Below are 57671 nucleotides of genomic sequence, written 5' to 3'. Positions count from 1 at the left end.
CGAGGAAATCCGCCACGCCGTGCCCGGAGAAGTCAACGGCCAACGTACCCAGGTTAGTACCTGATGCGTAGGACAGCACCGCGTCGCCGGCATGCCCGGTAAACGCGTTGACGAAGCTCACGCCCGCGCCTTTGGTGATACCGGACAGGTCGATCTTGTCCGAACCTGAGGTGAAGTCAAAGATCTTGTCCGCCGCCCCTTGTTTGGAATCGGACACGGCACCGAACACAAAGGTGTCGCTGCCGGCGCCGCCCCACAGTTGGTCCGCACCGCCACCACCGTAGATGAGGTCGTTGCCGGCCCCGCCCTTGATGAGGTTGGCGGCCTGGTTACCAATGATCAGGTCGTTGCCCGCGCCACCGAAGGCGTTCTCGACCGTCACGCCCTTGGCGATGGAAACGTTGCCCACCAAGCCGCCGACATCGGAGAACGAGGTTGCATTGAGGTTGATCTTCTGGTTTTGCGTGAAGCCGGAGAAGTCCAGGGTGTCATTGCCACCACCGTCCCATACCGAGAACACCAGCTTGTCGGCATTGGATGTGGCGCTGAGGAAATCACGCCCGGTGTTGGAGTTGAAACCGTAGGTGGTGTCACCGGCGCGGGTATTGAGGTTGGCACCGTAGAGCTTCTGGATCGCGGCAATATCGTCGATCAGCGGACCGGAAGCGTAAGCCTCCACTCCGCCTTTGCTGAAGTTCTGGTTGGTGTTGCTCTCGCTCCAGTAACTCATGACGCTATAGCCACGCGTGTCCTGTCCATAGGTCGCGTCGTTATAGGTCGGGTTGCCATTCCCGGCGTTGTAGTCGCCAGGGTGAGCCAGGCCCAGGGTGTGGCCGATTTCGTGAGTCAGGGTCTGCCGGCCATAGTTGTTCAGGTCCGGGGTCTTGTTCGGCGTGTAGCTGTTGTTGGTCAGGTACCACGAGGTGCCGTCGTAGCCTGCACCGGTGCCGGGCAGGTAGGCGAAAGCCGCCGCGCCATCCTGGCCGCCGCTGTAGTTGCCGAAGGTCATATGTGCGTCACCGCCGGAAGCCTTTTCGGTAAAGGTCACGTTGGCAACATCCGACCAGGATTGCATGGCCAGTGCGGCCTGTGCTTTCTGCTGGGCGTTGAATTGGCTGAAGCCCGAGATGCCATGTTTGTTCATGGTGCTCGAGGATGCCGAGGTGAGGAAGGTGTAGGTCAGATCGATCTTGCCGTTGCCATCAAAGTCCCGGTAGGCGGCGCCATCCCGCAGCAGCTGGGTCGCTGCCTGGTCCACGCTGTAGGACGGTTTGCCATTGACCGTCAGGTTGCCGCCACGGTCATACAAATGGCTGAAGCTATCGATTTGCGAGTAAGCAGTGCTGGCTTGCGCGGCAGATACAATAGCCTTGTCTTTTACTTTTGACATAAACGTACTTCCTTGTTTGCAAGTGCATCAGTCTTTGTTCGATAGGAACCTCGCGGGCGAGGATAGTCCTATCACTCACCTCTTTTGAAGGCGTAAGAAAACTGACACAATTTGAAATCTTTCGTCTACACATATTTCAGCAGCGAAAAGCTGACCCGCAGGCAACTTGGAGAAGTCGCGCGCCGCGTTTGTTGGGGACGGATGTATTTGAACGACCAAATAGCCCAAAGTGATATTTAAATATTAAATACCCATAAGCCGCTCTAGTTGAGCGCCGTATTTAATGGATCCAATATATTGTCACGGTGTCATTAGCGACATTAAAGAGCCACTACTTGTAAGTAATAGACTCCGCTGTCCCCTTTTTACCGGGACATACGCTCGTTGTTTATCCACACATTGGGGCATGACCTGGACACCCTGGGGTTTGGGACATGATCCAGGTCAATGTCCGTTCAAAGAACCGCCGAACGGGCCTGAAAAAGTCGCGCCGTGCTTGCGAACGAATGCTATTTTGAGGGTTCGATGCCATGACTAGTGAAGGTCCTGGCCCCTGCCGCGAGCTAAAGGAAGCGCTCAATGAACAAGGTAGGCAACATGAACAAAGTGACATTCCCCAACGCCTGTCAACTGATGCGCTGGCATTTTCATCCGATGGGCTTCGAAGGGAGCATGGACGCCCCCGGCAGCATGGTTGCCCGCCTGTTCGACCGGGCCAGCGGCGAGACGCTGATCGCGATCGCTGGCATTCCCTGCGCTACGGTGATGAACGCCGCTGACGTGGAGCGCATCATCGAGGCGGTGGAGGCTGAGCTGGAGTGTTTTGTGCCGCCTCTGTCGTTGCGGGCCTGAACGATTGCCCCAAACCAGTGAGATCCAACTGTGGGAGGGGGCTTGCCCCCGATAGCGTTGGGTCAGTCATTACAAGGTCGAATGACACCGCAATCGGGGGCAAGCCCCCTCCCACATTTAGATCGCCTTCATGCCGATTAACCGCGCTGATCGTCGAAAAACACTTTCTTGCCGTCCACCCGCTCCGACGCCTTTGGCACATTCACCGCCTGGCCTTCCGCCTTTTCCACATACCAATAACAGTGGCTGACCGCGCGAGTGATGCCGACGTAGGCCAGGCGCAGCACTTCGTCTTTTTGGGCGTTGTCGTACGCCTCGCTGTCGCCGTCCCAGCCCAGGCCCGCCATGCGGTAGACCTGGTTCTTGTAAGGCGAGCTGGTCAGGTGTTGGCAGTCCCCGAGTAGAAACACCGCATCCGCCTGCAGGCCCTTGGCGCTGTGGTAGGTCAGCTGTTTCAGCCTGCGCGCCTGCGGTGGCAAACTCGAATCCAGATTAACTACTGCCTGAATATGCTCTTGTATCAACAGTTTATCGCTGCTTTTTCGATACAACATTAATACTGTATCGCCCCGCTGATAGTGCTCGCTCAACTGCCGGGCCAACGCCGCGTCGTCGCGCTCCAGCACCACCACGGGCACCAAGGGCCTGGGCTCGCCAGCGGCCTTCGCCTTCTTGCCGGGAATGGCCGGGGCACTGCGTACGATGTGCTCGGCAGCGTCGATGATGTGTTGGTGGCTACGGTAATTCTCACTCAGCATGACGCGGGTGGTGCTCGGCGAGGTGAACTCCTTGTTGAATTCCATGAAGTACTTGGGCGAGCTACCGCGCCAGCCATAGATGGACTGCCAGTCATCCCCTACGCACAGCAACGATGAACGCTGCGCCCCGCGACCCACGTGCATGGCCGGGCCACGGCTGCGGATCTCACGCAGGCTGGCGCGGATCCACGAGACGATCTGCGGTGACACGTCCTGGAACTCGTCGATCATCAGGTGCGACATCGGCCGCAGCAGCGCGTCGCTGAGCAGCTTGAGGTTCTCCGGGGTGTTTTCGCCAAACAACGAAAACATGCGGTTGTAGGTCATGATCGGCGGCGATTGCTCAAGCAAGTGGTCTTCCAGGGCTTTCCAGAAAATACCCAGGGCCTCGAAGAACAAGCGGTCCGGATCGTCTTTGGCGAAGCTCATCCGGCCCACGGCGGTGGGCACATCCAACCCGAGGTTCTCGATAAAGCCGGCGGCCATGACAAAGCTGTCCAGGAGCGGCGCCGAGGCAAGCTCGCCCTTGACCTTGTAATCAAACCCGGGCCCGGCCGTGGCATCGCCCGCCAGGCCACTTAACAATCGTTTTGAAGAGTCATAGCTTTCTATCCATATCAATGGTTTACGACAGAAAGCTTGAAACAGCGTGCGCTTTACCGCCCACTCTGCGCGCACGGATAGCTTGGCATTTGGCCGGCTGATCTGGGGGTTTTCCCGCGAATCGAAGCCCAGCACTACCCAGGCGTCCAGTTCAGGGATATAGCCATGGCAATGAAACTGCGCGCCATTGATTTCGAACGTTTGCCGGCTCGGTTCGATGCCCTTGATGGGCCAGGCGCCAGCACGAAACCACAGGTCCTCGATGACATCACAGAGTTCTTCGTCACGCTTGGCCGCCAATTCCGTGACCGCCACGCGCTTCTGCACATCGGGATGATCACGCTCCAGTTCCTTAAGCTGCAGCCCATGGCGTGCCAGCGGTGCGATCAACTCGCGAAAACGCGCATGGCGGCCGTGCAAGCGGTGGTAACACGCGTTCATCTGCTGGCGCTGGGCGTCGTTTATGCGCAGGTCGAACGGGTTGCTGTCGGCATCCTCGAACCCGGCGCTGAGGTTCTCGAAGGCTTGCAGTCGCTCAAAGCCCGGCAGGCTGCGCACCATCGGCAGGATGCGTGAGTGAAAGGTGCGCACCACCGCCTGGGCCTCTTTATGGTCAAGGGGTTGGCCCCATAAGCTGAGAATGTGCATGAGCTTTTGGATGAAGTCTTTGCGCGATTCGCGAGTAAAGGTCACCACGGTCATCGAACTCAACTCGAAGCCCAGGTAATAGGTGAGCAGCAGGATGCGCAGCACCAGAGAGGTCGACTTGCCCGCACCGGCACCGGCAATCACCGAAGTGGACGGCGTATCGCTGAAGATCATCTTCCACTGCGCCGCACTGGGCTGGGCGTGTGCCGGCAGCAAACGTGCGACGTCGGCCTTGATGCGCTTTTTTATGTCAGCCGTGAGCGGCAATCGCCAGTCATCGAACAAACTGTCATCAATGCCTGGCGCACGGGGTTCATCGGACCGGAAATCGCGGATCAGCAGGACTTGCCGGCCCTCCTCCAACCCGTCCGCCTTGCCCTCGCGGTAACCATATTCCACCCCGGCTTCATGCCCGCTGCGAAAACCGTCGGCCTGGCCATGCAACCACGAAAACCGGTGCTGAGCGCGCAAACGCGTGAGGCCGTGGCCGAACAGGCGCGCGGCAAGCCGTTTCAGTAGCGGCATTTCAGCCAGGGGGCGCAGTTCAGGGGGCAGATCAGGCTGTGGGTGCGGCACGCGGACTCCTGCGATGAGCTAGGTTTTTACAGTGCGCCATGGTCGCCGGAATTGCCGCTCAGTTCCAGCCAAATGCTTTGATCTCATGCAGTTAGGCGATGAAGTGAAAGTTGATACCTGAGATAAACATCAAATAAACAGATAGGAATTAGGCATTTTTTACGCTTTTTATCGATCATGCACTGATGGACCATAGGGCTATCCACAGGAGACGATCATGCTTGAACTTCGACCCTTCAACACCCTGGGCGGCGCCCACCATGGCTGGCTCGACGCCCATCATCACTTTTCATTTGCCGAATACCATGACCCCGAGCGTATGCACTGGGGCAACCTGCGGGTGTGGAACGACGACATCATCGCGCCGGGCAGCGGCTTCCCGCAGCACGCACACCGCGACATGGAAATCATCACCTACGTGCGTGAAGGCGCGATCAGTCATGCCGACAACCTGGGCAACAAGGGCCGTACCGAGGCTGGCGACGTACAGGTGATGAGCGCTGGCACCGGGATCGCTCACAGCGAATACAACTTGGAAGCCACGCCGACCAAGATCTTCCAGATCTGGATCATCCCGAATGAGGCCGGCCTGCCGCCCTCCTGGGGCGCCAGGCCGTTCCCGCAGGGTGCGCGCGAAGGCTTCGTGACCCTGGCCAGCGGCAAGGCCGGAGACACGCAAAGCCTGCGCATTCGTGCCGATGCACGCCTGGTGGCGGCCAATCTGAAGGCTGGGGAAAGTGCCGAGTATCGGCTGGACAGCGGGCGCCGGGCGTATCTGGTGCCGGCAACGGGGACGATTGAAGTCAACGGCTTGCGTGCGCAGGCTCGAGACGGGGTAGCGGTTGCGGATGAGCAGGTGTTGCGGGTGACGGCGATTGAAGACAGCGAGATTGTGTTGGTTGATCTCGCCTGATCTCAAGCCTTGTTGGATGCCAGTCAGTTAAGCGTACACCACCGTCTGTAGGAGCGAGCTTGCTCGCGAAAAACGTCAACGATAACGCGTGCTTTCTGAATGAACGCGGTGCCTGTGAGTTTTTCGCGAGCAAGGGCTAGCCGCCCGCCTCGTTCCTACAAAAAGCCTTAACTGACTGGCATTAGGGCAAGCCCCCTCCCACATTAGATCTCAGGGTGTCAGTTACTGGGAGATCGCTCCGTCTACCAGTACCTGAGCCTCTTCCACCAGCTGCTTGAGGTGATCTTCGCCGATAAAGCTCTCGGCATAGATCTTGTAGATGTCCTCGGTGCCCGATGGACGGGCGGCGAACCAGCCGTTTTCGGTCATCACTTTCAAGCCGCCGATCGCCTGGTTGTTACCCGGCGCGTGGCTGAGGATCTGCTGGATGCTTTCGCCGGCCAATTGCGTGGACGTCACCTGCTCCGGCGACAGTTTGCCCAGCAGGGCTTTTTGCGCTGGCGTGGCTTTGGCATCGACGCGGATGGCAAAGGGTTCGCCGAGGGCGTCGGTCAGGCCGCGATAGATCTGACTCGGGTCCTGGCCTTTGCGCGAGGTCATTTCGGCCGCAAGCAAAGCCGGAATCAGGCCGTCCTTGTCGGTGCTCCAGACCGTACCGTCCTTGCGCAGGAACGAAGCCCCGGCGCTTTCTTCGCCGCCAAACCCCAGCGAACCGTCAAACAGACCGTCAGCAAACCACTTGAAACCCACCGGCACTTCGTACAAACGCCGACCGATGCGCGCGGCGACGCGATCGATCAGGCCACTGCTGACCACGGTTTTGCCCACCGCCGCATCGGCGCGCCAGTCAGGACGGTTCTGGAACAGATAATCGATGGACACCGCCAGGTAGTTATTCGGCGCCAACAGCCCGCCGGACGGGGTCACGATACCGTGACGGTCGTGGTCCGGGTCGCAGGCAAACGCCACATCAAAGCGCTCCTTGAGGCCGATCAGGCCTTGCATGGCGTAGCTGGAAGACGGGTCCATGCGGATCTGGCCGTCCCAGTCGACGCTCATGAAGCGGAAGGTAGCGTCGACTTCGGTGTTGACCACCTCCAGGTTCAGCCGGTAGTGCTCGGCGATCGCCGACCAGTAGCGCACCCCTGCTCCGCCCAGCGGGTCGACGCCCAGGCGCAGGCCGGCGCTGCGGATGGCGTCCATGTCGATCACATTGACCAGGTCGGCCACGTAGCTGTTGAGGTAATCATGCCGGTGCGTGGTATCGGCCTTCAGCGCCTGGGCATGGGTGATGCGCTTGACCCCGGCAAGCTTGTTGGCCAGCAGCTCGTTGGCCTTGGCTTCGATCCACTTGGTGACGTGGGTGTCGGCCGGGCCACCGTTAGGCGGGTTGTACTTGTAGCCACCACTTTGCGGCGGGTTGTGGGACGGCGTGATGACGATACCGTCCGCCAGCCCGCTGGTGCGGCCACGGTTGTAGCAGATGATCGCGTGGGAAATTGCCGGCGTGGGTGTGTATTCGTCGCCCTCGGCGAGCATCACGTGCACGCCATTGGCGGCGAGCACTTCCAGCGCGCTGGCGCCGGCCGGCGTCGACAGTGCGTGGGTGTCCAGGCCGACAAACAACGGGCCGTCGATGCCCTGGGCCTGGCGGTACAGGCAGATGGCCTGGCTGATCGCGAGCACATGCCATTCGTTGAAGCTCAGCTCGAACGAGCTGCCACGGTGCCCGGAGGTACCAAAGGCCACGCGCTGGGTGGAGATCGCTGCATCAGGCTGGCCGGTGTAATAGGCCGTGACCAGTCGCGGGATGTCCACCAGCAACTGGGCTGGCGCCGGCTTGCCCGCAAAAGGACTGATAGTCATGCATAAACCTCGAGAAAAATAAGGATTCGGAAAAAATGACAGTTTACGGTGACTTGGACTACGGCGCGACGGTATCGATCCAACAACTAATACAGAAATTTCATACGCGTCAAATCTGCGCCTGCTGCAGTGCCTCGGCCAATGCGTCCAAGGCGATGTCCAGGTTCGGATGCCCGCTGAACGCATGCCCCAGGCGCATATGCTGGTGATGCAGACCGCTGAGACTGAACAGCTCACCGGGAGCGATCACCACCTGCTGCGTGACCATGCGCTGGAACACATGGCGCATGTCCACTGCCGCCGTCGACTGCAACCAGAAACTCGCGCCGGCGCCGGGCATCCGATAGCTCACCCGCCCCTCCAGACGTGCATCCAGGCGCAGGCCCATGGCCTGTGCCTGCTCACGCAGGCGCTGGCGTAACGTCTGCACATGTTGGTCATACCGTCCGCTTTCGTACAAGCGGGCAATGGCGCGCTGACGAATCGACGACAACCGGAATGCACGCAATAAAAACTGACGCTGCAGCTCGCGGCTCAGCTGCCGCGACAGTACAAAACCAAACGGTGCTTCCGGGCCAAGGATCTTCTCGAATGAGGAGAAAACTATCAGCCGTTCAGGGTCGACCAGGTGCCGCAGGGGCACGGAGGACGGTGCGAAGCTCAGTTCGCCAAAGGTGTCATTCTCCAGCAGCCAGCAGCCGAATCGGTCCAGCAACTGCGCCACCTGCAAGCGCTCCTGAACCGACAACACGCTGCCCGACGGCATGCTCACCGCCGATGACAGCACCACCAGGTGCACCGGCTCGTGGCTGAGCAGGTGTTCAAAGGTGCTCAGATCGAAGCGGCCGTCGGCGAGCCAGGGCAATTCGATTACCCGCACGCCGGCCCCCTGCAACAGGCGCAAGACCAGGTAATCGCAAGGTGATTCGGCCACCACCACGCTGCCCTTGAGGCCCAGGGCGTCAATCAGGATCTCCAGGACGCCACGCACGTCGGCGCCGATATACACCTCATCCGCCTGCCAGCAGCGCGTGGGCGATGAGGTATAACGTGCCGCCAGCGCCGCGCGCAGCTCCCAGACGCCGCAGGGTTGCGAGTGGGTTTGCAGGTGGTGTGGATAGCGGCGGATCAGTTGGCGCTCCAGTGAAAGCAACGCACCATCGAGTGAGCCCAGCAGCGCCGGTTCGTCGCCACTGAGTACCACCATGCCAGGCCGCCGCGCTGCCGCGTAAAGGCGCTCAAGCAAGTCCCCACTCGTGGCCACTGGCGCGTTGGCGGCCACCGGCCAGGCAAAGTAGCCGGACTTGGCCACCGAGTAGATCCGCCCTTCCTTTTCCAATATCGAGTAGGCGTACTGGATCGTCGAGATCGACACCTTCAAGCGGGTCGACAACTGCCGCAGGGACGGCAGCTTTACCGGTTTTTCCAGGCTGACTTCGTTGATCAGGTTGATCATGTAGCGATACACCGCCTGGTAGGCAAAATCCGCTTGCCGCTCCCCGCGCAGTTTCATGAGCGCCCGCCCGGGTTCGCACGCACAGGCACGCGGCTAACGCCCCGACACTTGCGCAATCTGCGCCTGCGCCCCACGCCGTTTGCGCGCCTGGGTACCACGACCCGCCTGCTGAGGACGCTTGCGGTACAAGTTTTGTAACAGAGGCAATGGCAGGCCACTGGTGTCAATCAGCCACTGCTGCAGCATCTCTGCGGCGGGCTTGCCCTGCAGCGCCTTGTGCAACTCGGGAAGCCCCACCAGCATGCCGGGGTGGCATTGGCGCAGGTAACCCTCCAGGCGCTCGCCATGATGGATGAAGGGCGAGAACAACAGGCAAGTCAACTGGCCCTCGTCCAGGCCGAAGAATTCCTGGGCATAGGTCGTCGACAATATGCGCCCATCGTGGCCGCCCAATGCGTCGATCAAGGTGTCTGGAATGTGTCGACGGCTCATCGCGTCCCTCGCCTGCCGCACAAAAGCCTCGACGCCTTCGCCGTAGGACAGCTCACGCAGGCATTGGGCCTGCAACCCGTGCAAATGCGCCATGAGCAACGGGTTGGGATAGTCAGGATGACTGAAGTGAAAGCCGAACGGGTCCGGTTTGTGGGCCAGGAACTCGGTGAGCAGCGGTGACGAGGCAACGTCGACCTCGTCGAGCAGGTCGGCAACCCCGATATAAGCCACATGGCGGTGCCCGCCACGGCCCGGGCTCTGGGCCTCCACGTATTGCTCGCCGTAGAGGTCACGGTAGCAACCGGTACTCCATTCTTCCATGCGCGCAAACAGAATGTTGAGCGACGCGGGCCGGCGCGGCGGGACAGCGACACCCGCAGCCAGGGCCGAACGCTTCAGCCAGGCCAGGTATTGGCTTTGCTTGCGCGCAGAGTCGCCGCTGACCAGCGCATGCACGCCGCCGTTCCACGTGCTCACACGCTGGTAGAAATCCCCCAGGGCCAGGTAAGTGTCAGTGCACAGCGTGGCACGCACGTCCCCGGACGTCAGGTGCCCGATCATTAGCCGGTCGCGTTGGTTGACCTCACGGCCGGCGCTGGAAGCGGGCCGCTGATGATTGAAAGGCTGCACCTCCTGATTTTCCACCATCAGCACCTCCACCCGAGGGTCATCGTGAAAAAACAGCGCGCTATAGCCCTCATTCAGCCTGCCCAGTGTGGCCTGGGTCATCCCTGCATGCCGCAGCGTCGCCACGCGCAGGTGAAAGGTCTTGGGCGTACGGCCGGCGATGCTCAACTGCGCCGCGCGCAGCAGCGCCAACGTATAACTGCTGACTTCGCCGCCGCCGTGGGCGATCAATACTTTATAGTTACCCACATGTTCCATGCCGCCTGCCGCCACCACGATTCGCTGGATCAACAATTGAAGTGCAGTCCGTTCGGCGCGCGTGAAGTGCCCCATCAAACGTTGTAGAACTTGCTGATAAACATAGTTCATGGCTTGTTCGTGAATTGCGCTCATTGTTCTACTACCTGAGTTGAAATATCAGTTTCAAGCAACTCTGCGACGTCGTTGCCTGACCATTACATCTGTACGTCGGTCTTGCGCGGCAGGGCATAAGAATGATTAAACATTAGCAGCCTGCAACAAAATTACCGGAGCGGACACCTGAGTCGCGGGCAACCCATCCCACAGACAGACGCGCTAACCCGCAGTCGCGTGTGCTCAAGTGGCAGCTCCTAGGAATGTTCCGACACTATCCTACAGCGCGTTAACTAATTAATTAGCGAAACCTCCGACAAATAATAAATCACCCACTTAATCTGGCCTCTTGCAAGAAGAAGGGATGTTTCGAACGTTTTTTTCGACGGGCAAGGTAACGCCTCGTTAGTTTGCTGATGCAAGACAGTAATGTCGGGCAGCTGATCATTGCTCAATCCTTGAGATGATGGTTAAGCCGCAATTATCGGCACTCAACTAATGATTAATAGATACAGAACCGCGCAGGAAAGCAGTTCAGATGATCTGCGGCGCGAACTTCAGTGACGCCCACACAACAGCGCCGCGCTGGATTTCAGGGCGGCATAAGGGCCAAAGGTATTGTTTGCAGGGCGCAACGCCCTCGGAGTGGCTCAACCCGATCGTGGGTTAAGCCCTGACAAATGGCGCATCTGCTGCATCCGCGCAGACGCTGGAGTATTCATTTGCGAATACTCCTACAGCTCAAACAGCTTCAACCTGCAACGCAACTCGTTCGCGGCACGGGCATTCGTCCATATAGCGGTGGGCTTCGACGAATTGACTGAACGGAAACACCGTGGTTTTCAACGGCACCAGTACCCGGTCGGCAGTCAGTTGGTTGATATCCCGCAAGGCGCGCTGCAACGCAACCTGGTCCTGAATGATGCCCAACTCCGGCTTGCCGGTGAAGTTGCCGATGCAATGCACGAAAAACTGAATATTCTTCTGGAACGCGGCGCAGGCCGGAAAAGGTGTCTGGTTACCGCCTTGCAGGCCATACAACACCAGGCTGCCACGCGGCGCCAGCACATCACCGAGCAGCGACATCTGCGGCCCGCCCAGGCCGTCGAACACCACATCGACGCCACGGTCACCCGTGATTTTGTTGATTTGCATGAGCAGGTCCTGCTCTTCGGTGACGATGACCTTTTCCGCCCCCAACGACAGCAGGTATTCACGCTCCGCGCTGTCTTTGGTCGCGGCAATCACCCGTACCCCCAAGGCTTTGCCCAACTGCACGAACGAAGGCCCGGCGCAGTGGCTGGCATCGGTCACCAGAGCAAATTGCCCAGGCTTGACCCGCGCCAGGTCCATGTAGGCAAAGTAGGCAATCAGCAGCGGCGTGTAGTGCACGCTCGCTTCAATGGGGCTCAAGACATCCGGGTAACGGGTCAGGGCCGAACGGGGCAGGACGATCTGCTCGCCATACACCGGGTAATCGTTCGGGCTTTCGGCAGGGAAACTGGCGACCTTGTCGCCCACCGCCAAGTCATCCACGCCGTCGCCCAGGGCGACAACCACGCCGGCCATTTCATGGCCAAGGCCAGACGGCAAACGCGCATGGGACGACGCCAGGTTCTGGCGCCACAAAACGTCGTACCAGCTGATACCAATCGCGTCGACACGCACCTGCACTTCGCCCGGTGCGGGCTGCGCGGTTGCATGCTCTTCGCATTTGAGCACCTCGGCCGGACCAAACTTGTGAAAACGAATCGTGCGGGACATCGCAAACCTCGTCAAAGTAACCTCTAATGCCATGAACTCTATCTGGGCTTTCCCGGTAAGACCACCGGTCGCCATTAATAGTCGACATGTCTGTCATTGATTCCGCATGTGAGGCATAGACCTCAGCTATCGTAGGAAAACTCAATTATCTTGTGCAGAGTACCAGCCTTTCCCCGTAAGATTCATGCCGGTCATGCTTCTGAACGGAACCTTGGAGGTTCTGGATATGGCCGCTCTCGTCAAGTTCGCTGACTCTTCCAGGACACAAGATGAACCGTAACGACCTGCGTCGTGTCGACCTTAACCTCTTGATCGTATTTGAAACCTTGATGCACGAGCGCAGCGTGACCCGCGCCGCCGAGAAACTGTTTCTCGGCCAGCCGGCCATCAGCGCGGCCTTGTCACGCCTGCGCGGGCTGTTTGACGACCCGCTGTTCGTACGCACCGGGCGCAGCATGGAGCCAACGGCCCGCGCAGTGGAAATCTTCGCCCTGCTCTCCCCGGCCCTGGACTCGATTTCCACCGCCGTCAGCCGCGCCGCCGAATTCGATCCAGCTACCAGCACTGCGGTATTCCGTATCGGCCTGTCCGATGACGTGGAATTCGCCCTGCTGCCGCAATTGCTCAAACGCCTGCGCGCCGAAGCCCCCGGCATCGTGCTGGTGGTGCGTCGCGTCAACTACATCCTGATGCCCGGCTTGCTGGCCTCCGGCGAAATCTCCATCGGCGTCAGCTACACCGCCGACCTGCCGGCCAACGCCAAGCGCAAGGTCCTGCGCCGCAGCCTGCCGAAACTGCTGCGCGCCGACAGCGTACCCGGCCCACTGAGCCTGGACGACTTCTGCGCCCGCCCGCATGCCTTGGTCTCGTTTGCCGGTGACCTGAGCGGGTTTATCGACGAAGAACTGGAAAAGCTCGATCGCAAACGCCACGTCGTGCTGGCCGTGCCGCAGTTCAATGGGCTGGGCACGTTACTGGCGGGCACCGATATCCTCGCCACCGTACCGGATTATGCGGCTGAGGCGCTGACATCAGCGGGTGGTTTGCGAGCGGAAGACCCACCGCTGCCGGTGCGTTCGTTCGAGCTGCATATGGCGTGGCGTGGGTCGCAGGATAATGATCCGGGGGAGCGGTGGTTGCGGTCGCGGATTCAGATGTTTTTTGGGGACCCCGATAGCCTGTAATGGAATTCCATCAAAGTCCAAAAAAGCCTTTATTAACATAAGGTTATGGCGAAATTTAATTCATTCACGTCCGCCCAGTTCCACTGGATTCCAGAGCCCATGGGGGCAAAATTTTCCTTCTCTGGGCAGGCTGGCACAGCGTGTAATCCATTTTCCCGCTGTTCATCACTGACTCAGCGAAGCATCAATGGGGATATCCAAGGTAAACGTGGCGCCTTGTCCGGCGCCGTCGCTGTGTACAGTCAAGCGGCCACCCATTTCCTGCGCAGCCAGTGCACAGCTGTGCAGGCCGAAGCCGTGGCCCTCTTTGCGCGTGGTGAAGCCATGCGAAAAGATCCGCGCCAGGTGTTCTGGCGTAATCCCGCTGCCGTTGTCGGTCACCGAAATACGCAGCCCTGATGAGTCAACGAGGGCGGTATCGAGCGTGACGCATGGGCTGCGATCGGCCACGCCTTCCACCGCGTGCTTGGCATTGCTGATCAGGTTCACCAGAATCAGCAGCACACGGTGGCGGTCCAGCGCGAGCAGAGGCACATCGGCAATTTCCTTGACCACCGTCACCCCCTGGCGCTCCAGCGAGCCGGCGCTCATGCGCAAGGCATCATCGATTAACGCGGTGACCGACACTGTCTCCACGACACTGACAGCAACGGCATAGGACTGCTGGGCAGCGACAATGGTTTTGATGTGGTCAATGCCCTTGGTGAGTTGCCCGAGCTCTTCGACAATGCCTTTTTGCTCTGCCGTCACCACCTGCGCCAGCTTGAGCAGGTAGTCGGGCAGCATCTTGCCTTTGGGGTCCTGGGTAAGAAAATCGCTCAGGTCGTTGACGTGTTCGTTCATCAGTTGAGCGACCTTGCCCAGGCCATGGACTTTGGATGCGCGCAACTGGTTGCTGACCAGGTCTGCCGAGACGTTCACGCTGTTGAGGACGTTGCCGACGTTGTGCAGCACAGCCGTGGCGATTTCGGCCATGCCCGCCTGGCGGGATTTGGCATGCAGTTCGCTTTGCACCTGGCTCATGCGCAGCGCCGCGCGAACGCGAGCCTTGAGCTCCAGCGGCGAGAAGGGTTTGGCGATGTAGTCATCGGCGCCACTTTCCAGCCCTGAAACGCAGGCGTCACCGCCGCCGCGGGCGGTCACCAGGATCACGGGCAAATGGGCAAAACCGGTGCTGGCCTTGATTCTGGCGGTCAGGCCGAAGCCGTCGAGCAGCGGCATCATCACATCCGAAACGACGACATCGATCGGTCGACGCTGCAGGAGCGCCCAGGCCTGCTCTCCATCCGTTGCGGTGGCGACACTGTAGTCGTCGTGCAAAAGCTCGGTGAGATAGCTGAGCATTTCCGGGCTGTCATCTACCACCAGCACTCTGGACCGCGAGGCGTGTTCCGGGTGCTGCTCCTCGCCTGCGTCTGGCGTTGGAGCGCCCTGGTGGCCGTCGTCAAAACGCAGGTGGCGCTGCTCGGTTGAGCTTGTTGTGCTCAGTGACGCTTGCTCGTACAGAGTGCCGCCTTCGGTCGCTACCCTGTCTTGCTCGGCCCCCAGTGGAAGTCGAACAAAGAAACACGAGCCCCGTCCGGGCTCGCTGTTGACGCCGACTTCGCCGCCCATCAATTCGACCAGATCCTTGACCAGGGCCAGGCCGATGCCTGTGCCGCTGTAGTGGCGCGTGGCGGAATTATCGATCTGGGAAAAGCGCTGGAACAGCAGCGGCAGTTTGTCGGGCGCGATGCCAATCCCCGAGTCGTGCACCGCCAGTTCAAATCGCTCGCCATCGATCGGCGTCACTGCCAGGTGCACCGTGCCGCCAGCGGGCGTGAACTTGATGGCATTGCTCACCAGGTTGAGCAGGATCTTCTCGAAGTGTCGGGGGTCCAGGAACACGGTGCCGAGCGCGGGGTCGATGCTGCAGGTCAAGGTGCAACCCTTGCCCTCGGCCACCATGGCGGCATCCTCGGCCAGCACCCCCACCGCTTTGTTCAAATCAACCGACGTTGGACACAACTCAAACTTGCCCGCTTCAGCCTTGGAGAAATCGAGGATATCGTTCACCCGGTTCATCAGGCGCAGCGCATTGCGTTGGGCGCGCTCGATCTGCACGCGCCAATCCACGGGCGGGGTGGCCGCCGCCGAGAGCTGCTCCAGGGGCGCGAGAATGAGGGTCAGGGGGGTGCGCAATTCGTGGCTGACCGTGGCCACGAAATCGCTCTTCGCCTGGTTGGCCGTCTCGGCCTGGTTGCGCGCATGGATAAGTTCGACGGCCTGCGCTTCCAGCACTTCGGTCTGTTGGTGCAGCGTATCGGTGCGTTCGGCGACCATTCTCTCCAAAGAGGCCTGGACTTGCTGTCGTTCGGTTTCGGCTTCGGCCTCCAGCACCCGGATGCGCAGGGCATTCTCCTGGAACACCCGAACGGCGCGGGTCATGATGCCAATCTCGTCGCCGCGTCCGACGCTGGCGATCTCGGCGTGCAGGTCGCCGGCCGCAAGCCGACGCATGACCGAGGCCAGCGCCACGATGGGCTGCGCGACAAATCGCGACGTGCTCCAGGCAATGGCGCCAGCCAGCAGGATGGCGACGGTAACCGCAATGATCGTCGCAAGCATGCCGCGATCATTGTGGACCAGGGCGTCAGCGCGCGCTTGCCCCGCGAAGCGCGCAACCAACAGGCCGGCGCTGCGGGCCTCGTTGCGAACCTGGTCGCGCGCGTCGCTCAAGGCGTTGCTCGCCTGATGGAACCTGGCGAATGCCGCCCGGTAGCCGGCAATCTGCTCGTTGACAGTCAGCGGCGTAGCCGTGGCTTGCAGCCCCACGGAGGAAGGAAGCACCCGAGAGAGACGGAGTAGCTCGTCCAGAAGGGTGCCGACGGCGCCGGCGATCTCGGCCGACGGTGACAGACGAAACGACAGGGTCTGCGCTTCCAGGGTCGCCACACGCTCGGCGAAACGCTTGGATAACGCCGCTGCATTGTGCAGCAAACCGGTGGCTGCCTGAATGTCGCTGGCCTCATGGGCAACGTCCCCTTCCACATCACTCAACAGCGCCTCGAGGCGCCCGGCCACATCCCCCACGGCGGAGAGATGCCGCAAAACTTCCTCTGCGCGCAGCCTGGGTGCCTCGCCAAGACGCTCTATCGTCACACTGGCAGCCGCGAGCGCCGCGGCCAACTGGTCGAGGACCTCGCTCTCCTGCGACGTCCCCATCACCTCGCGCAACTGTTCGACCAGGGGCTGGAGTGCCGCGCAGGCATTACGCACCGCAGTCGCGGCGACCCCGTCACCGGTCACCAGCATCCTGGCCACGTTGGCGGTGATGAGCCGTTCGCCGTTGCGCAGGACATCGAGGATGCGGTGGGCACTTTCGATGTTGCTCACCCGCGCCTGGTGCTCAACGGCGCGAGCGTCGACCGCCTTCAACCCAGCGGCGATGCCCTGTTCGACGAGAGTCGTCGCCTCTCGCATCCGGCCGTAATGGGCGGTCATGTTCTCCGTTTCGCCATCCATGGTCAGGCTCGCCGCGCGCAAGGCGGCGATCGCGGCGGCGAGCCGCTCCAGACTGCCCTTGAGCGATTCCGCCTCGGCCAACGGAATGGCGGTGAGGCCAGCGATAGCCGTCACCACCCTGCCCTCGGCCTGGGACAAGCTTTCCTGATCGCGGGTGGCAATGAAGTTTTCCACCCGCCCGGTGGCCGCGTTGACCGACGCCAGAATTTCTGCGGAATGACTGGCCGAGTCCACCGCGCGTACCATGCCTCGCAGGCCGTAGAGGTTCACCAGAGACACCGTCAACATCAGGAACACCAGGGCGGCGACCGCCAAGCCAATTTTGACGGCAATGGGCCGATCACTGACGGGTTTGAATATCAACATGGCGCCCCGCAGCCGCGCCCCCCGCCCGCCACTACTTCGCAACTTCCGGCAAAGGTGCCGGCGGCGCCGTGTGGTTGGCGGCCGCGTCGATCATCGCCGCAACGGAAGCCTGGCTGTAGAGAGGATTGGCGGCGCCGCCCACCGGCATGCTGGCGAGCCAGGCGTCGAGGTCTTTCGCATCGATACGCACCAGCGGTACTTCGACGAACTTCGGCACCTGCTTGCCCGCCAGCACCTGCTGGGCCACCCAGAACCCCACCTGGGAGACACTTGGAGAAGCGGAAACGGAGACGGTCTCGTAGCCGTTGGCATCGCGCTCCTGTTGCCACAGGGTGAGTTCGTCCTGACGATTCCCCATCACGATGATCGGCAAAGGACGCCCCGCCGCCTTGAACGCCATGGCCGCGCCATAACCGTCGCCCCCCTGAGTAGCAACGGCATCAATGTCGGGCAGCGATGGCAACGCCAGCGCCACCTCCTTGCGTGCGACAGACTCCGTCCAGTTCCCGTACACGGTCTTGGCGAACCTCAGGCCCGGATAGTCACTGGCGGCCTTGCGAATGCCGTCGCTGATATTTTTATCGGTGGCATCGCCGGCAATGCCGCGGATTTCCAACAGTGTCCCTTTGCCCTTGAGGCGCTCGGCAATGTAATCCACTTCCACGCGGCCCATGGCGGACCAGTTGTAGTCCACCGTATAGACACAGGGTTCGGTGACCAGGCTGGCCATGACCACCACCACGATGCCGGCGTTGCAGGCATCGCGGATCACCCCGTTGAGGGCCGTGTCGGACGCGGCCAGGATGACGATGGCGTTGACGCCGTTGACGATCATCTCCTGAATATGGGCCGCTTGTTCCGAGGCCGAGTTATTGGCGCTGACCACCGGAGCCTCGCGGATCAAGCCTTCTTTTTGCGCCTGGAGCGCAATCTCCTGCCAGTTGCGCACCATCACCTTGCGAAAATCACTGCCTGCGTAGGAGTTGCTGAAGGCAATGCCATAGCTTGCGGTAGGGCCATCGGCGATACCACCGTCGCCGGCCTGGACCGGGTTGGCGGCGATCATCATCAGCCCACCCAGGCAGCCGGCGAAGCGCCACATGATTGTGTGGATCGGTTGAGCCTTCATGCCGTCCTCCATCGCGCCTGGGATTGACCCACAGTCATCCCTCTACACCTGCCGACAGCCTGTCGATGAAGCCATTTCAGCGGGCCGGACTGCCCGTTCGGCCAGTGCAACCATAGAACCGGGTATGAAGAACCAGACATGTACAGACTCCTTTCCTTGGCGGACGACAACTGAAGCCAGCACATGGCCTGAGGTGGGAATGAGCATAGTCTCAACAGACCTGCTGCGCGCGAAATCGAGCTGACTGCCCCCATGGACTGGACGGGCGCTCGGGGACCTAGCGATACCCCCGCGCCTGAACATCGAACAACTCGGCATAGCGCCCACCCGCCGCCATCAGCTGGTGATGGCTGCCCTCCTCCAGGATTCGCCCGCCGTCCAGCACGATGATGTGGTCGGCATTGCGCACGCTGGAGAATCTATGGGAAATCAACAACGTCATGCGGCCCTTGGCGTGTTCGCGAAAGTGCTCGAACACCGCCGCCTCGGCGCCGGCGTCCAGCGCGGCCGTGGGCTCGTCAAGAATCAGCAGATCCGCCTCCTGGCGCATATACGCGCGTGACAAGGCGACTTTCTGCCATTGGCCACCCGACAACTCCTGGCCGCCAAGCCAGCGCCCTAACTGTGTGCCGTAGGTCTTGCTCAGGCGCTCGATGAATTCGGCGGCCACCCCCTGGGTTGCGGCAGTGCGCCAGCGCGCCTCGTCGTTCAGCGCATTGACGTCACCCACTCCAAGGTTCTCGCCGACGGTCATCTGGTAGCGGATGTAATCCTGGAAAATCACCCCAGTGCGCTGGCGCAGTGTCTGTTCATCCCAGTCTTGCAAGTCGCTGCCATCCAGCAGAATGCGCCCCTCGTGCGGGGTGTAAAGGCGCGTGAGCAGTTTGATCAGGCTGGTTTTGCCCGAGCCATTCTCGCCCACCAGAGCCAGGCTTTGCCCCGGCGCCAGGTGCAGGTTGATGTCAGTCAATGCCGGCCGCTCAGCGCCCGGGTAACTGAACCCCACGTGCTCGCAGCGCAGACCGTCGCCGGGACGCGCGCCCTGGGTAAGCCGGCCACTCGGTACGACCACAGGGGTTAGCAGGTACTCATAAAGGTCCGACAGAAACAGACTGTCGTCATACAGGCCGGCAATCGCGCTGAGGCTGGCGGTGATCGCGCTTTGCCCCTGCTTGAACAGCACGATGTACATGGTCATCTGTCCCAGGCTGGTCTGGCCGCGCACGGTGTCCAGCACCACCCAGGCGTAAGCCACATAAAACGCCGCGGTGCCCAGCAGGCCCAGGGCAAAGCCCCAGGCATCCCGACGCACCGTCAACTGGCGGTCTTCGGTGTACAAGCGCCGGGCGTTGTCGCGGTAGCGCTTGAGGAACAGCGGCGCCAGGCCGAACAGCTTGACCTCTTTGGCATGGGTCTCGTGGGACAGCAGCGATTCCAGGTAATTCTGCTGACGGGTCTCGGGCGCGCGCCGGTGGAACAGGCGAAACGCATTGCCCGAGAAATGCGTCTCGGCGAAGAACACCGGTAAGGCGCCGACCACCAGAATCACCAGCGCCCACGGCGAAAAGTGCACTAACAGAACGGCAAAGCTGATCAGCGAGATCAAGTTCTGCACCAGCCCCAAGCCCTTGGTGACCAGGCTCAGCGGCCGTGTCGACGCGCCCTGGCGCACGCGCACCAACTTGTCGTGGAACTCGGCGTCTTCAAATTGCAGGAGTGAGAGGGTCTGGGCTTTCTCCAGAATCATCAGGTTGACCTTCACCCCCAACTGCACCCGCAGCAACGATTGCTGCATTGACAACGCGCGCTGGGCGGCGGCCAGCAGCGCCAACACGCCCGCCTCGGCCAGCACGTACTGCATCACTGGCCACACGGGCGCCTGGCTGCCGGCTGCGTGAATCTGCATCGCGTGCACCACGCCATCGACAATACGCTGGCCGATCCAGGCCGCCAGCGCAGGCAACAGACCGGCAACGATGGTTGCCAGCAGCAGGCCTATGAATAAGGGCCGCGACGTCCCCCACACCAGCTTCAGCGCCCTGCGCGCCTGGATGGAAAACGCGCTCAATCGATTGAACAGCACCATCAATGGGATGGACTCCGCGTGGGGGCTAGGATGAGACGGGTGGATTATGACAGGCGATGACGCTGCGCACATCAAACGGCCAGATAATAAAAATAGATGATCTTATTAAGTTGAAAGATAACATTATCTAATAATTAGCTTATTCCAAAAAAGACTTTCCCCGCAGTTTTTTATAGAGATATCTTCACTTCACAGACCGACCCCATGCCTGGCGGAGGACGTACTCCTGACATGGATCTCTCTCGATATGCCAGATATTTCTCTCCCCGTCCCGCTGAAAAAATTCCACCTGTCGCTGTTGACCAGCTCGCTGCTGCTGGCGGCGGTGCCCGCCTGCGCCGAGGACGCCAAGCTCGGCACGGTAACGGTGATTTCCACCGGTTTGCGCGGCCAGGAGCGCACCGTCGCCGACAGCCCGGCACCCATTGATGTGATCAACAGCGAGCAGTTGCTCAAGACCGGCCGCGCCGAGTTGTCCGAGGCGATTGCCAAGCTGCTGCCCTCCTTCAACTTCGGCACCAATATCGCTGGCTACAACTCGGTGACTCGCCCGCTGAGCAACCGCAGCCTCGGCCCGGCCTACACCCTGGTGCTGGTCAACGGCAAACGGCGCCACAACGGCGCCACCGGCCAGCGCGGCTCGATCGACAACAGCGGCGCGAATGCCGTAGACATCGACCTGATCCCAGTCAGCTCGGTCGACCATATCGAAGTACTCAAGGACAGCGCCGCGGCCCAGTACGGCTCGGATGCGGTGGCTGGGGTGATCAACATCATCCTCAAGTCCGCCGACAACGGCGGGCACCTGGAGACCAGCTATGGGCAGTTGTATTCCGGCCAGGGCGAAACCATCAAGGTCGCCGGCGACCAGGGTTTCAAGCTCGGCGATGGCGGCTTCTTCCACCTCTCGGCCGATGCGCGCAAACGCGGCGAAGCCTCCTGGAACGACAAGGCCGACAGCAGCGTACGTGCGTTCAACGATCCGGCCAAGGAAGCGGCATGGGACCGGGTGGCAATCAAGAACGGCGACCCCGACCTCAAGGCCTTCAACCTGGCCTACAACGCCGAGCTGGCGCTGCAAGACCTGACTCTTTATTCGTTCTCCACCTACGGCGAGCGCGACGCCGAAGCGGCCAACTATTTGCGTCTGCCCACCGGCCGCGCGGCGGTGCCCGAGGTGTTCCCCGACGGTTACTTCCCGCTGAACAACATCAAGGACCGCGACTACCAGTTGCTGTTTGGCGGCAAGGGCCAAGTGGCGGAGTGGAACTGGGACCTGAGCACCACCTACGGGCGCAACAATGTGCACCACTCCAGCGACCTGAATATCAACCCGTCGCTGGGCACCGCCTCGCCGACCCAATTCGACAACCTGGCGACCTTCCGCTTCGAGCAATGGGTCAACAACCTCGACTTCACCCGCCGTTACGACAGCCTGTTCAACCTCACGTCGCCGGTGCAGGTGTCGGCCGGCCTGGAGCATCGCTGGGAGCATTTCAGCACCTTCGCCGGCGACCCCGAGGCCTACATCACCGGCACCTACCCGGCGGCATCGGGCGCGCAGGCGGCAGTGACCATTCGCCCCGAAGATGAGGTCAGCCTGATCCGCAACAACTACGCCGGCTACCTGGACCTGGGCTTTGACCTCACCGAGCGCTGGTTCCTTGATGTGGCCGGGCGGGTCGAACATTACGACGATGACTCGGGCAACACCTTCGGTTTCAAGGTGAACTCGCGCTACGAGCTGACCGACAGCGTGGCGGTGCGCGGCACCGTCGGCACTGGTTTTCGTGCGCCGTCGCTGACCCAGATAGGCTACACCGTGGCGGACAACCGCGTGGCCACCGACGTCAACGGCAACGTGGTTCCGGCAGTCACCCGCCTGACCCCGTCGGGCAGCAACCTGGCCAAGGCGCTGGGGGGCGATGACCTGAAACCGGAGAAGTCGCGCAACCTCGGCCTGGGCCTCACCTGGCAACCCGCGCCGCGCACCAGCATCACCGCCGACGCCTACCTGATCGACATCGACGACCGCATCGCCCTGACCAGCAATATCTATGACCAGGGCAATGGCGCAGTCAACGCGATCCTCGCCGCCCAGGGCGTGCCCACCGGCACCTGGGTCAACTATTACACCAACGCCTTCGACACCCGCACCCGTGGCCTGGATGTGGTGGCTGACCACACCACACCGCTGGATGCCTGGGGCGACGTGCGCTGGAGCCTGGGCTTGAACTGGAACAAGACCACCATCGAAGGCGCCCGCGACACCCCCGCCGCACTGAACGGTTCCGGCGTGACCCTGGTGGGCCGCGACCGCGAGGGTGACCTCACGCAGGCGTCGCCCAAGACCAAGTGGATCCTCGGCGCGAACTGGAAGGCCCGGGACCTCGCGGTCAACCTGCAAACCGCCCGCTACGGCGCGGTCAAGACCCTGGCGGTCAACCCCACCGGGGATCGCAGCTTCGGCGCCAAATGGATCACCGACCTCGACGTCAGCTACACCTTCGTCGACAGCATCACCGTCAGCATCGGCGGCACCAACATCTTCGACGTGCGCCCCGACCGGCACGCCGTCTACAGCAACCTGGGCCTGGCGCCTTACGGCAACCCGCCGTTCTATCCGGGCGGCGGCTACTGGTACACAAAACTGGCCTACGACTTCTGATTCACATCGCCAAACGAGGGCACCCCATTGAACACCTCCAACTTGATGAGCCGTCTGCTGGCCCCCTGCGCCCTGGCGATCAGCCTGGCCGCCTGCTCGCCTTCGGGTGACCAGGCGCAAGCGAACAAAACCCTGAATATTGCATTTTTTGGCGACAACACCACCCTGGTCAGCGTCGACCCGTTCCAGGTCTACTGGTTGGAACACCGCGTGCTGCTGCGCAATGTCGCCGAGTCGCTCACCGACCAGGACCCGGCCACCGGCAAGATCATCCCCTGGCTGGCCAAGAGCTGGGAGATCAGTGACGACGCGCTGACCTACACCTTTCACCTGCGCGACAACGTGACGTTCAGCAACGGCGAGCGCTTCGACGCAAAAGCGGTGAAAACCGCGTTCGACAGCGACAAGGCCCTGGCCACCGAGCTGCCGGCGACCTTCGGCGCCACCTACCTGGCCGGTTATGACCACGCCGAAGTGGTCGACGACTTCACCGTCAAGCTGGTACTGGCCAAACCCAACGCGGGCTTTTTACAAGCCACCTCCACCACCAACCTGGCAATCCTCGCGCCCGCGTCCTATGCACTCACGGTCAAGGAGCGCTCGCTGGGCAAGATCATCGGCACCGGGCCATTTGTGCTGGCCAGCTATACCCCGGAAGTCGGCGCGCACCTGACCAAACGCAAGGGTTACGCGTGGCCCTCGGCGAATATGAAGAACCCGGGTGAGGCACACCTGGACGCCGTCGACATCAGCTACATCCCTGAAGAGAGCGTGCGCAACGGCCTGTTCCTGCAGGGCAAGGCCGACATCCTGTGGCCACGCAACCCGTTTTCGGAAGTCGACCTGAAGCTGTTCCAGTCCAAGGGCGCGACCATCCAGAGCCGCTCGCTGCCGGGCCCGGCGCTGAACCTGTACCCCAACACTCGTGGCGAACGCATTCTCGCCGATCAACAAGTGCGCCTGGCCGTGCAGAAGTCCATCGACCGCAAGAGCTACGCCAGCACCGTGTATAACGCCGAGTTCCCGGTAGTGGACGGCATCTTCGACGTGACCACGCCTTACTTCAAAAGCCAGGGCAGCAAGCTCGGCTACGACCCGGCTGCTGCCGAAAAACTGTTGGATCAAGCCGGCTGGGCCAAGGGCGCGGACGGTTACCGCAGCAAAAACGGCAAGCGCCTGAGCCTGAGCTACAACATCAGCCCGGCCGAAACCGCGGGTGACGTGTTGATCCAGGACCAACTGCGCAAGGTCGGCATCGAGTTGAAACTCAGCGTGGTGACCCGCGCCGAATGGGTGGCCAACAACTCCGCCGGCAACTACGACCTGACCATCAACTACATGACCCGCGCCGACCCGATCATCCTGCAAACCATCCTCGACCCGCGCAGTGCCAACAGCTCCACCGTGGCCACTAACACCTACGAACCGGCCACCCTGGAAAAAGCCAAGGGCTTGTTCGATGCCGGCATTACGGCCACCCAAGGCGCACAACGTGCCGCCGCCTATGGCGACCTGCAGGACCTGCTGATCGACGAAAGCTCGGCGTTCCCGGTGTACGAGCGCGTGTGGCAGGCTGCAACGTCGCCCAAGGTGAAGAACTTTCGCTGGACCGCCGAGGGCTTCGCGCTGCTGGGTGATATCGAGATCGGCACGCCATGAGCCGCTACCTGATCGGCCGCGTCGGCCAGGCCCTGCTGGTGCTGTGGGGGGCCTATAGCATCACCTACTTCATCCTCTATCTGCTGCCGGGCGACACGCTGTCAATCATGCTCAGCGCCTCGGGCATGGAGGCCGATTCGCTGTCGGTGGCCGACCTGGCCAAGGCACGCGCCTATTACGGCCTGGACAAGGGCCTCTTCGAGCAATATGTCGACCTGCTACTGGGCGCCTTGCACGGAGATTTCGGCCAGTCCCTGTCGCTGAACCGCCCGGTCGCCGAGTTGCTCGCCGAGCGCCTGCCGCAAACCCTGTCCCTGGCCGGCCTGGCGATTGTGTTGTCGCTGGTCGGCGGTGTCGGCCTGGCCTACCTGACCGCCTATATCCGCTGGCAACCGCTGAAAAAGGCCCTGGCGCGCCTGCCTTCCCTGGGGTTTTCGGTGCCGGTGTTCTGGATGGGCCTGTTGCTGATCCAGGTGTTTGCCTTCGGCCTCGGCTGGTTCCCCGCCACCGGCAGCCGGGGCTTTGAAAGCCTGGTATTGCCGGCGATCACCCTGGCGATTCCAAGTGCGGCGGTGTATGCCCAAGTGCTGCAGCGCAGCTTCCAGGGCGTGTGGCAGGAGTCGTATATCGTCACCGCCTACGCCAAGGGCCTGAGCCGTGGCCAGGTGCAGGCGCGCCATGGGTTTCGCAACGCGGCGCTGCCGATTCTCACACTGATCGGCCTGCAGGTGGGCAACACGGTGTCCGGTGCGGTGCTGGTGGAAACCATCTTCGCCCGCTCCGGCATCGGCCGCCTGGCCCAGGAGGCGGTGCTGCGCCAGGACATCCCGGTGGTGCTGGCGATTGTCACGGTGTCGGCGGCAGCCTTTGTGCTGGTCAACCTGCTGGTGGACTTGCTGTACCCGTGGCTCGACCCGCGCATCTCCCACACGCCAAAGGTGTCCTAGACCATGACTATCCTTGAGCAAAACCTCGGCCTTGCGCCCCCACTCTGGCAACGCCGCACCCGCCGACAATGTGCCACGGCGGCAGTAATGCCCTTGCTGCGGCGGCCGGGTTTCAGCCTGGCAGTGTTGATTGTGGTGTTTTCATTGCTGGCCGCCGTGGCGCCGCAGTGGTTGACCAGCTTCGACCCCTATGCCACCGCACCTGCGGTCAAGCTCACGGCGCCGAACCTGAGCCACTGGTTCGGCACCGACGAGCTGGGCCGCGACCTGTACACCCGGGTGGTCTACGGCTCCAGGCTGTCGGTGCTGGCGGCCTTTCTGGCGGTGGGGATCGCCTTGTCGGGCGGGCTCGGGCTGGGCATTCTGTCCGGCTTTGCCGGTGGGCGTATCGATGCGGTGATCATGCGGTTTGTCGACGTGTTGCTCGCCCTGCCCGGCTTGCTGCTGGCCCTGGCGATTGTCACCGCCATCGGCTTCGGCACGGTGCCGGTGGCTATCGCCGTGGGCGTCGGGATTATCCCCGGATTCGCCCGCACCACCCGCGCCGAAGTGCTGCGGGTCAAGACCCTGCCGTACGTGGAAGCCGCACGCCTGGGCGGCGCCAGCTGGGGCCGCACCTTGCTGCGGCACATCCTGCCCAACGCGTGGGGCCCAGTGGCGGTACTGGCGACCCTGGATTTCGGTGCAGCCATCCTCGCCACCGCCGGCCTGAGTTTTCTCGGTTTTGGCGCCGCGCCGCCAGCCGCCGAATGGGGCACGTTGATCGCCAACGGCCGGCACTTTCTGATCACTGCCCCCTGGGTGTCGTTGCTGCCCGGCCTGTTCCTGGTCGCGGTGGTGTTCAGCCTCAACCACATTGCCCGCACGTTCGAGGAAGTTCAGCGATGAATGCTTTAGTGGATGTTCGCCAGCTCAGTGTCAGCTACCGGCACGGCAACCTGGCGGTAAACCAGCTGTCATTGACCATCGCCCAAGGCGAGACGCTGGCGATTGTCGGCGAGTCCGGCTCGGGTAAAACCACCCTGGCCAACGCGATTCTCGGCCTGTTGCCGGACGGCGCAACCATCAGCGCCGGCGAGCTGTGGGTGGACGGCAACAACCTCACCCACGCCGGCGAACGCCAGAGACGTGGCCTGCGCGGGCGCACCATCGGCCTGGTGCCCCAGGACCCGATGGTCAGCCTCAACCCGACCCTGCGCATTGGCCGGCAGATTGCCGAGGCGCTGATCCTGGCCAAGGGCAAGCGCTACCCCGGCGTCGATGCGGATATCGTCGAGCTGCTGCAACAGGTCGGTATCGACAAGCCGGTACTGCGCGCGCGCCAGTACCCGCATGAACTCTCCGGGGGCATGCGCCAGCGCGTGTTGATCGCCATCGCCCTGGCCGGCAACCCACGCTTGATCATCGCCGACGAGCCGACCAGTGCTCTGGACGTTACCGTGCAGCGCAAGATCCTCGACCACCTGCAACGGCTGGTCAGTGAGCGCGGGATCTCGTTGCTGATCATCACCCATGACCTTGGCGTGGCGCTGGATCGCGCCGACCGCGTCCTGGTGATGCAACAGGGGCAAGTGGTGGAGCAAGGGGCACCCCGGCAGATTCTCGGCGCGCCGCTGCATGACTACACCCGCGCCTTGATCGCCGCCGCGCCGGCGTTCGCCAAGCGCCGCCAGCCACTGGCCCGACCGAACCCGACGCAGCCGCCGATCCTGCAACTGCAAAATGTTGGCAAGACGTTCGCGTTGCCCAAGGTCAAGGGCGAAGACGCGACCTTTGTGGCGCTGGAGGACCTGAGCCTGCAGGTCTACCCCGGGCAGACTCTGGCGATTGTCGGCGAGTCCGGCTCGGGCAAAAGCACCGCGCTGCGCATCGCCCTTGGCCTGGAAAAACCCAGCCGCGGGCGGGTGTGGTTCGAGCAACAGGACGTCACCGACCTCAGCTGGCGCGACTTCCGCCCGCTGCGCCAGCGCCTGCAACTGGTGCAACAAAACCCGTTTGCCGCGCTGGACCCACGCTTCACCGTGTTCGACAGCATCGTCGAACCGCTGGTGTCGTTCGGCTTGCTCAAGGGCGCGGCCCTGGAACAGGCCGCGCGCGAGCTGATCAGTCGCGTGCATTTGCCGGTGAATTTCCTCGATCGCCTGCCGCGCGAGCTTTCCGGCGGCCAGTGCCAACGTGTCGCCATCGCCCGCGCCCTGGCGCTGAAACCGGATCTATTGCTATTGGATGAACCGGTCAGCGCCCTCGACGTGTCCGTGCAGGCGCACATCCTTGAACTGCTGCAAGAGCTGCAACGGGACATGGGCATCGCCTACGTGCTGGTGTCCCACGACTTGTCGGTGGTCGCCAACTTCGCCCATGAAGTGCTGGTGTTACGCAATGGCCGGGTAATCGAACAGGGCTCGGTGGAGCGCATCTTCAACCACCCGACCAGCGATTACACCCGTGAGCTGATTGGCGCCATCCCGGGCCAGCACGCTACCGCGAGCGCCGCCTGAGCGGCGCTTTACTCGGCAGCACAGTCGAAGCGCGCGGACATTTTTCATTGCATTACCACTTCGCATCCAATATTCGCAACGGACAAAAAGCTCCCCATCCTGCTGCGGGGCCGCGATAAGGTTGATAACGCTTTTCGAAGCTCATTACTTTTATTCTCCCGCATGTAGGACGCTCAGACGTTCCCCGCCACAAAGCTCAAATCTGCCCCTCGCTGCAACAGATCAATGCGGCATGTTGCTGAATAAGGCAATTGAAAAGAACTTGAATCTGTTCACTACAGTAATGACGATCACGGTCTTCCTCGTCAGTCCACACACCCATAATCGACCATTGGAATGCACTATGTGTCCAATAGCTTAATCCGTAATTAACGCACCCAGGCAACGATGCGAGGCGATCGAGGGCATTTTGTAGTTCAGGGCAAGGCCGAGGTGGACAGGCATGGAACTGCACCCGGATTTGATTATAGCTTACGAACACCTGCAGCTTTTCCGATGGCTCGCTCATTCAACACCTCACGGATTTCCTTAACATGTTCAATTGACGACATGCCGCCTTAGAAGGGTCACCGTGCAGATTGATCAACGAGTAAACCCTTTGCAGTTGGATCATATTTCCAAGCAGCGAAGAAGAGAACGCACGCCAGCATTTAGGACTTAAATGAATTTAGTGCTAATGCCGCTACGCCTTTAAAACCCTGGGCTGCACGCATTTACATCGCAAGAGTTTAGGTGTTAATCGGTAGCGCACCTGTATTTTTGAATGCGACAGGGTGATGCTCACTCCAGAGCTGCAATCGGTGCAGCGGCTACAGGTAACAGCGATAGCCAATATGCACTTTTATACGGCGCCTTTAGTTAGCTGGGTCGTTAGGATACATCTATGAAAAGCTTAGCCATCATTATCCCGCCGAGACGTATAGACGCACCGATGCTCTTATCGTGCCTGGGTGTATGGCGCAAAGAATATAACCTGAAAATTTTCTCCGTCGATGCACGCACTACGCACGGAATGACTTTTGAACACATCAAGACTCAAGATCTGGAAGAGCTGTACAGCGAATGTTTCGATGCCATCGCTGTCATGGGGGGAGCGGGGACTAAAGAGTATTTGTGGAATAACATCAATGTTATCGCTCAACTACAAGAATTCGATAAAGCCCGAAAGTTGGTTGCGGGAATTGGACTTGGCGCAATAGTGCTTGCCCAGGCAGGCATCTTGGTTGGAAAAAAAGCAACCATCAATAACTCCGTCGAATTGGTGATCCAGTTGAGTAGTTATGGCGCGATATTTATGCCCGACGATGTTGTGGCCTTGAAGTGGATCATCACTGGCAATGGAAAAGACGTTGAAGCCTTTGCACAGGCCGTATCGAACTGGCTCCGAACGTCCCTCCGGCAGACCATCCAGTAGCGTCGGGCAAGACTTCAAAAATACACCACCGCTATCAGCATGAGGATTAAGACATGAACTCCATTACTTCCGCGCAGGACGCCTTAACCGGTGATTTAGCAGGCAAAAACATTGTTGTCTTTGGGGGGACCTCCGGAATTGGCCTGGCTGTCGCGATTCAGGCCAAGGGCCGGGGTGCAAAGGTCATTGTTCTGGGTTCAGATCCGCAACGCGCAGAGCAGGCCGCCAACACCCATGAGCTGGACGGCTGGCGTGCGGCCGATATCACCAAGCCCGAACAGATCCATGCCGCGCTGGCAGACATACAGCAGGTTGACCATTTGGTGCTGTTGGCAGGGACCTTCGTCGCCGGCAAAGTCCTCGAAGCGGACATCCCGTACTTGCAGCGCGCTTTTGATGAGCGGATCTGGGCGTCGGTACATGCCTTGCGGGCTCTCGGCGATCGCCTTTCCAAAAAGGGCTCGGTGACTTTGATTTCAGGTGCGTTGGCAGATCGGCCAAACGCTTACGGCACCGCGGTGCTCGCCGCTGCATCGGCTGCCATGGAGGCATTGGCCCGTGGCCTTGCTCTGGAACTTGCACCTATCCGGGTCAACACCCTTTCTCCGGGGCCCATCAACACGCCGATCCTTGCGAAAGCCTTGGGCGATGCGCGCGACGGTTATGTCGCCGCGCTGGAGCAAACCCTGCCACTGCATCGCCTCGGCACGGCGGACGAAGCGGGTGCAGCCGTGGTGTTTCTGATGAGCAACGGCTTCATGAACGGCGCCACGATCAATATCGATGGAGGTTCGCGGCTGGTTTGACGTCGAGACACCTCACGCGCTGCGTCGTCCTGACGTGGCCATGTCTTATTAAAAGGGAAACCATGATGAGCAACGTCGTTCTTGTGACCGGAGCATTAAGCGGGATTGGTCGAGCCGCCTGCCTCGCATTCGCCCGCAACGGTTATCTAGCCCAATAACCCCCCCATACGAGGCTGACCGGATGACATCGATAGTCGCCCTCGTTCTTACACGCTTCATACAAACCAATGGCTTCAGGAGGCAACATGAAACACGTCGTGAAAGCAGTGCCAGCGATGATCGCCCTATCGGTCGGGTCCGCAATGGCCGCCGGCAATCCAATACCGGAACATCAAACCCAAGACTTTCTGAATGCGTTGGCGGCGGGTGGCGGCAAGCCGCTCGAGCAATTGAGTCCAACAGAAGCCCGCGCGGTGCTGACGGGCGCGCAAAACTCGGTAAAGGTTGATCTATCGGGCGTTGAGGTGAGTGACAAGACCATTACCGCCGATGGCAAGACGATCAAGCTGACGGTGGTTCGGCCTGAAAAAGCCAAAGGCGAGCTTCCAGTCTTCATGTTCTTTCATGGTGGCGGCTGGGTCCTGGGGGATTATCCCACCCATGCGCGCCTGATTCGCGACCTTGTCGTCTCCTCCGGTGCGGTCGCGGTGTACGTCGATTACACACCATCCCCTGAGGCCCATTATCCCACCGCCATTAACCAGGCTTACGCGGCCACCAAGTGGGTGGCGGAAAACGGTAAACAGATCAACGTGGATGGCAAGCGCCTGGCGGTGGCCGGTAACAGTGTCGGCGGCAACATGGCCGCTGTCGTGAGCCTGATGGCTAAAGAAAAAGCCACTCCGAAAATTCGATTCCAGCTGCTCCTCTGGCCGGTCACGGACTCCAACTTCGAGACGGACACCTACAAGCAGTTCGCTGAAGGCCACTTCCTGACCAGGAACATGATGACCTGGTTCTGGGACAGTTACACAACCGACCTGAAAGCCAGGGCGCAAATTCATGCCTCCCCGCTCAAGGCCAGCATCGATCAGTTGAAAGGACTTCCACCTGCCCTCATACAAACTGCGGGGCTGGACGTGTTGCGCGATGAAGGCGAAGCCTACGCGCAGAAGCTGGACGCGGCCGGGGTCGATGTCACGGCGGTTCGCTACAACGGCATGATCCATGACTATGGCCTGCTGAACCCGTTGAGCCAGGTACCGGAAGTCAAGGCGGCCATGAGGCAGGCGGGCACAGAACTCAAGGCTCACCTTAACTAAGCAAGCCTTGCGCATGCCGTTCACCCGGCCGGGTCCGGCATGCATCACATTGCACACCCGCCTTACGCTCCCGGGCTCGAAAGGCCCGGGTCAGACGGGACAAAAAAGGCACTCGCCATGACCAACCTGACGCACAAACGCGCCACCGTTAACGGTGTTCGACTCAACTACGTGGTTGCCGGGAAAGGCCCCGTGGTCCTCTGTATGCACGGCTGGCCACAAAATCATCGAGAGTTCATGCCGGTCATCGACAGGCTCGCAGAACATTACACGTTCATCGCCCCCGACCTCCGCGGCTTCGCCGACAGCGATAAGCCGTATCAAGGTTACGACCCCATCAATATCGCTAAAGACATGCTCGGTCTGCTGGAGGTTGAACAGGCTCATACATTCCACATCCTCAGCCATGACCTGGGAGGTCCGCCTTCGGTTGCCCTGGCCTACCTGGCGGCTGAACGCGCTTTGTCGTTGGCCACTATCGAAACACCTTTTTTTGGCCTGGATTTTCCAGGTTATGTCGATCCGCGGGTGCCCTACTGGCATCTGAGCATGCACATGAACATGGACATCAGCCGTGCCCTTATTGAAGGTCGGGAGGATATGTACCTGCGGCACTTCTTCAGAGATTTTGCCTACAACCCGACGGCAATGCCCGAGAACGACATCGACTATTACGTCATGCAGATGCGCCAACCGGGCAACCTGCGTGCCAGCCTGAATCACTATGGCTCTATCCCGCAAATGGCGGAGCAGACCGCGCAACTGACCAAGGGGAAGCTAAAGATCCCAGTGTTGGCCTGGGGTGGCGAAGTGTCATTTGGCGACCATTGTTTTACCTCGGCAAAACACATCGCGCTGTCGGCAAAAGGTGGTGTCATCGCGCAGTGCGGACATTGGGTATTTGAGGAAAAGCCTGAATTCATCAGTGCTGAACTCCACCAGTTCTGGCGTGGCGTCGCCATTTGATCGCCTGTTCCGCCGCTTGTGGGAAAGCACGAATGCACCAGACTCCGGGAGGGTCACATCGTGACACTTGAATGGCTGTGCGCCCTCCTCGGGGCGATATTAATCGCCGATATTATTGGTTGGTGGATTGTTCCCCGAAGGCTGCAGGGGTTGCGCGTGGGCATTAATATTTGTCTCTACGCCTGTTACAGCGCTGCCATCTTTCTGTCCGGCAACTCCCCCTTGCAACCCGTGCGCGATCCTGACTCTGGTTCCTGGCAGTTGGCTGCAACACTGCTGGTACTCGTCTGGTGGTTTTTAAGCGCGCGGATGCTGACGGAGTTGCTCGGCGCAATCCTGATATCCAGAACTGAGGGAGGCGGTCGCTTGCTCAGGGAAGTGCTCGGCGCTCTGATTTTTCTGGTCGCCACCGTCGCAGCGGCAGCCTACGTACTGGAACTTCCCGTCAAAGGATTGCTCGCCACTTCTGGCGCGTTGGCCATTATCGTCGGCCTGGCTTTGCAAAGCACACTCAGCGATGTATTCAGCGGGATTGTCCTGAATGCCACTCGCCCTTATCAAGTGGGCGACTGGATTCAAATCGATGGCATGGAAGGCAGGGTCACCGACATCGATTGGCGCGCCACATTGTTGCTGACCTCGCAAGGCAGCACCGTCGTCATACCCAATTCGGTGGCGGCGAAAACCAAAATACAAAACATGAGCAGGCCCCAAGATCAACACGGGGTGACGATAAGCCTGCACCTGCCTCTGCGATTTCGACCCGAACGCGTCCAGGAAATACTCGAGCAGGCGCTGCTGGGTTATTCAGCGCTACTGCCAGTTCCTGCGCCCAAGGTCATCCTCAAAAACATAACGGAAGGCTTATTGGAGTATGAGGTCATCGGTTTTGTCGGCACGCCTGCCGAAAAAATTGCAGCACGTAATCGCCTTTACGACATTGCTTACAGGCATCTACGCGCATCCGGCGTTGATATCGCCAATTCTGCTGAAATCCCGGTGGCCGGTATCACTCGCTTTGTGCTGGACGACGTGCGCATTTTCGCAAGTTTCACTTCAGAGGATAAAGACCGTCTCGCCATGAACCTGCTATCAACCTGGCTGGCAACTGGCGACTTTGTGTTGAAAGCCAACGCAATCAGCGAACACTTGCTGGTTATCGGCAGTGGAGTGGTGTCCGTCCAGTTGAACGATGGAGCCCATTGGGTCGAAGTCGCGCGGATGGGGCCAGGGGAAGTATTAGGCGAAGAAGGCGTCATGGATAACAAGCCAAACGGCGCGCAATTCATTGCGCTTTCCGCAGTGAAAGTACTTCAACTGCATCGGGATGAAGTACGTCGGTGTATGGGTGAAAGGTCGCAATTGCGCATGTCCCTCACCCGCCTCCAAATGCTCCGACAGCAACATGCCCGCTCCATTCTTATGCAGAAAGCGCCGACGGCGGTACCTGGAGGGTTTCTGAAATGGCTAAGGCACCACTGATCGGCTTCGAGCCTAAAAATCCATAAATTCGGGCAAACAACTGCTTTCAAATCGTCAGCAGCATCACGCCTGAACTTTAACGAGATCGACATGATAAAACACGCATCCTGGCCGCTACTCACGGAGCTGCCCAAAAATACCATCACTCCGACTGAATATAACTACGAGCAATTGGAACGTAATGATATTGACCTTCTATGCGCGCTTATCAAATCGTGGTATCCGGACATCCGTGTCGGATCTGGCAAAAAGTATATTGAGCCACGATTCTATGAGACAAAGGTTTACTTTTCGGGTGAAAAGGCGAAGGACGTTATCGTTTACATCGGTCGACACGGCGAGGAAATTGTCTGCGCGTTGTGCCTGGAAGTGGATCGAGACGCGCTGACTCTCCATAGCCGCTATGGTGTGTGCGCTCCGGCGCATCGGGGCACGGGGGCTACGCTTTTTGCGGCTTATATCGTGGATGCGCTGGCTCAAGCGATGGGTATCGCAATGGCTTTTTCATACGTCACGATGAAGTCGAAAGCCATGCAACAGTTCACTGAGCGTGCGGGGTTCGAACCTGTAGGTATCCTTCGATTTTCCGATGTCGAACTGGATGAAAACGGCGAGGTCCGGCACGTAACTGAAGCGATTTACGCCAAATATTTCAAAGAAGTCATAACACTTCAGAGCGTGTCTGAAACCAATATGACACTCAAGTTAAAACGACTCTGGGATGTGCTCTATGCCTGAGTGTACTCAGGCTATTTTGTCTCCCGCAGGGGCCCCTCACTTCGTTCTGATTCACTGAAAGGTACTTTTATGCAAAAACCTGAAAACGACCGGCCAGTGAAAGTGGATACGCTTTCGTGGGGTCAGGGCCCTCACCTGTTTGAAGTTTTTCTCGAGCCCACCTGCCCCTATTCCGTCAAGGCGTTCCTCAAGCTCGATGCGCTCCTCGCAGAGGCTGGCGAAGACCGGATCACGTTGATCATTCGCCTGCAGTCCCAGCCCTGGCATATGTTTTCAGGCGTCATCATCCGGTGCATCCTTGCCGCAGCGACGCTTGAGGGCGGCAAAGAAAATGCCAAGAATGTCATGGCCGCTGTCGCAGCGCACCGGAGGGAATTCGAATTCGACAATCACGCTGAAGGCCCCAATCTGGACGTAACGCCCAGAGACATCATTAAGCGCCTCGAGCATTACAGTGGCATCAAACTGGCAGAGGCCTTCGCAATTCCAACCCTGGATCAGGCCATCAAATGGCAGTGCAAGTATGCTCGACAAAACGGCGTCCACGTTTCGCCCACGTTCATGATCAACGGGATTATCCGGCCGAACATGAGCAGTGGTGACTCGGTGTCCTCCTGGATCGAGCAACTCAACTGAGCGCTGCGCTGTCGAACGTCGTTAGCGCTGAGCATTACCCGCCGATTCGACTATCACATCCCAAGGGGCCGGTACCGGGAACACTTCTTGTAGGAAGTCTACAAATACCTTCACGTTTGGATTGCCTCTGCGGCTTTCGGGCCAGAGAGCGGTGATGACGAACCTGTCTACCGCATATTCGGGAAACACCGGTACCAACTCACCCCTCAGCACATAAGGCGCGGCAACATAAGTCGGAGAGATACCAATACCGCCGCCTGCGGCGAGCGTCATCGCGACCGCGTCGCTCACATCAATGGTCATGGTGGCGTCGGGAGTGATCTCGACAACGCGCTCCCCCACCTGGAAGGGCCAGCGTAGCGCCTGTCCCGAACTCTGATAACGGAAATTGATGCAATCATGATTGACCAGATCATCGATGTTGCGCGGTTTGCCCTTTCTGGCGAGATAGCCGGGCGATGCGAAGGTGCAGATTCGATGTGGGCCGAGAGGCTTGGAAACCAGCCTGGAGTCAGCCAGGTTGCCGACCCTGATGGCGACATCTATCCCCTGCTCGATAATGTCGGCGAATTGATCGCCAATCCGCAGGTCCACCGCCAGTTTCGGGTAACGCTCACGGAACGCCGGGAGCGCAGGAGCAAGAATGTTGACGCCGATGGGAAGCGGCGCAGTTACTTTCAGAGTGCCTGACGGCTCGCCTCTCGACGCTACCGCAGTCTGCTCAATGTCCTCGATTTCCCGGATCACCCGCAATGCACGCTCGTACAGTTCACGTCCCTCGGGAGTCAGGGTCAGCGAGCGGGTGGTGCGACTGAAGAGGCGCAGACCTAAATGCTCTTCCAGGCGCTGAACGCTTTTGCTGACGGCCGAGGGAGACACGGAGAGATCCCGTGCAGCGGCTGTATAGCTGCCCAGCGAGGCCGTGCGAGCAAAGGCAATAAGACCTGTCAGGCGGTCCAATCCAATTTGTGCTTTCATGGCACAATAGTAACCACTTGAAACCCTATTATCAACTTTGAAGGTTACGCATACGCTGTCCTCACAGCATCAATTCGATGCCTTGAGGAGCCAACAGTGATGATCGACATTTCCAACCCAAGCCATAGCAACGTACGCCCACACACCCTTCTGGATTGAACCGTGGTAGTCGTCGGCGGCACATCTGGTATCGGCCTTTCAGCTGCAATTCAGGCCAAGGCGTCTGGTGCAAAGGTCTTCGTGATCGGCTCCAACCCAGACCGGGCACAGCAAGCCGCCAATACCCACGAGCTGGATGGCTGGCGTGCCGCTGATGTCACTAAGCCCGAACAAATCCAGGCCGCTCTGGCCGATACCCCAAAGGTTGATCACCTGGTGCTGCTGGCCGGTATGTTCGTCGCCGGCAAAGTGCTCGAAGCGGATGTGGCGTATTTGCAACGCGCTTTCGACGAGCGAATCTGGGCCTCGGTATATGCCTTGAGAGCGCTTGGCAATCGCCTTTCCAAAGACGGCTCCGTCACCTTTATTTCCGGTGCGCTTGCAGATAGACCCAAATGTGCACGGCACGGCGGTGCTCGCCGCTGCATCAGCTGCCATGGAAGCATTCGCCCGCGGCCTGGCCCTCGAATTGGCGCCTATCCGGGTCAACACCCTGTCTCCAGGCCCTATCGATACGCCGATCCTCGCGAAAGCCATGGGCGATGCGCGCGATGGCTTTGTCGCTGCACTGGAGAAAACCTTGCCTCTGCACCGCCTGGGCACTGCCGACGAAGCGGCCGCGGCGGTGGTTTTCCTGATGAGCAACGGCTTCATGAACGGCGCCACGATCAACGTCGATGGCGGCGCACGCCTGGTTTAAACCTGACATTTTCGTCAACACAAAGGAGATCCACATGGCCACACTGTTCGAGTCCCTGCGTCTGGGCGCCATGACATTACCTAACCGCATCATCATGGCCCCAATGACTCGGGCCAGAGGAACGCAGAATCACGTCCCTACCCCCATCATGGTTGACTACTATGCTCAACGTGCGACGGCGGGGCTTATCATCAGCGAGGCGATCGGCATCAGCCAGCAAGGCCTGGGATGGGCCTATGCAACCGGTATCTGGTCCGCTGAGCAAATTGCCGGCTGGCGATTGATTACCGACGCTGTGCACGCTGGCGGTGGTCGAATAATTGCTCAACTGTGGCACATGGGCCGGGTGGTACATCCCAGCTTCCTTGACGGCGCACAACCCATAGGTCCCTCGGTGACGACAGCACCTGGACTGGCCCATACCTACGCGGGGAAACAACCCTACTCCCAGGCTCGAGCGCTACCGCTCGAGGAGATCGCGCCACTGATTGCCGATTTCGCCCGGGCAGGCAGGAATGCGTTGCTGGCGGGGTTTGATGGCGTCCAGATTCACGCCGCCAACGGATACCTGATCGATCAGTTTTTACGCGACAGCGGCAACTTTCGCACCGACGCCCATGGAGGCTCAATTGAGAACAGGGTCAGGCTGCTCAAAGAAGTGACGCAAGCGGTCGCGGGAGTCGTTGGAGCAGATCGGACGGGTGTTCGGTTAACCCCCAGCAGTCATGACCAGGGCGTGAGGGACAGTAATCCTGTGCCTTTGTTTACCCACGCCGCTGAAGTGTTATCCGAGATCGGTATTGCCCATCTCGAGCTTCGCGAGCCGCCGGCTGACGGGAGTTTTGGCGTCTCGGAATACCCTCCAAGCGCAGCCATCATTCGTAATGCCTTCAAAGGCACGCTTATCCTTAACTCAGATTACGATTCGGCTCGTGCCGAGGCGGTTGTGGAAGCGGGTATTGCCGACGCCGTGGCGTTCGGACGTCCATTTATCGCCAATCCCCAGCTGCCAGAGGTACTTCGCCGTCGCTTGTCGCTGAGGCAAGAGGATCGTTCGACGTGGTTCAGCCAAGGGAAGGAAGGGTACACCGACTATCCCGGGCTTTCTGTCCAGCTAGATTGAAGCAGATAGGTGTTGGCACAATAACGTCTGGCGCACGCCTAGGCGTGCGTCATCAACAGCGATTCACACTTATCTTTCAAGTACGCGTAAAGCAAACGAATCGCCGGGGTAAACTGTTTCCTGTGCGGGCAAACGAAACTCAAAGGGTAAAGCTCACCTGGAACCTCAGGTAGTAATACCTCCAAGTGACCGGCACTGACATCTTCACAAACGTCCATCCATGATTTGTACAAAATCCCCTCCCCCGCGATGGCGCATCGTCGAATGACGTCTGCGTCATCGCTTAGAACAGGGCCGTTTACAATAACGAAGTCGCTCTCCGGCAACTTGGGAAATATCCATCTGTCGTAGAGTTTTCCATTCATATGGAAACGAAGACACGCATGAGTCTTAAGATCTTCCACGGACTTGGGCCGCCCGTGCAGCGCTATATAAGCCGGCGATGCAGCCAGTACACGGCGATTGCCAGGCACTAAGGGCAAAGAGATAAAGTCGGCGTTTTGTACCGTGCCATACCTAACGGCTACATCTATCGGATCGCGAAAGATGTCCGAGACGCTATCGGACAACATCACACGAAGCACCAGACCAGGGTTGTCTCGACGAAAATCGATCAGCCAGGGAAGCAACACATTTCTCCCGAAATCTGAGGCACTGGCGATCTGCAAGACGCCATGGAGTTTACGATCGTCCTGTTGTAACCCGGCTCGCCCCTCACTGAGCGTATTCAAAACCTCCCGAGCGTAAGGCAGATAACGTTCGCCTTCGGCTGTTAGGCGCAAACTTCGTGTTGATCTCGCAAACAGGCGCGTATCAAGTTCACACTCCAAGCGCTTGATAGCGGCGCTGATTTGAGCAGGAAAGAGATCCATTTCCCTAGCCACGACGGAGAAACTGTCAACGGTTGCCACACGCACAAAAATGGCTAGGTCATTAAATCTGATCATTACTGCGCTCTCTTAATATGAAACCCATAGACATTTAATTAAAAGGCCATATAAGACGGCAGAAGAAAAATAGGCATTCCACGTGAGGCATAATTTTTTGATCATTTCCCTGAATCAATTCATGTGCATTAACCGCATACCCGAGGCTGCGTACTACATCGTCACCGCCTGAACGCGCATTCCACCTCTGGACGCCAAACGCTTTGCAGGGTTGATCAACAGTGGTCGAGCGCTACTTGAAGAATAACTCTCATCCTTCAATCACATGCTTAGGCGTCTAAATTAGGGGTTTCGGGGAGCCAGGGAAATGCGATCAGATGGAATTTCAGACATGCCGCGGTGGCACAAATGGGCTTGGTCACCGGTCCTGCCCGCCGCAGACGCTGTAAACTATCAATCAACAATGCCTGCGCCGCGTCAAACGCTTCCGTCAGCGCGGCATTCACCGCTTGTTCGACCAGGCATTGTGGGTGGTCGGTCGATAAACCGATGGCAAACAGCGAAGACGAGCCCAGCGCCTGATGGATGTCCAGCAGAGTCATTTCTGCCAGCGTCCACCCTCCCCTGTGGGCCTTTTCCGAGCGCACATAACCTTCCTTTTTCAACAGTGCCATGGTCCGCCGAACCACCACCGGATTGGTGCCGAGCATCTGCGCGATGGTGTCGGACGTGGCCGGTTGGTCGTGGCGCGCCATGTGGAACAGCACATGCAGCATGCGCGACCGCCGCGTGTCATTTCTAAAGCAAAAAAGCCCGGCTGATGAGGCCGGGCTTTTCGCCGAGTCTTACGTTGGAACCATGCATTCAGACTGCACGGCGTTCGAGCAGACGTTCTGCGCCACCTTCGGCAACCAGGTTGCCTTTCAAACGATCCGAACCATCCTCTGCGACGGCATCGCTGAACAGCGGATCGGTTTGCGTAGCAGCGGCGACCGCGTCGCTGAACAGACGATCCGAGGCGCCTTCAGCGACCACAGGTTGGGCAGCAGTCGCTGCGAAAGCATTCAGCGCGAAGATCGAGAAAGCGATGCCGAGGATGGTTTGGCGTTTCATTATCATGTGCTCTGTGGAGTGGTTTGGAATTGAGCCGATCTTACGCCGCGGTGCTGATATGAGAACTTCATTGAGTTAATGGTTGTTATTGATTCGATTAATGACTGGGTAGTTTTTACAGAATCGCTCCGTGTCGCATCCGCACCTCCTGAACCACGCCCGCAACTATCCTCTCAGCACTCTCCACCCCATCAACATGCGACACCGGCGCCTTCTGCCGAGATACCAAAGCCTCGTGCCAAACTCGATTGCGTCCTGAAAAATTGGGGTCGTCGTGCGTCGGCGTCACGACGAATACAATCAGATCGACATGAGCAATCAGCGCTTCTCCCCACCCCATACATGAGCCGCTCAGCACCCAATCTGCGTCAGCGAATTTTTTGCTGGATCAGCGCCACGTGTTCTTCGGCAGGTCGCTTGGTGGTGAAAGGAGGATTGGTCGGCATCCAGAAAAAATCATCGACATCGACATGCCGTACACCGAGCAGCGTTGCGAGGTTTAGCCCCTGTTTGGTGCCGCCCGCACACAAGGCACCTGTGATGTACATCCGCATTTTTTCCTCCGTGAATATAAGCCGATTTTGAGGTCGGCCAGATATCGCATACCTCGCCTCATCGCCGCCCCCAACGTTCGCAAAACCCTCAAAGCATCCGTTCAATGGCAGAATCCCCTCAACTTGATCGTTTTGGAGACCAGCATGCTTCGTGTATTTGAACGAAGACTCGACCCCTTCCCGCCTGACGAAGTGCCACCGCCGCCCGCTGGCCTGGCCCGGTTCCTATGGGCCTGCACGCGCGGCGCTCGCGGTTACATCCTGGCGCTGGCGGTGCTGAGTGCCGGTGTGTCGATCTACGAAGCGTGGCTGTTTTCGTTTCTGGGGCAAATCGTCGACCTGCTCTCGACCTGGCAGGCCGGCGGTGAAGCGGCGGCGCAGGAAAGCCGCGTGTTGTGGGGCATGGGCATTGTCATGGTGACCAGCGTCGGGCTGGTGGCGTTGCGCACGATGTTGCAGCACCAGGTATTGGCGATCAACTTGCCGTTGCGGCTGCGCTGGGATTTCCATCGCCTGATGCTGCGACAAAGCCTCTCGTTTTTTTCCGATGAATTCTCCGGCCGCGTCACCACCAAGGTCATGCAGACTGCGCTGGCCGTGCGCGACGTGCTGTTCACAATGATCGAGATCCTGCCGGGGATCGGCGTGTATTTCATCGCGATCATCGCGCTGGCCGGCGGCTTCGCGCTGAAGCTGATCCTGCCCTTCATGGCCTGGTTCGTGTTGTTCGGCTTGGCCATGTGGTATTTCGTGCCGCGTCTGGGCAAAGTCGGCCAGGAGCAGGCCAACGCACGGTCGATGATGACCGGGCGAATTTCGGACGCTTACACCAACATCACCACGGTGAAACTGTTTTCCCACTCCAATCGCGAAGCGCATTTCGCGCGTGCGGCGATGGAGGATTTCAAGCAAACCGGTTTCCGCCAGATGCGCCTGGTCAGCCAGTTCGAGATCGTCAATCAGGCACTGGTAGTGGCGTTGATCATGTCGGCGGGCGGTTATGCGTTGTGGCTCTGGCATGACGGTGCGGTCGGCGCGGGCGCCGTGGCGGCGATCACTGCGATGGCGTTGCGGATCAACGGCATGTCGAACTGGATCATGTGGCAAATGACTTCGCTGTTCGAAAGCATCGGCACCGCCCAGGATGGCATGGCGACGCTGACCCTCGGCACCAAAGTGCAGGACGCGCCGGATGCGGGCACGCTGCGAACCACCGGCGGCGCGGTGACCTTCAACAATGTCAGCTTCAACTACAACGGCGAGCGCCAAGTACTCAGCGGCCTCAACCTGAACATCCGTCCTGGCGAAAAAATCGGCCTGGTCGGACGCTCCGGTGCGGGTAAATCCACGCTGATCAACCTGCTGCTGCGTTTCTATGACGTCGACAGCGGCGAGATTTGCATCGACGGCCAAAACATCGCAAAAGTGACGCAAGACAGCCTGCGCGCCTCAATCGGCATGGTCACGCAGGATACGTCCCTGCTGCACCGTTCGATCCGCGACAACATTGCCTACGGCCGACCCGACTCGACCGACGAACAAATCCGCAGCGCCGCCGCCAATGCGCAGGCCGACCAGTTCATCAGCCAACTCAGCGACCGCCAAGGTCATAGCGGCTACGACACCTTGGTCGGTGAGCGCGGCATCAAGTTGTCGGGCGGCCAACGCCAGCGCGTGGCAATTGCCCGGGTCATGCTCAAAAACGCCCCGATCCTGTTGCTCGACGAAGCCACCAGCGCGCTGGACTCGGAAGTCGAAGTCGCAATCCAGGAAAGCCTCGATGAGATGATGCAAGGCAAAACCGTAATCGCCATCGCCCATCGACTGTCGACGATTGCCGCCATGGACCGGCTCATCGTGATGGATGACGGGCGCATTATCGAACAGGGAACCCACAGTGAACTGCTGGCGAAGAATGGCGTTTATGCGCGGCTTTGGCAGCACCAGAGCGGTGGTTTTCTGGGCGAGGACAAAGGTGTGATTGAGGCGTTGGATCAGGTGTGAACGGTGGAGTGCGGCGAGCGATGCCGTCCACTGAGCATCGATCCAGTTAGAAAACTGCTTCTTCGATATGGTGGACCTTCGGTTCTTCAGAAAAATAGTCCTCCAGGCCCAGCATGAACATCTGATGGTCATCACTCGCCTCGAAGCCCGGCGAGTGATCTTCAAGTGAAGCCCAGCGCACTATCAGGTTGAAATGCTCGGGGGTTTCGATTCCTTGCGCGAGCAAGTGGCCGCCGTAACCCTTCGCGCGGGTGAGCAACGGCGCGACCTCGGCGAAGGCACTTTTGAACTGTTCAATGCGTTCTTTGTGTACGGGAAGCAGAGCAATTTCATAAATCATGGCATTTCCTCTGATACGACTTAGACGGCTGAAAATAGGCGCTCAGGAAATAAGCGATGGCTCAACTGCAATCGCGATTTTGCCTTGAAGGCCGTTCTCGGGACTTTCCAACCGAGCATGGGCCAGGCCGATATCGGCCAGCGAATAGACCGCGCCAACGTGTGGGCGCAACTGACCGCGAGCCACCAACGTGCTCAGCTCATCAAGCTTGCCGCGGTTTTGTCGGGTGAAGACGAAGTGATAGCTGGCGTTCTTGCCCCAGGCCTGAACGAGGTTTTGCGGCTGCGCGATGTCGACAATCGAGACCACACGGCCCAGTTGAGCCAGCGCATCCGGGCTGCGCGACAGGGTGTCGCCGCCTATGGTGTCGAACACCACATCCACACCTTGGCCGCCGGTTTCGCGCAGGATGGCGTCGACGTAATCTTCCTTTTTGTAGTCGATAAGCACATCGGCACCCATGCTACGGGCGAACTCAAAGTTTGCTTCGCGCACGGTGGCGAAGACCCGCGCGCCAATGGCTTTTGCGACCTGGATCGCTACATGACCCACGCCTCCCGCGCCGCCGTGTATCAGAATGCTTTCCCCTACCCTGAGCGCCGCTCGCACGGTCAGCGCTTCCCACACCGTGCCGCCAACCAAAGTCAGACTTGCCGCCTCAAGATGGCTCAGCGATGGCGGTTTGTGGCCGATGATGCTTTCGGCCGCAACGTGGTACTCGGCATAACTGCCTGGCCCGTCGAATATTTGCGGGGTGTACCAGACTTCGTCCCCCGGAGCGAAGCCCGTCACCCCCGGCCCGATTTCTTCGACAACGCCCGAAACGTCATGTCCGGTAATCGCCGGCAGTGGCACCAAGTCAGCGTAATCGCCGCGCCGAACCTGAAAATCCAAGGGGTTGATGGAGGTTGCGTATACCCGCACCAAGACCTGTCCCACACCCGGCACTGGCTTGGGTACGTCGCAGAGTTCGAACGATTCCGGGCCGCCAAATGATTTGAGTAGCATCGCTTTCATTTTGAAATCCTCGTATCGACAAAAAGGAATATCGAGATATCTCGATATCATGTAGTAAAAAAATTAGAGATCTTTCCCGATCAACTCGGCAAGGGCACTGATAGTTGCTTCATTGCGTTTGTAGTACGTCCACTGACCGATGCGCCTGACTTCGACCAGGCCCACTCGTTGCAGGGTTGCCAGATAACCCGACACCGTAGACTGCGACAGCCCGATACCCTCCTGGATACTGCTGACGCAGACACCCACCGTGAAAACGTCACCCTCATCCTGCGCAGGGAAATTGTTCACGGGGTCCTTCAAGCCTTTCAGGATTTGAAGGCGTACCGGATTTGAGAGTGCTTTGAATATTTCAAGTAAGTCCATAGCTCGGATGATATCGAGATTTTCCGATATATCAATACCCGATTTCCCTTCGCGACCGACGGCTCACATTCTGCTGAACAGACCTCTCCAGTTGCTGCGAGAGGAGATGAAGACTCGCCATGTCTGTGGCCAGACATCGATCAACCAGCTCTTCATCCCCCACTCAGATCACCCGGCGCTGGCCGGCACTGGCGCGTTGAGCAACTGCTGCTCCCACAGATACGCAATACCGCTACCGGCAGCATGCTGCAGCAGCACATCGGTCAGCGCACCGGCGGTTTCCTCCCGAGCCCAGTCACGTTGCCACTCTGCAGCGAGAGCGAGCCAAGTCATCATGTTCGCACCCGCCGCAATCATGCGCTGGATCGCCACTTGATGGGCCTCGACCGAAACCGCGCCGGATGCGTCAGTGATCACCGTTACATCCCAACCTTCGCCGAGTGCCTGGATCACCGGCATGGCGACGCAGACTTCGGTCCACAGACCCGCGATAACCAGTTGCTTGCGGCCCGTCGCTTTTACCGCGTCCACCACCTTCTGGTCTTCCCAGGTGTTGATCAGCGTCCGATCAATCACCTCTTGGCCGGGAAAAACATCGAGGATTTGCGGAAAGATGAAACCGCCCCGCTCGGCGATCACGCTGGTCAAGATGGTGGGCACGTTGAACGCCTTGGCTGCCTTCGCCAACGCCGTCGCATTGTTGACCACCATTTGCGGCTCATGGCTGTTCAGATTAGTGAGCTGGAAAGGCTGGTGGTCGATCAGAACGAGTACCGAATCCTCAGGACGAAGAAGCGATGTAAGGCCGTTACGAAAAGTCATTAGTAGATCCCGTGTTGTCGTTATGAATTGGATTGGTAATGAGCGGCATACGCCAGCGCCGACGCTGCCTGCGAACAACACTGTGCTGTTTCGATGCTTAATCCGGTAGTGTTGCCAAGTGTTTGGCTGTGTCGCGAAATGAGGAACACCGTTTGGATATCGAAGAGCTTCAGACATTCGTAGAGGTTGCTGACGCGGGAGGCGTTTCGCCTGCCGCAGCCCGGCTGGGCGTGTCCAAGTCAATCGTCAGTCGCAGGCTGGCGCGATTGGAAGCACAGCTTGGCGTGCAGTTGCTGACACGCTCGACTCGCGGCGCGGCGCTGACCGAGGCCGGCGCGACCTTTCGCGATTATGCAGCGAGGGTCTGCTCAGAAATGGAGTCAGCCAGGGAAGCGATCCTGCCTGCCGGAGCGCTGCAGGGTCGTTTACGAGTGGCCGCGCCGCTCTCTTTTGGCCCGACTCACTTCGCCCCCGTACTGGCGGAAATGGCCGTGCGGCACCCGCAACTTCAGATCCAGACCTGCTACAGCGACCGCTTCGTTGACCTCATAGCCGAAGGTTACGACTGCGCGATCCGCGTTGGCTACCTTCAGGATTCCAACCTGATCGCAAGACGCATCGGCCCGATCAACGGCAAGCTGGTCGCGAGTCCGGGCTATATCAAGGCTTATGGTTCACCCGAGAAACCTGAGGAGATAGTCGCCCATCAAGCCCTGATGCAAAGCACCGAAGCTTGGCAATTCATGGATGGCGACAAGATCGTCGCCATTCGCCCGCAAGGACGCTTCAAGGCTGACAACGGCATCGCGCTAGTCGCCGCCGCAGTCGCAGGACTCGGGGTCGCGTACCTGCCCGATTGCCTAACGTATGACAGCCTGGCATCCGGCGCACTGGTGCCGATCATGACGCGTTATCCACCACCGCCAGCGGGTGCTTACTTAGTCCGCCCGGCCGGTCAGCATCCTGCGCAGAAGATCCGGGTCTTTGCGCAATTGTTGATCGAGTATTTCGGGAAATCTCCGTATTTTGCGGGAGATGTAGCTGTTTGATTGGGGGAGGTGTTTGAGTGAGTGGCTGCCTGCTGTGCTGAGCGCTTGTTGTTGACCAAGATAGGCCCTGATGGATGCCTGGGTGCGAATGTTGCGATTAATGGGCATCCGGACGCCATCGCAGCCCTGGCCCCGGTTTATGAGCGGGAGATCATCTTTCGTGTGCTCCAGGGCCCCCATGGCTGGATGCTGCGGGAAACCATAACTCACTTTAAATGCACTACGAGTTCAACCAGAATCCTTCAGGTCGATCACATCAGGATCCATCATGTCTGCAACCACAACCGTTACCGCCGCTGAAAACCGACAAAGCATACTCATCGTCGTAGGTTCGGTGTTCCTGTTGTCGGTGTCAGACGCTCTTATCAAGGCCACCAGCGCCGAGACATCGATGTGGCAGCTCTACGTGATTCGTTCGCTACTGGCCATTGGCATGCTCGTCGCCTTGTTGATGTACCGCCGCGGCACATTGCAGCAACGGCCGCTTTCCCCTTTGTGGATAGGCGCAAGAAGCCTGCTGCTTGCCTTGATGTGGCTCGCCTTTTACAGCGCACTGCCCTTCATCAGCCTGACCATAGCCGCATTGGCAATCTATACGACGCCTTTGTTTATCGCTTTATTCTCGGCAGTCACCCTGGACGAGCATGTCACACCGCGCAAATGGGTGGCCATTCTGGTGGGGTTCGCCGGGGTGCTGGTCACGCTCGCACCCAGCCAGGCTGACTTCAACCTATGGACATTGCTGCCCGTGCTCGCTGCGATTTTCTATGCCCTCGCAGCGGTCGTGACCAAGGGCAAGTGCGCCAATGAGGCGCCCACGCAGCTGGCCCTGGCGCTGAACATCGTCCTGTTGTTGATGGGGGTGGTCGGCAGCATTGTCGTTGCACAGACTGGCCCTCACCTGCCGGCCAACGAGGGCCTGCGGTTTCTGGTGGGCGGCTGGTCGCCCATGTCGATCAGCGACTGGGGCGTGATGGTGGTGCTGGCGATTCTGATGGTACTGGTCAGTACCGGCATCGCCCGGGCCTATCAAATCGGCGAGACCTCGATCATCGGCGCATTCGATTACACCTACCTGATCTTCGCGATTGCCTGGGGGGCGTTGCTGTTCAATGAAGTGCTCAATGGCCGGACCGCGGTCGGTCTGGCCCTTATCCTGATTTCAGGCTTCATCCTGCTGAAAAAGCCCACTGCCGCGCGCTGAACGTGTCACATGCACAGGCCTTAACAAGGAGCTGTTTATGCTGGCAGTCGCATACCGATTGCCGTTCCCAGCCCCAAGGTCCGCAGCGAATCAGCCAGAGGCACGGCCTGGTGTGGCATCAATTTTCGCTCAGCCGGGCTCTGCGCCTCGAAGTAGTCGATGATCAGCGTCATCGCCCGTCACTCGAACTGCTGACGATTCTCCGGAGTAATCAACTGGAACGGCACCCAGATGATCGGAGCATCCAGCCCTTCGCCACGCGCCAGTCGGACAGCCGCATCAACCGCTCCACTCGCCTGCCCCACGGCATCCTGAAACACACTGACAGCCATCTTTCCATCCGCCATGAGCTTGAGCCCATCCGACGTACCGTCGATGCCGCCTACCCAGTAATCCTTGGCCTGCTTGCCGGCCTTCTCCAGGCCCATGATCGCGCCGATCGCCATTTCGTCGTTATTGGCGGCGACAATCGAAAAATCGACGCCCTGCTTCACCCAGTCCATGACCACCGTGGCGGCCTGGCTACGCTCCCAGTTGGCGACTTTTTTCTGCACGACTTTCATGTCCGGGTACTTGGCGACGACTTTTTCAACGTCCTCGGTGCGCATCAATGAGGACGCATTGGCGGGGTCGCCGACCAGAATCACCACGTTGCCCTTGTAGCCGGCCCGGCGTGCCAACTCTTCCATCTGCAACGTGCCTGACTCCAGTTCATTGGAGCCGACAAACGCAGCGCGCGCGGTGAGCTTTTCGGGCGACGGATTGCGGTTGACGAAGACCAGGGGAATATTCGCTTCGCTGGCCAACTGCATCATCTGCGGCGTGCTTTTGCCGTCGACCACGGCCACGATGATCGCGTCGACTTTGGAATGGATCAGGTTGCGAAACTGCCGCAGCTGCAATTCGGAATTGTCCTGCCCATTCTCCATGAAGATATCGATATCCATTGCCGCCGCCTTTTGCTGAACGCCATTGCGCAGCAACGCCTGGAAATTATCGTCGTATTTGGCCATGGCCACGCCCACCAGCGGCGTAGAGGCTTGGGCCAGGCCTGTGGTTAACAGCGCCGCCCCGAGGAAACATCTGAACCATGCTTTCATTTTCTAGCTCCCGAGGATCAAACGCTGAATTGATGAAGCAGTTCACGCTGCACTTTGGCCATGGCCGACAAACGTTGACTGCTGCTGGCCGATTGCTCGGCACCTTCGGCCGTCTGCTGCGCCGAATCATTGATCTGGATGACCATCCGGCTGGTTTCCGCCACGGTGGCGCTCTGCTGCTCGGTGGCCGCAGCAATCTGGATGTTCATGTCGCGAATCGTGCCGACCGCCTCGCTCATCGAATGCAGCAATTCACCGGCTCCCGAGGCCAGCGACACGCATTGGCCCGACTGCACCTGGCTCTCGTTCATCACCTGGACCACGGAATGAATTTTTTCCTGCATCCGTCCGATCATTTCCTGGATTTCGCTGGTAGAGGTCTGGGTACGACTTGCCAGGGAGCGCACTTCATCAGCGACGACGGCAAAACCTCGACCTTGTTCGCCCGCACGCGCGGCTTCGATAGCCGCGTTGAGTGCGAGCAAGTTGGTCTGTTCGGCGATGGTACGAATAGCAACCACAATGCCTTCGATATTGTGGCCGTACTTCTGCAGTTCGTCGGTAACCTCGGTGGCTTTGTTTACCTGTTCGGCCTGAAGGCGAATGTTGACGATGGTCTCGGCCACACGCTCCTGTACTTGATCGGTGAGGTCACTGGTGTCGTCCACCGCCTTGCGGGTGTCTTGCGCGCGCCGTGCGACTTCTTCCACGGTACTTTCCATCTCAGTCATGGCCGAGGCCGCCGACTGCAACCTGTCCTTTTGCTCATCCACTACGCGAGTGGTCTGCTCGCTGCTCAAGGCATTGTTGTCCGCGGTGGTCGCCAGGGCATCGGCGGAGCTGATCAGCTCACGGAAGGTTTTGCGCAGGGCGATGGTCAGTTCATTCAGGTAGCCCCCCAGCTCCCCGAACTCATCCTTGCGCGAGACATCGAAACTGACGCGCATATCGCCGGCCGTCAGTTGCTTGAGCACCTCGCGAAACGCCGCCAGGGGGCGACGCAGGCTGAAGGCGACCCAAATGCCGATCAGCACGGCGGCCAGCACCGCCAGTACACAGGCGATCAGCACCAGGCTGCGGCTGGTGCCGATGGTGGCGTTGGCATCGTCCCTGGCGTGATTGGCGACCTCAAGGGCCTGGCTGCCAAATTCGCCAATCTTGCCCAGGGTGGATTGCAGGGCAACTTCTACCGCCGTGCGTTGCTGCACAACCTGCGCGCTCAATTTTGCGTCGGCGAGGTAGGCATGGAACACGCCGGCGGCGCCGGTCAGATCGGTGAGTAGACGATTGACCATCACGGCGGCAATCCGCCCGCCTCTGGGGTCAACGGCCAACAGCGCCTGAAGGCGCGTGCTGATGACCTCGTCCTGCAGGTTCAGCACGCGTTGCAAGGTGTCGATGGCTGGCGTCGCCGCATGCGCGGCCAGCCCGTCATAGGATTTATTGACTTCCAACAGCAGTTTTTCAGCCGCCGCCACCTGTTGTACGTCGCCGGCACTGCGGGCCCGAGCAATGTAATCGCGCAGGTAACCCGCCAACTGCGAACCCTGGGCGCTGCTGTAACCTTGCAGCACTCGCGTCAACGCGAGTTGCTGCACATGCTCACGGTGCGAGGCCATCAGGGTTTGCGCCTGGTCGGCGTAGGCCGTCACTAACTGGCGCTGCTGGGCGAGGCCAGCCTTCAGCTCGTCGCGGTCGACCACATAGACCGCCGTGCTGTCGAGCAAGCGATTGAACTGGGTAATGCTGTCGGTGAACGCTTGCTTGCCGGCGTCGATCTGTTTGACATCGGTGCTGATCAACATGGCCAGCAACGCCTGGTTGGCGCGCAGGATATGCACGTACAACTCACTGGCCGCACGACTCAATGGTGCCGATTGGCTCGTGATGATGCCCAGACGCTCGCTTATAGAATGCGTGCTTTGATAGCTGACCCCTGCCATGGTCAGCAGCAACAGCACAAGCACCGCAAAGCCCCCGATAACCCGCTGTAAAATGGTCATGGCTAACCCCGTTAGGTTTTTATTGTTGTGGAGCTGGTTTGAAGCGTCGGCGTACTTCGAGGGAGACTGCTCGGAGCGCTAAGGACTGGATCGGCCGCGCAGCCGGGAACTTGAAAGGAGAAAGCGACTGAGCGGCGTTTTCAAGATCGACCTTTGCGGGCTGGGCGTGGCCGCCCTACCCGACTTCATTCAACACTCCTTGATCCGGTTCCAAAGTTGAGCAACCTGCTCGGCACTGTCGGCTTTGACTCGGGCCAAATCGACGGGATAGTCGACACCCGGGTTTTCGACAAACCGCGTCGCCGTAAATTGTCCGTTGCTGGCGCGCAGGACATAGCCGGAATCCTCGCATTGCTGGGAGGCCAGAAAGACCACGCCAGGCGCCACCCATTCGGGCTTGAGGTTTTCCGGTTCGCCAATAATGCCCCACATAAGCGTCTTGGCCACGGGCGATACCGCATTAACCAGGATGCCCACCTCCGCGCCTTCCATGCTCAACGCATTCATGATGCCCAATTGCGCCATCTTGCCGGCGGCATAGGCCACCAGGCCTGTTTGCGCATATTGCTGGTACATTGCACGGTCGGACGACGTCATTACCACGCGTGCGGCAGAGGACTGCTTGAGATGTTTCCAGGCATGTTTGCATAACCACACAGGTGTATAGATATTGATATCCACTGCGCGGCCAATGAACGTCGAGTCGGCTTCTTCGATGGGTTGATAACCGACCCAGCCAGCGTTGTGAATCAAGATATCAAGTTGGCCAAACGCCTCGATGGCCGCTGCCACCAATTGCTCGCAACCCTGTTCGCTAGACAGGTCACCATCATGCCCTACCACCTTGAAGCCCTTGTCCCTGAGGGTCTTGGCAGCCTCCATGGCAATCGAACCATCGCCTCCCGCGCCCAGCTTATCTGCGCCGACATCACTGATCACCACATTGGCGCCCAGCGTGGCCAACGCCTGTGCGTAACTAAAACCCAGCCCTCGGCCAGCGCCCGTTATAACCGCAGTCTTTCCTGTAAAGTTCATTGGCTATTTCCCCTTGAGTTGCCACCTCACCTTAACAAGGTGTGTCCGCGCTGTTTAATACTAACGGCGGCGCAAGTTGATACTTGGCGCATATCAATCAGTTCAAATGAAGGAACAGACGAAATGATCGAAACCCGCCTGCTACGCCAATTCATCGCCGTGGCTGAAGAACTGCATTTCCACAAGGCTGCTATTCGCCTGCACATGGCCCAGCCCCCGTTGAGCCAAGCCATCAATCGGCTGGAAGACAAACTGGGGTTCAGTCTGTTCACGCGCAATAAACGCGGGGTCAAGCTGACCCCGGCTGGCGGTGCATTCCTGAATGCGGCCTACAGCACGTTGAAGGAGTTGGAGCTGGGCATCGAACACGCACGCCAGGTGTCCGAGGGCATTGCTGGCAAACTCACGGTGACGGCGGTGTCCATCGCCTACTACGAGTCACTGCTCAGTACCCTGCGCCAGTTCCGCGAGACCTACCCCAAAGTCCAGTTGATCATCAAGGATATGCCCTCCTCCAGCCAGGCCAAGGCCATTCTGGCGGGAGAAGCGGATATAGCCTTCATGCGCAAGATGCCGATTTCGGCAGAAAACGTGGAATCACGCCTGTTGCTGGATGAAGAGATCGTGATGGCGCTGCCCGCCCATCACCCCAAGGCGAAGGAAGGCCAGATCGACTTGCGGGACTTCGCCGGGGAAGACTTCGTATTCACCCCCGAAGCCCTGGGCACCGGCTATCACAGTCAGCTGATCGCCTTGTGTGAAGCCGCCGGTTTTTATCCCAGGGTGGTGCAGGAGGCCGCACAGATCCATACCCTGATCGGCCTGGTCGCCTGTGGCTTCGGCGTTGCCCTGGTGCCTGAGTCGATTGCCAGCTCAATCATGCGCGACAAGGTCCTGTTCCGCCGGATCTACCCGGTGACCGCCTCCCCCAACCCGGCAATCGGCCTGTATATGAGCTGGAACACCCACAACGAATCACCGTTGATGCACAGCTTCATTTCCATGCTCGACTTCAACGCAGCCCCCCAGGTCGTCTCGCCGACTGCCTGAATAGGGATGGGCAGCGTTCCTACCTGGCCCCACTCGCTATCCGCTAAAAGCTTGACACAAACTGTAGTGATCACTATAGAATGCACGCAATATGTATCGACCGATACATAAATGGCCCATCCAGCCAATGGGCATGCCGTGGGCGGGATTTGCGCGGGCATTACTCGCCCGGCTGGCCGTCTCACGCCTTGCGCGCAACGCGATCATTCAAACAGGAGTCACGCCGTGAGCAACCCAACCTACGTCCAGGAATACAACGCCATTGTCGCCGTACTGAACCAGTACAACGAAGGTGGCAAACAGGCGAAAAGCAGCATCATGAAACCAGCCTTCAGCGAGCAGGCGACGATCTTTGGCGTAGACGCCGAGAACAAACTGACCGGCGGCCCGATTCAGGGTCTGTTCGACATCATCGACAGCGCGTTTCGCCCCTCCCCCGAGGCCAAGGGCGCCATCGTCAACGTCGATATCGTGGGCACGGCTGCCAGTGCGCGCGTCGATACCAATGACATCTCCGGTTTCTGCTTTACCGACTTTTTCAACCTGCTGAAGGTGGAAGGCCAGTGGACGGTTGTCAGCAAGATCTACCACACCCACGTAGCGCCTTAAGCCACACGCCTCCTTCACCACGGCGCGTTGGCGCCATAAACGTTTACAGGATTTGGATCATGAGCAAGAACATCAAAGCGGTACCCACTGCTGAATACAACGCCGTTATCGCCGTCGCCCAGCACTACGTGGACAGCCTGCGTATCGGCAGTGCCGAGGGCCTGCAGCAGGCATTCCACAAAGACGCGGTGATGTACGGTTTCACCAATGGCCAGCTGCTGGGCGGCCCGATCAACAACCTGTTCGACTTTGTCCGCACCCACGGCACGGCGCCGGATATCACTACCCGTCTGGACGTGCTGGCGATAACGCCGACCACCGCCGTGGTTCGTGTCGACATGGAAAACGACGCGATTGGCGCCGATTACAACGACTACCTGACGCTGATCAAAATCGACGGCACCTGGAAGGTGATCGCCAAGGTCTATCACCAATTCGAAGGCTGATCAGGGCGGCCATCAGTGCGAGCCCCAGCGCCGTGGCATGGCCGTCGATGTACACATTACGATGTATTAAAGGTATCAAATCATGGCAACAGTTGAATATCGCGCCCTCATTGACGGCGGCGCCGACCGCGTATGGGATGTGCTCAAGCATTTCGGACAGATCAGCCAATGGCACCCGGCAATTGCCGAAAGCATTATCGAAAACGGCCAGCCTGACGGCCTGGTGGGCTGCATCCGCCGGCTGACCTTACAAGACGGCGCAGTCTTGCGTGAAAAACTGTTGTCGGTGGACGAGCCTGACCTGCAGTTCTCGTACCGTTTTGTAGAGTCGCCATTGCCCGTCGACAATTACGTGGCTACCGTACGGTTGATCCCCCTGACGGGTGAAGACATTACAGTGGTCCTGTGGAGCGCAACCTTCGACACGCGCGAGCCAGATCCCCAGGGCGAGCTGACCGCGGCGATCGAATCACTGATTGTCGGCGGCCATCAAAGCCTTCAGGTCTACCTGAACAAAACGGCCAGCGGGTAAATGAGCACAGCCTCGGTCCAGTGATGGATGCGGGGCCTATTATTGGAGTTGCGATGGACGAGCATATTGCCGCCGTGTCACTTGAAAAAGCCTACAGGCTGATCAATCACGGCCCGACCACCCTGGTATCCGCTCAACATGCGGGGGTGACGAATGTGATGGCCGCCGCATGGGCCTGCGCGCTGGATTTTTCGCCGCCAAAAGTGACAGTGGTGTTGGACAAGATCACCAAGACACGCGAGTTGGTCGAGCGCAGTGGCGTTTTCGTGATTCAGGTGCCCACCGTGGCACAACTCAAACTGACAAAAAACGTCGGCAGTGCGAGCCTTTTCGATACGCACGACAAACTGGCACAAAGTGATGTGGAGTTGTTCGACATTCCCGGCCATGACCTGCCGTTCGTTGCGGGCTGCTCGGCCTGGCTGGCCTGCAAACTGCTGCCCGAGCCCCACAACCAGACGACCTATGATTTGTTCATCGGCGAGGTGGTTGGCGCATGGGCAGACACGCGCGTCTTCAAGGATGGGCACTGGCATTTTGAGACCGCCCCAGCGGACTTTCGTAGCCTGCACTACATCGCGGGCGGGCAGTTTTATGCGATCGGCGAGGCGCTGAACGTCGATGCAGAACAAGACACATGATGCCCACTTGGCCAACCTTGCACTGAAATCAGCGCAATCGGCCTGGGCACCGCAGCAGCCAGGCACGCCCGTATCCTGTGCGTGCCTGGGCGTGGTCATGCGGTCAGGTCATGCTTACCAATCCTGGCGGGTTGGCGAGATGATCAGGTCGTTGACGGTGACGTTTTCAGGCTGGTTCAAGGCGTAGAGCACGGCTCGGCCTATGTCGTCAGGCGAGATCGCGATCTTGTTCAGTTCCTGGGCGGCCTTGCGCCCCGCTGGATCGGTCACTTTGTCTGCCCAACCCGTGTTGATCACACCGGGGCTGATGGTGTTGACACGAATGCCATGATGCACGCCCAGTTCCTTGCGCATCGACTCAGTCATGGCCTGCACGAAAAATTTAGTGGCACTGTAAATGCCGGCAGCCGGCCCGACCTGGTGACCGGCCACCGAATCCATGTTGAGGATCTGGCCCGACTTCTGTTTCAACATGAACGGCAGCACAGCGGCGATTCCGTGCAAGTAGCCTTTGATGTTCACGTTGATCATCTTTTCCCAGTCATCAACGGCCAGGTCTACCCAGTTGGAAAACAACATCAGGCCGGCGTTATTGATCAGGATATCGACTGAACCGAAAGCGTCCTGGGCGAACTGGGCCAGCGCCTTCATATCCTCCGGGTTGGTGACGTCGCTGACGCGCCCTACCGCTTCACCACCGTTGGCTTTCAACTCGCTGACGATCGCGTCCAGACCTTGCTGGTCCAGCGCGGCGGCAACAATGCGGGCGCCTTGGGCAGACAGCGCTCGAGCCGATGCGGCACCCAGGCCAGACGATGCGCCGGTGATGATCGCAGTCTTGTTTTGCACGTAGTTCATGAGAGTTCCTCTTGGACAATGACTGCCCGCACGTGTCGGGCAGTGTTTGGGTTATCGCAGGTGTTCAGGCGCGATCAGTAGTTGCCGACAGGCCAGTCGGTGTAGCCCTTGGCGCCGCCGCCGTAGTAGGACTCGCGCGGTGCAATGGTGAGTTCAGCGCCACGGCGCAGGCGCTCGACCAGGTCGGGGTTGGAAATGAACAGGCGACCAAACGCGACAGCGTCGATCCTGCCTTCGGCACGGCGCTCGATTGCCATTTCCAGGTCGTAGTTGTTGTTGCCGATAAAGGCGCCTTTGAACTGCGCGCTCAGGGCGTCCATGTCCACGCCCGCAGGCACTTCACGCGAGGTGGCGGTAGCGCCTTCGACGAAGTGCAAGTACGCGAGATCGAATGCGTTGAGTTGCTGGATCAGATAGCCGTACATCGCCATCACGTTGCTGTCGGGCGGCGTGTTGCCGGCGTCGGGGGTGACAGGCGACAAGCGGATGCCGACACGTTCATTGCCCCAGATATTGACGATCGCTTCGGTCACTTCCAGCGTGAGCCGAGCGCGGTTTTCGATCGAACCGCCGTATTGGTCGGTGCGGTGGTTAGTTGAATCGCGCAGGAATTGGTCCAGCAGGTAGCTGTTGGCGGAGTGCACTTCCACACCGTCAAAACCGGCACGCTTGGCGTTCTCGGCCGCACGTTTGTACTGCTCGATGATCCCGGGGATTTCATCGGTTTCAAGTGCGCGCGGCATCGAAACCGGGACAAAACCGTTGACGGTGTAGGTATCGCCTTTAGCCTTGATCGCGGAAGGCGCCACCGGTGCAGCACCGTCCGGCTGCAACTCGACGCTGGAAAAACGCCCCACGTGCCAGAGTTGGCTGACGATCTTGCCGCCAGCGGCATGCACGGCATCAGTGACTTTCTTCCAGCCGGCAACCTGCTCGTCGCTCCAGATACCCGGTGTTGCCGCATAACCACGGCCTTGAGCGGAGATATTGGTGGCTTCGGCAACGATCAAGCCTGCCGTGGCGCGCTGGGCGTAATACTCGGCGTGCAACTCGTTGGGAATACCGTCTTCGGCGTAGCGGCTGCGCGTGACCGGCGCCATTACGATGCGATTGGCGAGTTCAATTGCGCCAAAGCGGGTGGGTGTGAACAAGTCAGTGCGATGACTGTTATCTGTCATGGTAAACCTTAATTAAATAGACCGGTCGTCTAGTAAGTTGCTAAAAAAATGGCTACGACAGGAGTCGCTTCGCCATGGTCAGGGATTCTTCAAAAACGTCAGGGCGCTTGTTGATCTTCATCATTAACGAGGCACCGAGCCAAATTTGATAAAGCGCTTGCGCGAGCGTCGCGTTGGAGAGGGTGGAGGTGATCGAGCCATCGACATGGCCTTGCTCGATGCAGCGCTCAAGCCGAGCGTTGATCGCTTGAGTACCTTT

At 59.5% G+C, this 57671-nt stretch carries 46 protein-coding genes and 8 pseudogenes (2 of these 54 only partly in view); 27 read left to right on the top strand and 27 right to left on the bottom strand.

The features are described 5' to 3' along the window. On the bottom strand, positions 1 to 1390 hold the 5' portion of the coding sequence (locus C4J87_RS12490; protein WP_124367028.1) for a serralysin family metalloprotease. 44 nt of this gene lie to the left of the window's left edge; only the first 1390 of its 1434 coding nucleotides appear in the window; it begins with the start codon at positions 1388 to 1390; its stop codon lies off the left edge, out of view. 579 nt (positions 1391 to 1969) lie between these two features. Here C4J87_RS12490 and C4J87_RS12485 point away from each other — a divergent pair. After that, entirely contained in the window at positions 1970 to 2242 is a 273-nt protein-coding gene (locus C4J87_RS12485) for a DUF1652 domain-containing protein (RefSeq protein WP_124367027.1), read from the top strand. 137 nt (positions 2243 to 2379) lie between these two features. On the opposite strand, the gene C4J87_RS12480 is transcribed toward C4J87_RS12485, so the two are convergent. Beyond that, the gene (locus tag C4J87_RS12480) at positions 2380 to 4827 is read right to left on the bottom strand and encodes a UvrD-helicase domain-containing protein (protein WP_124367026.1); all 2448 of its coding nucleotides are present in this window, start codon (positions 4825 to 4827) and stop codon (positions 2380 to 2382) included. Between the two features lie 217 nt (positions 4828 to 5044). Here C4J87_RS12480 and C4J87_RS12475 point away from each other — a divergent pair, with 217 nt between their 5' ends. Beyond that, positions 5045 to 5740, top strand: coding sequence for a pirin family protein (locus C4J87_RS12475; protein ID WP_124362832.1), 696 nt, complete (start codon positions 5045 to 5047; stop codon positions 5738 to 5740). A 222-nt stretch (positions 5741 to 5962) separates the two neighbouring features. On the opposite strand, the gene pgm is transcribed toward C4J87_RS12475, so the two are convergent. The 4 genes from pgm to C4J87_RS12455 all read right to left on the bottom strand — a co-directional run bounded on the left by pgm (position 5963) and on the right by C4J87_RS12455 (position 12299). After that, a complete protein-coding gene (pgm, locus tag C4J87_RS12470) occupies positions 5963 to 7606 on the bottom strand; it encodes a phosphoglucomutase (alpha-D-glucose-1,6-bisphosphate-dependent) (protein WP_124362831.1) in 1644 nt (547 codons plus the stop codon). Between the two features lie 109 nt (positions 7607 to 7715). Next, entirely contained in the window at positions 7716 to 9119 is a 1404-nt protein-coding gene (locus tag C4J87_RS12465) for a PLP-dependent aminotransferase family protein (protein WP_124367025.1), read from the bottom strand. A 36-nt stretch (positions 9120 to 9155) separates the two neighbouring features. After that, a complete protein-coding gene (locus tag C4J87_RS12460) occupies positions 9156 to 10574 on the bottom strand; it encodes a hypothetical protein (protein ID WP_124367024.1) in 1419 nt (472 codons plus the stop codon). A 702-nt stretch (positions 10575 to 11276) separates the two neighbouring features. After that, complete coding sequence (locus C4J87_RS12455) at positions 11277 to 12299, bottom strand: zinc-dependent alcohol dehydrogenase family protein (RefSeq protein ID WP_124362828.1); 1023 nt, start codon at positions 12297 to 12299, stop codon at positions 11277 to 11279. Between the two features lie 269 nt (positions 12300 to 12568). On the opposite strand from C4J87_RS12455, the gene C4J87_RS12450 reads away from it, so the two are divergent. Beyond that, positions 12569 to 13483 carry a LysR family transcriptional regulator gene (locus C4J87_RS12450; RefSeq protein ID WP_124367023.1) on the top strand — a complete coding sequence of 305 codons (915 nt, stop codon included), beginning with the start codon at positions 12569 to 12571 and terminating at the stop codon, positions 13481 to 13483. Between the two features lie 165 nt (positions 13484 to 13648). Here C4J87_RS12450 and C4J87_RS26685 read toward each other — a convergent pair. The 5 genes and pseudogenes from C4J87_RS26685 to C4J87_RS12435 all read right to left on the bottom strand — a co-directional run. Beyond that, positions 13649 to 13987: pseudogene (locus C4J87_RS26685) on the bottom strand (ATP-binding protein); the annotation flags it as partial. Positions 13988 to 14505: 518 nt separating this feature from the next. Beyond that, positions 14506 to 14794, bottom strand: a pseudogene (locus tag C4J87_RS26680) (response regulator transcription factor); the annotation flags it as partial. Positions 14795 to 15040: 246 nt separating this feature from the next. Continuing rightward, positions 15041 to 16090, bottom strand: a pseudogene (locus C4J87_RS26675) (sensor histidine kinase); the annotation flags it as partial. A 1294-nt stretch (positions 16091 to 17384) separates the two neighbouring features. Then, positions 17385 to 18482 (bottom strand): ABC transporter substrate-binding protein, encoded by a 1098-nt coding sequence (locus C4J87_RS12440; RefSeq protein WP_124367021.1) that lies wholly within the window; start codon positions 18480 to 18482, stop codon positions 17385 to 17387. A 277-nt stretch (positions 18483 to 18759) separates the two neighbouring features. Then, positions 18760 to 20568, bottom strand: coding sequence for an ABC transporter ATP-binding protein (locus tag C4J87_RS12435; protein WP_124367020.1), 1809 nt, complete (start codon positions 20566 to 20568; stop codon positions 18760 to 18762). A 247-nt stretch (positions 20569 to 20815) separates the two neighbouring features. Here C4J87_RS12435 and C4J87_RS12430 point away from each other — a divergent pair, with 247 nt between their 5' ends. From C4J87_RS12430 to C4J87_RS12375, 12 genes are all read left to right on the top strand, one after another. Beyond that, entirely contained in the window at positions 20816 to 23236 is a 2421-nt protein-coding gene (locus C4J87_RS12430) for a TonB-dependent siderophore receptor (protein ID WP_124367019.1), read from the top strand. Positions 23237 to 23281: 45 nt separating this feature from the next. Further along, positions 23282 to 24895: an ABC transporter substrate-binding protein gene (locus C4J87_RS12425; protein ID WP_124368965.1), complete on the top strand. Its 1614-nt coding sequence runs from the start codon at positions 23282 to 23284 to the stop codon at positions 24893 to 24895. Further along, positions 24892 to 25842: an ABC transporter permease gene (locus C4J87_RS12420; RefSeq protein WP_124367018.1), complete on the top strand. Its 951-nt coding sequence runs from the start codon at positions 24892 to 24894 to the stop codon at positions 25840 to 25842. The genes C4J87_RS12425 and C4J87_RS12420 overlap by 4 nt, the downstream gene beginning before the upstream one ends. 3 nt (positions 25843 to 25845) lie before the next feature. Beyond that, positions 25846 to 26730 (top strand): ABC transporter permease, encoded by an 885-nt coding sequence (locus C4J87_RS12415; RefSeq protein ID WP_124367017.1) that lies wholly within the window; start codon positions 25846 to 25848, stop codon positions 26728 to 26730. After that, the gene (locus C4J87_RS12410) at positions 26727 to 28340 is read left to right on the top strand and encodes an ABC transporter ATP-binding protein (protein ID WP_124367016.1); all 1614 of its coding nucleotides are present in this window, start codon (positions 26727 to 26729) and stop codon (positions 28338 to 28340) included. The genes C4J87_RS12415 and C4J87_RS12410 overlap by 4 nt, the downstream gene beginning before the upstream one ends. A gap of 883 nt (positions 28341 to 29223) precedes the next feature. Beyond that, a complete protein-coding gene (locus C4J87_RS12405) occupies positions 29224 to 29754 on the top strand; it encodes a DJ-1/PfpI family protein (protein WP_124367015.1) in 531 nt (176 codons plus the stop codon). A gap of 53 nt (positions 29755 to 29807) precedes the next feature. After that, positions 29808 to 30560, top strand: coding sequence for an SDR family oxidoreductase (locus tag C4J87_RS12400; protein WP_124367014.1), 753 nt, complete (start codon positions 29808 to 29810; stop codon positions 30558 to 30560). A gap of 245 nt (positions 30561 to 30805) precedes the next feature. Further along, entirely contained in the window at positions 30806 to 31822 is a 1017-nt protein-coding gene (locus tag C4J87_RS12395) for an alpha/beta hydrolase (RefSeq protein ID WP_124367013.1), read from the top strand. Positions 31823 to 31939: 117 nt separating this feature from the next. Then, complete coding sequence (locus C4J87_RS12390; protein ID WP_164487534.1) at positions 31940 to 32788, top strand: alpha/beta fold hydrolase; 849 nt, start codon at positions 31940 to 31942, stop codon at positions 32786 to 32788. A gap of 60 nt (positions 32789 to 32848) precedes the next feature. Beyond that, on the top strand, positions 32849 to 34270 hold the full coding sequence (locus C4J87_RS12385; RefSeq protein WP_256680077.1) for a mechanosensitive ion channel family protein: 1422 nt from the start codon (positions 32849 to 32851) through the stop codon (positions 34268 to 34270). Positions 34271 to 34360: 90 nt separating this feature from the next. Beyond that, the gene (locus tag C4J87_RS12380; RefSeq protein WP_124367011.1) at positions 34361 to 35008 is read left to right on the top strand and encodes a hypothetical protein; all 648 of its coding nucleotides are present in this window, start codon (positions 34361 to 34363) and stop codon (positions 35006 to 35008) included. A gap of 69 nt (positions 35009 to 35077) precedes the next feature. After that, positions 35078 to 35644: a thioredoxin domain-containing protein gene (locus tag C4J87_RS12375; protein WP_164487657.1), complete on the top strand. Its 567-nt coding sequence runs from the start codon at positions 35078 to 35080 to the stop codon at positions 35642 to 35644. Positions 35645 to 35665: 21 nt separating this feature from the next. Here the strand turns inward: C4J87_RS12375 and C4J87_RS12370 are convergent, their stop codons facing one another. Further along, the gene (locus C4J87_RS12370; protein WP_124367010.1) at positions 35666 to 36622 is read right to left on the bottom strand and encodes a LysR family transcriptional regulator; all 957 of its coding nucleotides are present in this window, start codon (positions 36620 to 36622) and stop codon (positions 35666 to 35668) included. Positions 36623 to 36784: 162 nt separating this feature from the next. Here C4J87_RS12370 and C4J87_RS26365 point away from each other — a divergent pair. The 3 genes and pseudogenes from C4J87_RS26365 to C4J87_RS12360 form a co-directional block, all read left to right on the top strand. Beyond that, a pseudogene (locus C4J87_RS26365) lies at positions 36785 to 37099 on the top strand (SDR family NAD(P)-dependent oxidoreductase); the annotation flags it as partial. A gap of 118 nt (positions 37100 to 37217) precedes the next feature. Then, complete coding sequence (locus C4J87_RS26360; RefSeq protein ID WP_256680074.1) at positions 37218 to 37481, top strand: SDR family oxidoreductase; 264 nt, start codon at positions 37218 to 37220, stop codon at positions 37479 to 37481. Positions 37482 to 37515: 34 nt separating this feature from the next. Further along, entirely contained in the window at positions 37516 to 38604 is a 1089-nt protein-coding gene (locus C4J87_RS12360) for an alkene reductase (RefSeq protein ID WP_124367009.1), read from the top strand. 38 nt (positions 38605 to 38642) lie between these two features. Here C4J87_RS12360 and C4J87_RS12355 read toward each other — a convergent pair whose 3' ends face one another. The 4 genes and pseudogenes from C4J87_RS12355 to C4J87_RS12340 form a co-directional block, all read right to left on the bottom strand. Continuing rightward, on the bottom strand, positions 38643 to 39551 hold the full coding sequence (locus tag C4J87_RS12355) for a LysR family transcriptional regulator (protein WP_124367008.1): 909 nt from the start codon (positions 39549 to 39551) through the stop codon (positions 38643 to 38645). A 269-nt stretch (positions 39552 to 39820) separates the two neighbouring features. Beyond that, positions 39821 to 40291 (bottom strand): annotated as a pseudogene (locus C4J87_RS12350) (Rrf2 family transcriptional regulator); the annotation flags it as partial. 64 nt (positions 40292 to 40355) lie between these two features. Continuing rightward, positions 40356 to 40604: a hypothetical protein gene (locus C4J87_RS12345; protein WP_124367007.1), complete on the bottom strand. Its 249-nt coding sequence runs from the start codon at positions 40602 to 40604 to the stop codon at positions 40356 to 40358. 115 nt (positions 40605 to 40719) lie between these two features. Then, positions 40720 to 41158, bottom strand: a pseudogene (locus C4J87_RS12340) (adenylate kinase). 144 nt (positions 41159 to 41302) lie between these two features. Here C4J87_RS12340 and C4J87_RS12335 point away from each other — a divergent pair. Next, positions 41303 to 43162, top strand: coding sequence for an ABC transporter ATP-binding protein (locus tag C4J87_RS12335; RefSeq protein WP_124367006.1), 1860 nt, complete (start codon positions 41303 to 41305; stop codon positions 43160 to 43162). Between the two features lie 46 nt (positions 43163 to 43208). Here the strand turns inward: C4J87_RS12335 and C4J87_RS12330 are convergent, their stop codons facing one another. From C4J87_RS12330 to C4J87_RS12315, 4 genes are all read right to left on the bottom strand, one after another. Continuing rightward, positions 43209 to 43502: an antibiotic biosynthesis monooxygenase gene (locus C4J87_RS12330; protein ID WP_124367005.1), complete on the bottom strand. Its 294-nt coding sequence runs from the start codon at positions 43500 to 43502 to the stop codon at positions 43209 to 43211. A gap of 42 nt (positions 43503 to 43544) precedes the next feature. Then, complete coding sequence (locus C4J87_RS12325) at positions 43545 to 44519, bottom strand: zinc-dependent alcohol dehydrogenase family protein (RefSeq protein WP_124367004.1); 975 nt, start codon at positions 44517 to 44519, stop codon at positions 43545 to 43547. 63 nt (positions 44520 to 44582) lie between these two features. After that, entirely contained in the window at positions 44583 to 44885 is a 303-nt protein-coding gene (locus tag C4J87_RS12320) for a helix-turn-helix transcriptional regulator (RefSeq protein ID WP_101209484.1), read from the bottom strand. Between the two features lie 168 nt (positions 44886 to 45053). After that, entirely contained in the window at positions 45054 to 45707 is a 654-nt protein-coding gene (locus C4J87_RS12315; protein ID WP_124362794.1) for a hydrolase, read from the bottom strand. Between the two features lie 152 nt (positions 45708 to 45859). Between C4J87_RS12315 and C4J87_RS12310 the strand changes: the two genes are divergently transcribed. From C4J87_RS12310 to C4J87_RS12300, 3 genes and pseudogenes are all read left to right on the top strand, one after another. Next, positions 45860 to 46756, top strand: coding sequence for a LysR family transcriptional regulator (locus tag C4J87_RS12310; RefSeq protein ID WP_124367003.1), 897 nt, complete (start codon positions 45860 to 45862; stop codon positions 46754 to 46756). A 67-nt stretch (positions 46757 to 46823) separates the two neighbouring features. Continuing rightward, a pseudogene (locus C4J87_RS12305) lies at positions 46824 to 46954 on the top strand (AraC family transcriptional regulator N-terminal domain-containing protein); the annotation flags it as partial. 70 nt (positions 46955 to 47024) lie between these two features. Next, on the top strand, positions 47025 to 47960 hold the full coding sequence (locus C4J87_RS12300) for a DMT family transporter (protein ID WP_124367002.1): 936 nt from the start codon (positions 47025 to 47027) through the stop codon (positions 47958 to 47960). A gap of 179 nt (positions 47961 to 48139) precedes the next feature. On the opposite strand, the gene C4J87_RS12290 is transcribed toward C4J87_RS12300, so the two are convergent. The 4 genes and pseudogenes from C4J87_RS12290 to C4J87_RS12280 all read right to left on the bottom strand — a co-directional run bounded on the left by C4J87_RS12290 (position 48140) and on the right by C4J87_RS12280 (position 52098). Next, complete coding sequence (locus tag C4J87_RS12290) at positions 48140 to 49060, bottom strand: substrate-binding domain-containing protein (protein ID WP_124367001.1); 921 nt, start codon at positions 49058 to 49060, stop codon at positions 48140 to 48142. Between the two features lie 17 nt (positions 49061 to 49077). Further along, positions 49078 to 49833: a methyl-accepting chemotaxis protein gene (locus tag C4J87_RS26670; protein WP_372238208.1), complete on the bottom strand. Its 756-nt coding sequence runs from the start codon at positions 49831 to 49833 to the stop codon at positions 49078 to 49080. A gap of 102 nt (positions 49834 to 49935) precedes the next feature. After that, positions 49936 to 50355: pseudogene (locus C4J87_RS26665) on the bottom strand (HAMP domain-containing protein); the annotation flags it as partial. A gap of 897 nt (positions 50356 to 51252) precedes the next feature. Then, positions 51253 to 52098 (bottom strand): SDR family NAD(P)-dependent oxidoreductase, encoded by an 846-nt coding sequence (locus C4J87_RS12280; RefSeq protein WP_124366999.1) that lies wholly within the window; start codon positions 52096 to 52098, stop codon positions 51253 to 51255. Between the two features lie 123 nt (positions 52099 to 52221). Here C4J87_RS12280 and C4J87_RS12275 point away from each other — a divergent pair, with 123 nt between their 5' ends. The 5 genes from C4J87_RS12275 (at position 52222) to C4J87_RS12255 (ending at position 55376) form a co-directional block, all read left to right on the top strand. Beyond that, on the top strand, positions 52222 to 53148 hold the full coding sequence (locus C4J87_RS12275) for a LysR family transcriptional regulator (protein WP_124366998.1): 927 nt from the start codon (positions 52222 to 52224) through the stop codon (positions 53146 to 53148). A gap of 225 nt (positions 53149 to 53373) precedes the next feature. After that, on the top strand, positions 53374 to 53757 hold the full coding sequence (locus C4J87_RS12270; RefSeq protein WP_124366997.1) for a nuclear transport factor 2 family protein: 384 nt from the start codon (positions 53374 to 53376) through the stop codon (positions 53755 to 53757). Between the two features lie 59 nt (positions 53758 to 53816). Next, positions 53817 to 54203 carry a nuclear transport factor 2 family protein gene (locus C4J87_RS12265; RefSeq protein WP_124366996.1) on the top strand — a complete coding sequence of 129 codons (387 nt, stop codon included), beginning with the start codon at positions 53817 to 53819 and terminating at the stop codon, positions 54201 to 54203. Positions 54204 to 54285: 82 nt separating this feature from the next. Beyond that, positions 54286 to 54735, top strand: coding sequence for an SRPBCC family protein (locus C4J87_RS12260; protein WP_124366995.1), 450 nt, complete (start codon positions 54286 to 54288; stop codon positions 54733 to 54735). Between the two features lie 53 nt (positions 54736 to 54788). After that, positions 54789 to 55376 carry a flavin reductase family protein gene (locus C4J87_RS12255; protein WP_124366994.1) on the top strand — a complete coding sequence of 196 codons (588 nt, stop codon included), beginning with the start codon at positions 54789 to 54791 and terminating at the stop codon, positions 55374 to 55376. Between the two features lie 114 nt (positions 55377 to 55490). On the opposite strand, the gene C4J87_RS12250 is transcribed toward C4J87_RS12255, so the two are convergent. From C4J87_RS12250 to C4J87_RS12240, 3 genes are all read right to left on the bottom strand, one after another. Continuing rightward, positions 55491 to 56234 (bottom strand): SDR family oxidoreductase, encoded by a 744-nt coding sequence (locus C4J87_RS12250; RefSeq protein WP_124366993.1) that lies wholly within the window; start codon positions 56232 to 56234, stop codon positions 55491 to 55493. Positions 56235 to 56308: 74 nt separating this feature from the next. After that, positions 56309 to 57412 carry an alkene reductase gene (locus tag C4J87_RS12245; protein WP_124366992.1) on the bottom strand — a complete coding sequence of 368 codons (1104 nt, stop codon included), beginning with the start codon at positions 57410 to 57412 and terminating at the stop codon, positions 56309 to 56311. Between the two features lie 52 nt (positions 57413 to 57464). After that, a protein-coding gene (locus C4J87_RS12240) for a TetR/AcrR family transcriptional regulator (protein WP_124366991.1) crosses the window boundary here: on the bottom strand, positions 57465 to 57671 show its final stretch. The gene runs 375 nt beyond the window's last position; only the last 207 of its 582 coding nucleotides appear in the window; the start codon falls outside the window, past its right edge; it ends in the stop codon at positions 57465 to 57467.

The sequence above is a fragment of the Pseudomonas sp. R1-43-08 genome, from assembly GCF_003852255.1.
In the GTDB taxonomy this organism is placed as follows: domain Bacteria; phylum Pseudomonadota; class Gammaproteobacteria; order Pseudomonadales; family Pseudomonadaceae; genus Aquipseudomonas.
Note: the sequence above shows the minus strand (reverse complement) of the source record. Positions and strands in the feature narration are given on the sequence as shown.

Coding starts and splice junctions, on each gene's coding strand:
- C4J87_RS12485 (WP_124367027.1), top strand. CDS start 1,970: ATGAACAAGGTAGGCAACATGAACAAAGTGACATTCCCCAACGCCTGT.
- C4J87_RS12475 (WP_124362832.1), top strand. CDS start 5,045: ATGCTTGAACTTCGACCCTTCAACACCCTGGGCGGCGCCCACCATGGC.
- pgm (WP_124362831.1), bottom strand. CDS start 7,606: ATGACTATCAGTCCTTTTGCGGGCAAGCCGGCGCCAGCCCAGTTGCTG.
- C4J87_RS12465 (WP_124367025.1), bottom strand. CDS start 9,119: ATGAAACTGCGCGGGGAGCGGCAAGCGGATTTTGCCTACCAGGCGGTG.
- C4J87_RS12460 (WP_124367024.1), bottom strand. CDS start 10,574: ATGAGCGCAATTCACGAACAAGCCATGAACTATGTTTATCAGCAAGTT.
- C4J87_RS12455 (WP_124362828.1), bottom strand. CDS start 12,299: ATGTCCCGCACGATTCGTTTTCACAAGTTTGGTCCGGCCGAGGTGCTC.
- C4J87_RS12450 (WP_124367023.1), top strand. CDS start 12,569: ATGAACCGTAACGACCTGCGTCGTGTCGACCTTAACCTCTTGATCGTA.
- C4J87_RS12440 (WP_124367021.1), bottom strand. CDS start 18,482: ATGAAGGCTCAACCGATCCACACAATCATGTGGCGCTTCGCCGGCTGC.
- C4J87_RS12435 (WP_124367020.1), bottom strand. CDS start 20,568: ATGGTGCTGTTCAATCGATTGAGCGCGTTTTCCATCCAGGCGCGCAGG.
- C4J87_RS12430 (WP_124367019.1), top strand. CDS start 20,816: ATGCCAGATATTTCTCTCCCCGTCCCGCTGAAAAAATTCCACCTGTCG.
- C4J87_RS12425 (WP_124368965.1), top strand. CDS start 23,282: ATGAGCCGTCTGCTGGCCCCCTGCGCCCTGGCGATCAGCCTGGCCGCC.
- C4J87_RS12420 (WP_124367018.1), top strand. CDS start 24,892: ATGAGCCGCTACCTGATCGGCCGCGTCGGCCAGGCCCTGCTGGTGCTG.
- C4J87_RS12415 (WP_124367017.1), top strand. CDS start 25,846: ATGACTATCCTTGAGCAAAACCTCGGCCTTGCGCCCCCACTCTGGCAA.
- C4J87_RS12410 (WP_124367016.1), top strand. CDS start 26,727: ATGAATGCTTTAGTGGATGTTCGCCAGCTCAGTGTCAGCTACCGGCAC.
- C4J87_RS12405 (WP_124367015.1), top strand. CDS start 29,224: ATGAAAAGCTTAGCCATCATTATCCCGCCGAGACGTATAGACGCACCG.
- C4J87_RS12400 (WP_124367014.1), top strand. CDS start 29,808: ATGAACTCCATTACTTCCGCGCAGGACGCCTTAACCGGTGATTTAGCA.
- C4J87_RS12395 (WP_124367013.1), top strand. CDS start 30,806: ATGAAACACGTCGTGAAAGCAGTGCCAGCGATGATCGCCCTATCGGTC.
- C4J87_RS12390 (WP_164487534.1), top strand. CDS start 31,940: ATGACCAACCTGACGCACAAACGCGCCACCGTTAACGGTGTTCGACTC.
- C4J87_RS12380 (WP_124367011.1), top strand. CDS start 34,361: ATGATAAAACACGCATCCTGGCCGCTACTCACGGAGCTGCCCAAAAAT.
- C4J87_RS12375 (WP_164487657.1), top strand. CDS start 35,078: ATGCAAAAACCTGAAAACGACCGGCCAGTGAAAGTGGATACGCTTTCG.
- C4J87_RS12370 (WP_124367010.1), bottom strand. CDS start 36,622: ATGAAAGCACAAATTGGATTGGACCGCCTGACAGGTCTTATTGCCTTT.
- C4J87_RS26360 (WP_256680074.1), top strand. CDS start 37,218: ATGGAAGCATTCGCCCGCGGCCTGGCCCTCGAATTGGCGCCTATCCGG.
- C4J87_RS12360 (WP_124367009.1), top strand. CDS start 37,516: ATGGCCACACTGTTCGAGTCCCTGCGTCTGGGCGCCATGACATTACCT.
- C4J87_RS12355 (WP_124367008.1), bottom strand. CDS start 39,551: ATGATCAGATTTAATGACCTAGCCATTTTTGTGCGTGTGGCAACCGTT.
- C4J87_RS12345 (WP_124367007.1), bottom strand. CDS start 40,604: ATGAAACGCCAAACCATCCTCGGCATCGCTTTCTCGATCTTCGCGCTG.
- C4J87_RS12335 (WP_124367006.1), top strand. CDS start 41,303: ATGCTTCGTGTATTTGAACGAAGACTCGACCCCTTCCCGCCTGACGAA.
- C4J87_RS12330 (WP_124367005.1), bottom strand. CDS start 43,502: ATGATTTATGAAATTGCTCTGCTTCCCGTACACAAAGAACGCATTGAA.
- C4J87_RS12325 (WP_124367004.1), bottom strand. CDS start 44,519: ATGAAAGCGATGCTACTCAAATCATTTGGCGGCCCGGAATCGTTCGAA.
- C4J87_RS12320 (WP_101209484.1), bottom strand. CDS start 44,885: ATGGACTTACTTGAAATATTCAAAGCACTCTCAAATCCGGTACGCCTT.
- C4J87_RS12315 (WP_124362794.1), bottom strand. CDS start 45,707: ATGACTTTTCGTAACGGCCTTACATCGCTTCTTCGTCCTGAGGATTCG.
- C4J87_RS12300 (WP_124367002.1), top strand. CDS start 47,025: ATGTCTGCAACCACAACCGTTACCGCCGCTGAAAACCGACAAAGCATA.
- C4J87_RS12290 (WP_124367001.1), bottom strand. CDS start 49,060: ATGAAAGCATGGTTCAGATGTTTCCTCGGGGCGGCGCTGTTAACCACA.
- C4J87_RS12280 (WP_124366999.1), bottom strand. CDS start 52,098: ATGAACTTTACAGGAAAGACTGCGGTTATAACGGGCGCTGGCCGAGGG.
- C4J87_RS12275 (WP_124366998.1), top strand. CDS start 52,222: ATGATCGAAACCCGCCTGCTACGCCAATTCATCGCCGTGGCTGAAGAA.
- C4J87_RS12265 (WP_124366996.1), top strand. CDS start 53,817: ATGAGCAAGAACATCAAAGCGGTACCCACTGCTGAATACAACGCCGTT.
- C4J87_RS12260 (WP_124366995.1), top strand. CDS start 54,286: ATGGCAACAGTTGAATATCGCGCCCTCATTGACGGCGGCGCCGACCGC.
- C4J87_RS12255 (WP_124366994.1), top strand. CDS start 54,789: ATGGACGAGCATATTGCCGCCGTGTCACTTGAAAAAGCCTACAGGCTG.
- C4J87_RS12250 (WP_124366993.1), bottom strand. CDS start 56,234: ATGAACTACGTGCAAAACAAGACTGCGATCATCACCGGCGCATCGTCT.
- C4J87_RS12245 (WP_124366992.1), bottom strand. CDS start 57,412: ATGACAGATAACAGTCATCGCACTGACTTGTTCACACCCACCCGCTTT.